Below are 55,034 nucleotides of genomic sequence, written 5' to 3'. Positions count from 1 at the left end.
CGCTGGCCCCCGCCAGCCTCGGCATCGGCCTGGCCACCATGGTGCTGATCATGCTGCTGCGGCGCCTGTTTCCGCGCTTCCCGGGCCTGATCGTGGCGGTGTCGCTCACCTCGGTCGCGGCCGCTCTGCTGGCCCTGCCGGTCGACACGATCGGCGGCCGCTTCGGAGCGCTGCCCAATCACTTGCCGATGCCGAAGCTCCCGGACCTGAGCCTGCAGCGGGTAACCGAGCTCCTGCCCTCGGCCTTCGTGATCGCCTTTCTCGCCGGGGTCGAGTCGCTGCTCTCCGCGATGGTTGCCGACCGGATGATCGGCGGCCGGCACCGCCCGAATGCCGAAGTTCTGGCACAGGGTGCGGCCAATATCGGCTCGGCGCTGTTCGGCGGCCTGCCGGCGACCGGTGCGATCGCGCGCACCGCGACCAACGTGCGCGCCGGCGGCAAGACCCCTGTCGCGGGCCTCGTGCACGCGCTCACCATCCTCGCAGTGATGATGCTGGCCGCCCCGCTTGCGGGTCACCTCGCCATGCCAGCGCTCGCCGGGCTGCTCATGCTGACCGCCTGGAACATGAGCGAGCCGCACAAGTGGCGGCATCACCTGCAGCGCCGGACATCCGACAAGGTCCTTCTGGTGCTGACCCTGGTGCTGACGGTCGTTGCGGACCTGACAGTTGCGATCGGCGTCGGGATCGCGCTTGGCCTCGCCCTGCGCCTGCGCCGCCGCCATGTCCCCGAAGCCGAGTGGACGCCGCCGGAACGGTAGGCGTCAGGCGGCCAACCCGAACATGGCGCGCGCCTCCCAGCCCCTGAGAACCGGCCGGGCAAGGTCTCCCTGCCGGGCATGATCGGTGATCAGCTCCGGAAAGAGCGCTTTGAACTCCGCAAGCATCTCCGGGGTCATCGCCGAGACGCTGTTGCTGGCCACCAGGAAGCTCTCGGCCGGGACGCCGTTGGCCCAGACCAGTTCATGCTGGTCGAACATGAAATGGTGGTATGTGACGGTGCCCCCTTCCTGGCGGGCGACATCGCGTCCGTTGACCAGGTGCTTGGCCGCCACCAGCGCCTCGCAGGAGCCCGTCGCCAGCTCCAGGTCCGCCGAGCTGACGAGCATCCGGTGCTGCGGCGAAACGAGCAGCTCCCGCTCCGCGCCGAGCGCCCCAGGCGCGAAGCGGATCGGCGCCATCTCACCCGTCGCCTCGACCTCGCGCGCCCCGATCCAGCGGATCGGCCGGGCGCCGCTGTCGAGCGTCAGCACCAGGTCGCCGACCTGCAGGTCCTCCACCGGGCGCTCGCCCAGCGGTGTGGTGATCATGGTGCCGGAGGCAAAGCAGATCATGCCGCTCGACGCCGGGTTCACCGTGGTCAAGGTCACGGTGTCCGGGTTCGGCTGGTTGAACTGGATCGTGTAGGTCGCCGCATTCGGCTCGGTCGGGACGGGGATATTCTCCGACACCGCGCCGGCCGCCGGACCGTTCAGCGCGGTGATGTTCGTCGTACCGCCGCCGATGTCGTAGAACTGCAGCACCTCCGACGTGCTGCTGTTGACCAGCGCCGCCGCCTCGAAATTTCCGGCGGCGTTACTGTCCGGATCGGTTAGCAGGAGCGGCAGGTTTTCCGACGACAGGACATAGACGTACTCGTTCGCCTGCGCGTCATAGCTGACCCAGACCCGCGGGTCGGTCAGATCGACGACGAGCCCGACCGCGCCGTCCGCCTCGTAGAACGCAACAGTAAAGTCCGCCGGATCCTCGTCCGGGGACAAGGCGACCTCCAGGAACTCGTCGATCCCGGAACTGGCCGCATAGGCGTTCGAATAGTGAAGTTCGCTGATACGCGCCACAAAGCAACCCTGACAACCAAAGCCCCGCACACCCCGGGCACAGCGGTCACCCTCGCGCAAAAATCCGAAGAAATTCCTTCATTCTGGCGGCGATTTTGGGGCGAAACGGGCGACAATCGCATGCCAGGCAAAGCATCGGACACGAAAAAGCCCCGCGCGGCGTCGCCGGCGGGGCTTTGAACTTGTGGCTGCGGTCAGGCTCAGGCCAGCGCGGCCTTGGCCTTTTCCACGATCGTGCCGAAGGCTTCCGGCTCGTGCACGGCCAGGTCGGCCAGCACCTTGCGGTCTACCTCGATGCCGGCCTTGGCCAGGCCGTTGATGAAGCGCGAATAGGTCAGCGCCTCGTCGTGGGCACGGACGGCCGCGTTGATTCGCTGGATCCACAGCGCCCGGAACTGGCGCTTGCGCGCCTTGCGATCGCGGGTCGCGTATTGATTGGCCTTGTCGACGGCCTGGGTCGCAGTCCGAAAGTTGGTCGACCGGGCGCCATAGTAACCTTTGGCGGCCTTCAGGACCTTCTTGTGACGTGCGTGGGTGACGGTTCCGCCTTTAACTCGGGACATATCTCAAGCCTCCTCAGCGCGCGTAGGGCATGTATTTCTTGACGATCTTGGTATCCGGGTCCGAGAGGACCGTCGTACCGCGTGCGTCGCGAATGAACTTTTTGGTGCGCTTGATCATGCCGTGGCGCTTGCCGGCCTGGGCGGATTTGATCTTGCCGGTCGCGGTCACCTTGAACCGTTTCTTGGCGCCGGACTTTGTCTTCATCTTGGGCATTTGCCTACTCCTTGACTGGATCGGTCGTTCCGTCCCGACAGGCATGCCACTTTCGGCCCGCCGCAACGGCTGAAGCCGGGCGTATAGGCTCAGATGCGGGAACAGGCAAGAGTAAAAGCGAGCCCGATTCGACGATCAGGCAATTCGGCGAGCGGCCGGACGGCGCCGGCGCCAACTCAGCCCGGCCCGCCTCCGAACACTCGAACAAAGACGCCCGGAATGGTTTTGGCTGTGTAGGAGCCGGAGGGTTTTTGCGAAACGGCAAAGGCAATCATCGCCCCGGCGATCACAAACATCAAAACCGCCATTCCTGGCCTCCGACCATGCGTGAAGGCATTCAGCAAGGCAGGAAAGGACAGCAAGCCGAAAAACGTGCCCAAAACGAAAAACAGGTCCGGATCGAGGTTCACGCACGTTCTCCCGCTGCTTTGAACCTTCGATTATTCGGGATCGGTGTTGAAAATCAACCTTTCGTCGCAGGGGGCCACCCGCAGGATGTTGGTCGAGCCCGGAATGTTGAACGGAACGCCCGCCACGACCACGACGTTGTCGTCGGAATCCGCGAACTGGCCCTGACGGGCAGCACGCGCGGCCGAGACCACCGCCATCTTGAAGCGGCTCACGTCGCCATGGGTCATGAAGCAGTTCACGCCCCAGGACAGGCACAACCGACGGGCGGTCGCGGTGAAGGGCGTCAGCGCGAGGATCGGAACACGGGGCCGCTCGCGCGCCGTCTTCAACGCGGTGGTACCGGAATGGGTGAAGCAACAGATCGCCTTGACGCCGGTATTCTCGGCGATCTCGCGTGCCGCGGCGACGATGCTGTCGGCGGTCGATGTTCGGTCGACCACGCGCGCGGCCTCGATGATGTCGCGATACATCTGGCCCTTCTCCACCTCAACGGCGACCGCATCCATCGTGCGAACGGCCTCTAGCGGGTATTCGCCGGCGGCCGATTCCGCACTCAGCATCACCGCGTCGGCGCCCTCGTAGATGGCGTTGGCAACGTCGGAAACCTCGGCGCGCGTCGGCATCGGGCTCTCAATCATCGATTCCAGCATCTGCGTGGCGACGATCACCGGCTTGGCCGCCGCACGGGCGCCGCGGATCAGCCGCTTCTGGATCGGCGGAACGGCCTGCACCGGCAGTTCGACGCCCAGATCGCCGCGCGCCACCATGATCCCGTCGGAGACCGCGAGGATATCGTCGTAGGCTTCCACGGCGGCCGGCTTCTCGATCTTGGAGAGCACCGCGGCGCGACCGTTGACCAGTTCTTTGGTTTGCAGCACGTCGTCGGGGCGCTGCACGAAGGAGAGCGCCACCCAGTCAACGCCCAGTTCACAGACAAACTCGAGGTCCGCCTTGTCCTTGTCCGAAAGCGCAGCGACCGGCAGCACCACATCGGGCACGTTCACGCCCTTCCGGTTCGAGATCGTGCCACCTGTCACCACGGTGCAGTTCGCGAAATCTTCGCCGCATTTCTCGACCCGCAGGCGGATCTTGCCGTCGTTGACCAGCAGGCTCGCACCCGGGCGGAGCGCCTTGAAGATCTCGGGGTGCGGCAGGCACACGCGGCTCGAGTCGCCTTCGGTGGGATCGAGGTCCATGCGGAAGGCCGCGCCTTCCACCAGTTCCTCGGAATCGCCGGCGAACACACCGACCCGAAGTTTCGGGCCCTGGAGGTCGGCGAGGATCGCGATTGGCCGCCCAAGTTCGCGCTCGATCTGACGGATGATCGTGTGGCGTTCGCGGATTTCGTCGTGGCTGCCGTGGCTCATGTTCAGGCGGAACACATCCGCCCCGACCTCGAAGAGACGGCGTATCGTGTCATAGTCGTCCGAAGAGGGGCCAAGGGTGGCCACGATTTTCACATTCCGCATCCGTCTCATCGGACAACCTTTCGTATGGTGCTGGGTTGGTGCTGGGTCGCGCGGGACAGTTAGCGGTAAACTTCCCCAATTGCCAGACCGTCGGCCTCTGGCTCTTCGCCGCAGGACGCATTACACCCATGCGCGGAATACATCACACCGTCATGACATACCACGCCTTTCATACCGCCGGAGAAGACCGGGACAGCCGCTGGCTGATCACTTGCGATCACGCAACCAACACCGTCCCCCCGCAGATCGGCGGCGGGACACTGGGTCTGCCGCAGGGCGACATGGCCCGCCATATCGCCTATGATCCCGGTGCAGCAGGGGTTGCGCATGCACTGGCAGACGGGCTCGGGGCGCCACTGATCACGTCGAACTTCTCCCGCCTGGTGATCGATCCGAACCGCGGCGAGGACGATCCGACGCTGCTGATGCGACTCTATGACGGCACCATTATCCCGCAGAACCGCCATGCCGACGCCGCCGAGACCGAACGTCGCATGGAGCTTTGCTACCGCCCCTATCACGCGGAACTTGGCCGACTCGCGGCCTCCCGTGCCGACCGGGTGATCGTCGCGGTGCACAGTTTCACCCCGCAGTTGCGCGGCCGGCCGCCACGGCCCTGGCATGTCGCCATCCTGCACTCGCCGCCGCACAATGCCCTGTCGGTGAGCCTGATCCGTCGGCTGCGCGCCGATCCGGAGCTCTGCGTCGGCGACAACGAGCCCTATGCAGGGCACCAGCCCGGAGACTCGATCGACCGGCACGCTCTGCAACATGGCCGGCCCCACGTGCTTCTGGAACTTCGGCAGGATCTGCTGGATACCGTAGAGCAGCAAAAGGCGTGGGGGCGCAGGCTTGCCCCGCTGCTTAAGGCCGCGCTGCAGGACTGCAAGATCTGATTTCCCCGGAGGAGGACCGACCATGGACGACCAGACCCGCATCGAACTCGAAGCCGCCGCTTTCCGCCGGCTTCGCCAGCACCTGATGACCGACCGCGTCGACGTGCAGAACATCGACCTGATGAACCTCGCCGGATTCTGCCGGAACTGCCTGTCCCGCTGGTACCAGGAAGCCGCCGCCGAGCGGGGGCTGGAGATGGATCAGACCGAAGCACGCGAGATCTTCTACGGCATGCCCTACGATGCCTGGAAGTCGCGCAACCAGAGCCCGGCCAGCCCCGAGAAGCAGGCCGAGTTCGAGAAGGCGTTCCGCGACAATGTCGGCCCCGCGGACAAGGTCTGAGCCCTGGGCGCGGGAACGCTCTCACCGGCGATGACCGATTCTCGCCTCCTTTTGGCCCTTCTCGACGGCAATTGACCAAGCGCCAGCAACAGAGCACCCATTGGGTGAAAATTGTTGCGGGCAAATTCCGGAATTCGGCAGAAGTTTGACCGAATTGCGGTGGCTGGCTAGCTTTTCTTCGGGGGCGAAAGGAAGAGCATGCTGAACATCATCGCACTTGGCATCATCCTTGTCGCCATCGTCCTGGCCTACACGGACCTGTTGCGCTCCACGCGCGATGTCTCGCTCTCCATCAGCACCTCCGCCCACAGGGACGCCGCCGGTGCGCCGCGACGGACCCCGGGCGTGGCGCTCGACCTGTCGAGGGGCGTGCCCGTCACCCTTCACGGCTTCGACCCGCGACACGAAGCGCTGGTGGTGCAACTGTCCCGGGTCGCCTCGTCCAACAACGAGGACTCGGGCTTCGCCATCCAGCCGGACGCGCGCGGCCGGGGCCTCGAACTCCTCTTTCTTGACCGAGTGCTCGTGCGGCTCCCCGGGGTTCCCGCCGACAGCGATCTCGACCTGTATCTCGAAACACCGTCCGCTTGACCTCGCCTGACGCGTACGAAAAAGGGCGGGAACTTCCCGCCCTCTCCGGTCCGCATCGCCTAGCCGGCCCTTGCAGCCGGCAGAGCAACCTCAGACCGCGACCTTGCGGCTCTCGTCGAGATAGATCTCGCGCAGCCGCCGAGACACCGGACCCGGCGTTCCGTCGCCCAGAACCGAGCCATCGATCTCCACTACCGGCATCACGAAGGCCGAGGCCGAGGTAAAGAAGGCCTCGTCCGCCTGCTGCGCCTCCTCGATGGTGAAGGGACGCTCCTCGACCTCCATCTGCGCTTCGCGGGCGAAGCGCAGCACCGCCGCGCGGGTGATCCCGTGCAGGATCTCGGTGCCGAGGTTGCGGGTGATGATCTTGCCGTTCTTGACGATGTAGGCGTTGTTCGACGTCCCCTCGGTCACGAACCCGTCCTCGACCATCCAGGCATCGTCGGCGCCAGCCTTCTTGGCCATCATCTTGCCCATCGAGGGGTAGAGCAGCTGCACCGTCTTGATGTCGCGGCGGCCCCAGCGAATGTCTTCGACCGAGATCACCTTGATTCCCTTGCGGGCTTGCGGGCTGTCGGCAAGGCCGGATTTCGACTGGGTGAAGAGCACCAGCGTCGGCGGCACCTCCTCACCGGGGAAGGCGAAATCACGGTCGGCCGGAGCGCCGCGCGTGACCTGCAGATAGACGAGGCCCTCGTCGATCTCGTTGCGCGCCACCAACTCCCGGTGGATCTCAAGCAGCTCGCCCATGGCGGCCGGCTCTGGCATCGACAGCTCGTTCAGCGAACGGCGCAGGCGCGCCTCGTGACCGGCGAAATCGATCAGCTTGCCCCCGAGCACCGAGGTCACCTCGTAAACCCCGTCCGCGAACAGGAACCCCCGGTCGAAGACCGAGACCTTGGCCTCCTCCTCCGGCAGATATTCCCCGTTGACGTAAACGATCCGGCTCATGGCGGTCTCCTATCCCCACAATTCCCGCGACGGCGGGTGTACGCCCTCGCTGTCATAAATCAGCGGTGTGCCGCGGTCTTCGGCCAGCAGCAGCGGGCCGTCAAGGTCCACGACGGCCACGCCTTGCGCAAGTATCACGGCCGGCGCCATCGCCAGCGAGCTTCCCACCATGCAGCCGACCATGATCTCGAACCCGGCGGCCTCGGCCTCGGCCCGCAGGGCCAGCGCCTCGGTCAGCCCACCGGTCTTGTCGAGCTTGATGTTGATCATGTCATATTTGCCCTTGAGCGCCGCCAGCGAGGCGCGGTCGTGTACGCTCTCGTCGGCGCATAGAGGCACCGGTCGCTCCAGGCCCAGAAGGTCGTCGTCCCCACCGGCCGGCAGCGGCTGCTCCACCATCGCCACCCCGAGCCGCAGCAGATGCGGCGCGAGGTCGGAATAGACCTCGGCGCTCCAGCCCTCGTTGGCATCCACGATGATCTTCGACGCCGGAGCGCCGGCCCGGACCGCCTCGAGCCGTGGCATGTCGTCGGGCGTGCCCAGCTTGATCTTGAGCAGCGGGCGGTGCGCATTGGCGGCGGCGCTGGCCTGCATTGCCTCCGGCGTGTCGAGCGACAGGGTGTAGGCCGTTTCCAGCGGCCCCGGCTCGGCGAGCCCGGCAAGCTCCCACACCCGCTTGCCCGCACGTTTCGCCTCGAGGTCCCACAGCGCGCAATCCACCGCGTTGCGCGCCGCACCGGGCGACATTAGTTCCTGCAAGGCTGCACGGTCGAAGCTCTCGGGCAGCGCCGCGATCTCGGCGGTCACGCTCTCCAGGCTCTCGCCATAGCGCGCATAGGGCACGCATTCGCCCCAGCCTTCGGCCCCGTCCTCCTTCAGGACGGCGGTGATGACCTGCGCCTCCGACTTGGAACCTCGTGCTATGGTGAACACCTGGGCCAGCCGGAAAACGTCCGGCCGTATCGTCACTTCCATATTCACGCCTTTCCTCTGCCGAACGCCGCCCGGCTTCTTCTGTCCGGAAATATCCCCGCCGGAGGCATGAAGACTCTCGCCTCCGGATTTCACAAGCGCCGCGCTCAGGTGACCGCGACCAGCGCGTCCACGAGCTTGCCCGCGCCATGCCGGAACGGATCCACCGCCGGCAGGCCGAACTCGGCCTCGAGCCCGGCAAGATAGGCGTTCGCCTCGTCGTCCGACATGTGCTGCGTGTTGACCGAGATGCCCACCACCTGCACGTCCGGGTTCACCCGGCGGGCGAGGGTCAGCGACAGGTCGCGCAGCTCCTCCAGCGTGGGCAGGGTGTAATCCGGCAGGCCGCGCATATGCGCCCGGGTCGGCTCGTGGCAGAGGATCAGCGCGTCGGGCTGGCCGCCGTGGACCAGCGCCAGGGTCACGCCGGAATAGGAGGCGTGGAACAGGCTGCCCTGGCCCTCGATCAGGTCCCAGTGGTCGTCGTCGTTGTCCGGCGTCAGGTATTCGATGGACCCGGCCATGAAATCGGCGATCACCGCGTCGAGCGGGACACCGTCGCCAGTGATCAGGATGCCGGTCTGGCCTGTCGCGCGGAAGGTCGACTTCAGGCCACGCTTCTGCATCTCGGCATCGACGGCCAGCGCCGTGTACATCTTGCCGACCGAACAATCGGTGCCGACGGCGAGGCAGCGCTTGCCGGTCCTCTTCTTGCCGTTGGCGATCGGGTACTTGACCGACGGGATCCGCACATCGTGCAGCGTCCGACCCTCGGCCTTGGCAATCTCCACCAGCTCCGGCTCGTCCCGCAGCAGGTTGTGCAGGCCAGAGGCGAGGTCGAACCCCGCCAGAAGCGCCTCGGCCAGCACATGGCGCCACTCCGGCGAAATCACCCCGCCCCGGTTGGCGACGCCGATCACCAGCGTCTTTGCGCCGGCGTCCAACGCCTCTTGCAGGCTCATGTCGCGGAGGCGCATGTCGGCCTTGCAGCCCTCCATACGGAACTGGCCGACGGCGAACTCTGGGCGCCAATCCTTGATGCCCTGGGCCACCTTGGCGGCGAGTTGGTCCGGCGCATCGCCGAGGAACAGAAGGTAGGGGGTTTCGATCATCTTCGCATCTCCAATTTCGGGGCACGCTAGCACAAGGCGCTACGCGAAATTTTTCGGCAGTTGCGCAGATCGACACCAGAAGAGCGATTTTTTCCGATCGGGCGACGCGAAATTCGAACAGAATTCCAATGCCCGCCTATTGTGCAGTTTGAAAACTCGCCGGAATGCGTTTGATTCGGACCAGAGGTCGCGCCTGCCGCCCGGATGCTGCCGGGCGGCGCCTGATCAGGCCGCCAGCCCCTTGGCGCCAAGGCCGAGGTATTTCTTGCGGCGCTGCGCGACGAGGGCCTTGCGGTCGAGTCCGTCGAGTTCCGCGAGCATGGCACCGACCGCCTTGCCGACCCCCTCGATGGCGCGCGCGGGATTGCGATGCGCGCCGCCCAGCGGCTCCGGGATCACCCGATCGGTGACGCCAAGCTCCTTGAGGTCCTGCGCGGTCAGGCGCAGCGCCTCGGCAGCCTCGCGCATCTTTTCCGCGTCCTTCCACAGGATCGACGCACAGCCCTCCGGCGAGATCACCGAATAGACCGAGTGCTCCAGCATCGCCAGTCGGTCGGCCGTGGCGAAGGCCACCGCGCCGCCGGATCCGCCTTCGCCGATGATCACCGAGACCAGCGGCACACCGATTCGCAGGCAGGCCTGCGTCGAGCGCGCAATCGCCTCGGACTGCCCGCGCTCTTCCGCGCCCTTGCCCGGGTAGGCGCCGGGCGTGTCGACCAGCGTCACCACCGGCAGGCCGAACTTGTCGGCCATCTCCATCAGGCGGATCGCCTTGCGGTAGCCCTCGGGCCGCGCCATGCCGAAGTTGTGCTTGATCCGGCTGGCGGTGTCGTCGCCCTTTTCCTGGCCGATCACCACCACGGGGCGATCCTGGAACCGCGCCAGCCCGCCCATCACTGCGTGGTCATCGGCAAAGTTCCGGTCACCGGCGAGCGGCGTGTATTCGGTGAAGAGGGACTTGATGTAATCCCGGCAATGCGGCCGCTCGGCGTGGCGGGCGACCTGGCACTTCTGCCAGCGGGAGAGCTTGCCATAGAGGTCCTTGAGCATGGTCTGCGCCTTGGCATCGAGCGCGGCGGCCTCCGACTCCACGTCCATCTGCTCGTTCGACCGGGCCAACGCCCTGAGTTCCTCCGCCTTGCCTTCGATCTCGGCCAGGGGTTTTTCGAACTCCAGATAGTTCATGCAGCGGCTCCCGTATGTGATCGGCTCCCATATGACCCCGAGGCAATGGATTTGCAACAGATCGCCATTGAGCGAGCCGTGGTATTCGCACCCATCGCACCAATGCCTGCGACGTGGCAGGAAGCCTGCCCTTTCGTCGGCGACTTGGCGTGTTTGCGCGAAGCCAGACGATAGCCTTTTGTCCGGCGTCCTCACCGGCTTCGTGGAGATGACCCGCTTGAATGGGTAACGTCCTCATCGGGCTTCGTGAAAACGATACGCAGTCTGTGGCACACTTCCTCGAACGAACAGGAGGTGCCCACATGAACGAAGTCGATATCACCACCCACCCGGACCGCCGACTTGCCGCGGTGGCCCATAGCGGCCCCTATGACCAGATCGGCCCCGCCTATGACACGCTCTCGACGCTCGCCGAAGCCCGCAATCTCGTTCCCGAGGTCAAGAGCATGATCGGCATCTTCTACGACGATCCCGACAGCACGCCTGCGGCGGAACTGCGGAGCCATGCTGCATTCGAAGTCGGCCCCGAGACGCCGATCGACGCCCCGCTCGAGCAGATCGAGCTGCATGGCGGCAAGGTGGCCGTCTACCGTCTGAAAGGGCCCTATTCGGGGCTCAAGGCGGTTTACCACTATCTCTATGGCACCTGGCTGCCCGACTCGGGCGAGGAGCCCCAGGATGCGCCGTCCTACGAGATCTATCGCAATATGCCCGGCAACACAGCGCCCGAGGATCTGATCACGGACATCTGCATTCCGTTGGCCTGAGTCGGCGCGTCGATCATTCAGAAAGTTGCCGGCCGGGAGCCTCCCCTCTCCCGGCCGGCTTGGCAGAACGATACGGCCGGTCAGCCGGCGATCAGTTCAGCCTGTTTCACAACCACCTCGGCCTGCTTGATCGAGGCGATATCCACCAGGCGCCCCTTGTAGACGGTCGCGCCCGCGCCCTCGGCCTTGGCCTTTTCCATAGCGGCGAGGATCTCGCGGGCCTCGGTTACGGCTTCTTCCGAGGGCGTAAAGACCTCGTTGGCAAGCGCCACCTGCTTGGGGTGGATCGCCCATTTGCCGACCATGCCGAGCGTCGCCGAGCGCCGCGCCTGCGCGACATAGCCCTCATCGTCCGAGAAATCACCGAACGGCCCGTCGACCGGCAGCACGCCGTGGGTCCGGCAGGCCGCCACGATCGCCGCCTGCGCCCAGTGCCATGGATCCGACCAGTGCTTCACGCCCTCGCGGATCATGTAGTAGTTCTCCTGCGTGCCGCCGATACCGGTGGTCTGCATGCCCATGGAGGCCGCGAAATCCGCGGCGCCTAAGCTCATCGCCTCCATCCGCGGCGAGGCGGCGGCGATTTCTTCGACATGGGCAATTCCGGCGGCGCTCTCGATGATCACTTCGAATGCGATGGGCTTCGTGCGGCCCTTCGCACGCTCGATGGCCGTTACCAGCGCATCGACGGCATAAATGTCTCCCGCACAGCCGACCTTCGGGATCATGATCTGGTCCAGCCGGTCCGAGGCCTGCTCCAGCAGGTCGACCACGTCGCGATACCAGTAGGGCGTGTCGAGCCCGTTGATCCGAACACTGAGCGTCTTGCTGCCCCAGTCCACATCGCCGATCGCCTGGATGATGTTCTTGCGGGCTTCCGACTTGTCATCCGGTGCCACGCTGTCCTCGAGATCAAGGTTGATCACGTCCGCGGCGCTGCCTGCCATTTTCTCGAAGATCGCAGGGCGCGAGCCCGGGCCGAACAGTTGGCACCGGTTCGGACGGGCGGGAGCAGCAGGTTGGATACGGAAGCTCATATATCTCTCCGGCAACGATATTTCGCCTTGGGTCCGCAATTGGGTAGATTATTGCTCGCGCGCTTGCAAGGGCCTTTTCGCTCCAGCAGCATCCCGACGTCAAGACAGGAAACCATCTGCGGCACGATACGGCCGCGGATCATGACATCCACTGAGAATTCAACGCCGTAAAGGCCAGCGAAGGCGTCAGCCCTCGGTCTCGCCATCCTGAGCAGTGCCGGAGACGATGTCCCGCAATGTCCGATCGAGCCAGACGCGCCCGGCGTCGACCTTTGCGACATATCCGGCAAGCGACTCCGCAGAAGAGGGGAACGACTCGGCGACCTTTTCAGACCGTGCATAGACCAGCGCGAGGGCGCCAAATATCAGGAATGCCAGCCCGATACCGATCCGCGAGCCGCGCTTGCGCATCTGCCGGGTCTCGTAATCCAGGTGGCCGCGCCCGTCGTAGCCTTCGTCATCTCCATCCAGCGAGGGGGAGATCTCCTCCACGTCGGGCAGCAACTCCCGGCGCGACGCCACCGGTGCCGGCGCAGGATACCCGGCGGGCGTATACCCGTAGGGCGCGAACTCGTCGCGCACCGGCGCCTTCTCCGCATAGTCTGCGGTGCCATGCTTCGGCGTCGGCTCGGGCTCGGGCATAGCCAGTTCCGGCTGATAATCGGGAATCTCGGATTCGGCGCGCCGGGCTGCCTGCTCGCGCTCCGCCTCCTCCCGCAAGACCGACAGCACGTCCTCGTCGACCCGGCGGCGCGCTGGCTCCTCCACGGGTTCCTCGGCCGCCGATTCGGTGGCCCCACTCATAGGGGCCTGCTCGGGAGCCGCGCCGAATTCCGCGCTGTAGTCCGGCTCCTCCGGCGCTTCGTCGATTTGGTCTGTCTGTGGGCCTGCGTCCTCGTACTCCGCCACGGTCTCCTCGACCGTGTCCGCCTGCCGAGCCACGGTTTTGGGCTCAGGTTCGGGCTGCGGGGCTGGCGACTGCAGCCCCCGCGAGGGTTGCTCCCAGCCAAGCTCCTCGGCCAGTTCCGGATCGTGGTCGGGGTGCCGCTGGAACCAGGTGTGCCCGCAGCTCGAACATTGCACATCCCGCCCGGTCTCCGGGATCACCCGGTCGTCAACCGCGTATTGCGCCCCGCAATTCGGACAGATGAGCTTCATGGCGTCCTCTCGACCCGGGCAAAAAACCGCCGCCCGTCTAAGGTGTTGTTTTGCGGTTTTGTAGCAGCGGCAAGTGAAAACTCAAAGCCAATGCAGCCCATTGCTGGCTGCGACCCGTTGAAACCGCTTCCCGCCTCGGGCAGAACGGGCACAAATGGCAGGGAAACCCCACGCGTGATCGACTTCCAGAACGTCGCCTATTCCTACGGCAGCGACGCCCTCCTGCGGGATGTCTCGCTGCATCTGGCGCCGGGCTCGTTCCACTTTCTCACCGGCCCCTCCGGAGCCGGAAAGTCGACGCTGCTCAAGCTCTGCTACATGGAGCTGATGCCCAGCAGCGGACAACTCGATGTCTTCGGCCGCGAGGTGCGCAGCATGAGCCGGGACGACATCGCCCGTACGCGCCGCCGGATCGGCGTCGTGCACCAGGACTGCCAGTTCCTCGACCACCTGCCGCTGACCGAGAACCTCGCGCTGCCGCTCACCGTCGCGGGCCGCGATCCGGAAGCCGAGGCCGGCAACATCCGCGACCTGATGGGCTGGGTCGGGCTGGCCGCGCGCGCCGGCGCGACCCCGCCGGAGCTGTCGGGCGGCGAACGTCAGCGGGCCGCGCTGGCCCGCGCCGTGATCATGGACCCGGAACTGCTGCTGGCCGACGAGCCGACCGGCAACGTCGACTGGGAGATGTCGCTCAGGCTGCTGCAGCTGCTGGTGGAGCTCAACCGCCTCGGCAAGACTGTGCTGGTTGCGACGCACGACCTGAACCTGATCCGCGCCGCCAAGTCCCAGGTGCCGGCGCGGGTGCTGCGGATCGCCAATCGCGGGCTTCACCTGGCGGGGGCGGACCTGTGAACCGCCTTGCCGACCTTCTCGCCCTGGTGACCGGCCGGTTCGGCGCCGACCGCGTCGTGCCGCCCACCGGCTTCACCGCCCGGCTCACCGTCTTTACCTCGGCCGCCATGGCGTTCCTCGCCGTGTTTGCTCTCGCCCTTTCGCTCGCCACCGACCGGCTGGCGACCCGCTGGTCGGAAGCGCTGGCCCGGACGGCGACGGTACGGATCTCGGCGCCTGCTGGCCAGGTCGAGGCCCAGCTCACCGCGGCGCTGGAAGTTCTTCGCACGACGCCGGGCGTGGCCGAGGCCCGCCCCCTATCCGATGCCGAGCGACGCGCCCTGCTCGAGCCCTGGTTCGGTCCCGACCTGCCGATCGAACGGCTGCGGATCCCGACGCTGATCGAAGTCGTTGAAACCTCGGAAGGCATCGACACCACCGGCCTGCGCGCCCGCCTCGCCGGCGAGGCACCCGGGGCGCTGTTCGACGACCACACCCAATGGCGCGAGCCGCTGGTCCGCGCCGCCAACCGGCTGCGCACGCTCGGGCTTCTGTCGCTGCTGCTGATCTCGGCTGCCACGGCGGCGATGATCACGCTGGCGGCCCAGGCCGCGCTCGCCGCCAATGCCCGGGTGATCGCCGCGCTGCGCCTCGTCGGCGCGCTTGACACCTACATCGCCCGAGCCTTCGTTCGGCGCTACACCTTGAGGGCGCTGATGGGCGCGCTGGCCGGCAGCCTGCTCGGCATTCTCGCCATCGCCGCCCTGCCCCGAGCCGACGCGGCCGGCGGCTTCCTCACCGGCTTGGGCTTCGTTGGGCCGCAGTGGGGGCTGCCGTTGCTCGTGCCCCCTATCGTGGCGCTGGTCGCCTTCGCCGCCACGCGCTTCGCCGCCTTCCGGCAATTGCGGGAGACACCCTGACATGATCCAGTACCTGCGTTCGCTCATCTTCGTGGGCCAGATCTACCTGATGATGGCCGTGATGGCCCTTGCCTTCACGCCCTTCGTGCTCGTCCACCGGCCGCTCGCCTACACCGCCTGCCGCACCTGGTGCCGCTGGGTCCGCTGGAGCGCCGCCTGGATGGTCGGCCTGCGCACCGAGGTGCGGGGAGAGGTGCCGACGCAGGAATGCCTGATCGCCTCCAAGCACCAGTCCTTCCTCGACATCATCCTGATCGTCTCCGAGGTGCCGCGGCCGAAATTCATCATGAAACGCGAGCTGCAATGGGTGCCGATCGTCGGCTGGTACGCGAAATGGATCGGCTGCGTTCCGGTGGATCGCGGCCGGCGCACAGAGGCAATCCGCCAGATGAAGAAGGGGGTCGCGGCCGGACGGGCCATACCCGGCCAGTTGATCATCTATCCGCAAGGGACACGGGTCGCTCCGGGCGTCGACAAGCCCTACAAGATCGGCGCGGGTATCCTGTACGAAGAGTTGGAACAAGGTTGTGTCCCAGCCGCCACCAATGTGGGCGTCTTCTGGCCGCGCACCGGGATCGGTCGCAAACCCGGTCTCGCGGTGGTCGAATTCCTCGACCCGATCGGCCCCGGCCTTCCCCAGGCCGAGTTTATGAAGCGGTTGGAAACGGTGGTCGAGACCGCTTCGAACCGCCTGATGGCGGACGCAGGCTTCACGCCACTCCCCTGACAGGACCTGCGGCGGAGCGCTCCCGCCTGTCTTCCATGCCTTGCGGCATCTCATCCCGTTGGGCCGGGCAGGCTTCGCCTGCATGCACTCCCTGAAGCGACCTCAGCAAGCTCGACCATCCGTGCGCCGCGGCCACCTTCACCTGTTTGAAATATCCCCGCCGGAGGCACCGCGCGCGGCGCGCGCGGCCCGGCCCAACGGGAGGAGGCGCAACTTGGATGCGCTGACGACGGGCGGGAGCCTCTGCCCCTCGCCAAAACGACTTCAGCCCTGAAGCCCGGCCTCGTACCAGCGGACAACCGTGGCCCGGTCGGCCGGTTCCATGAAGGAGGCGCGTCCCGGCGGCATTGCGCGTGTCACGCCAGATTGCAGGTAGATCTCCGTCGCGTGCCGCGCCACGTCGCTCTCGGTCACCAGCTTCACGCCGCGTGGCGTGACCGGAATGCCCTCCCACACTGGTTCCGGCGCATGGCACATCGAACAGTTGCCCTGCACGATGTCGTAGACCTCGGCAAAGCCCTCGGCCTCCACGAACCGCTGCTGGGTCGGGCTGAGCGCGCTCTCTTCCCAGCCGCCATCCTCGCCATAGATCGGCGCCATCGAGAGCCAGACAATCGCGGCAAAGAGCAGCGCCGTCGCGCCCCAAGTCCAGAGCGGGCCCTTCTTGGGGAAGTCGCTGGCGTGGAACGAGTTGAAATAGTGCCGGATCGTCACCCCCATCAGGAAGACAAGGCTGGCGATCACCCAATTCCACTCGCTCGCGAAGGCCAGTGGATAATGGTTGGACAGCATCAGGAACAGCACCGGCAGCGTCAGGTAATTGTTATGGGTCGAGCGCTGCTTGGCGATCTTCCCGTATTTCGCATCCGGCACGCGCCCGGCCTTCAGATCCTCCACCACGATCTTTTGGTTCGGGATGATGATGAAGAACACGTTGGCCGACATCACCGTGGCCGTGATCGCGCCGAGATGCAGCATCGCCGCCCGCCCCGAAAAGACGTGGGTATAAGCGAAGGCCATGACCACGAGGATCAGGTAGAGCAGGAGCATCAGCTTGGTGTTGTCCTCGCCGAAGGGTGACTTGCAGATCCGGTCGTAGGCCACCCAGCCCAGGCCGAGCGAGGCCACCGAGATAAGGATCGCGAGCCAGGAGGGCATATCGAGCACCTCCGGATCGACCAGGAACAGGTCTGCGCCGAGGTAATAGACGAGGATCAGCATCGCGAATCCGCTGAGCCAGGTCGTGTAGCTCTCCCACTTGAACCAGATCAGGTGCGCGGGCAGCCGCGCCGGGGCGACCATGTATTTCTGGAGGTGATAGAAACCGCCGCCGTGCACCTGCCATTCCTCGCCGCCCACGCCCTCCGGCATGTCCGGCGCCTTCCTCAACCCGAGGTCGAGCGCGATGAAATAGAAGGATGACCCGATCCAGGCGATGCCCGCGATCACATGCAGCCAGCGAACGGCAAGTTCCGCCCAGGCCATGAGAAAAGTCGTTTCAACCAAAATGCGCCTCCAGATCCTGTCTGACGAAGAGTTCAGCAAACCCGCCCCGATATCAAACCGAAACCGCCTCTTCGCATTGCCTGTTGCGCGATCGTTCGGCATTCGACTAGGAATTGGGCGCACCACGCGGCGGCGGTGCGAACTCCCGGCAGCGCGCCCACATCCGTCGCGCGGCCTCTTGTCTTGCCTGCAGCCGCGGGCCAGAACATCCGACAACCAGACCGCAACGATACCGTTCGGCCCCGACGTCCCTCCGAAGCCACGAATGGCCCCCGAGGCACAGGGGCGGAACCTGCCGGACCGGCCCCGCAAACGACCGAAAGACACCCCGATGCCCACGATCGAATCCCTCAACGCCGACGTTCCGCTCTACGCCCGGACCGGCATCAACCTCGCGTCCGCCGGTCTCGGCGCGCGCGGACTATCCTCCACCAACGAGTTCTTCGCGCCGCTGGAACGCATGCTGGCCGACGGCGAGCCGGTCTTCATCGAGGGCAAGTTCGATGACCATGGCAAGTGGATGGACGGCTGGGAGACGCAGCGGCGGCGCGATGGCGGCCACGACCACGCGGTGATCAAGCTCGCCGCACCGGGCCGCATCCTTGGATTCGACGTCGACACGCGGCATTTCACCGGCAACTACGCCCCGGCCTGCCGGATCGAGGCCGCCAGTACCCGCGAGGTCACCGAGGAGACCAGCTGGGCGCAGATCCTGCCGCACCGGGCGCTCGGGCCGGACGGACATCACTTCTTCCGCTGCGAAAGCTTCGAAAGCTGGACCCACATCCGGATTCACATCTATCCTGACGGCGGCGTGGCGCGGCTGCGCGTCTTCGGCGTGCCGGAACTCGACCCGACGCATGACGGGCAGGACATCGACCTTGCCGCTTCGCTGAACGGCGGCCGCATCCTGGCGATGTCGGACGCACATTATGGCGACTACAACCGCCTGCTCGCGCCCGGGCGCGGCACCAACATGGGCGACGGCTGGGAAACCCGCCGTCGGCGCGAACCGGGGTACGACTGGATGGTGATCGCGCTCGGGGCGCGTGGCGTCGTCGAACGGATCGAGGTCGACACGGCGCATTTCAAGGGCAACTACCCCGACCGCTGCTCGCTTCAGGCGGCGGACATGCTGAACTTCGGCGACGGGCTGACCGATGCGCTGGTCACCGATTCGATGTTCTGGAAAACCTTGCTGCCGGAGCGCAAGCTCGGCCCCGACGCGATTCACGACTTCCGCGAAGGGCTGGAAGCGCTCGGCCCGGTGACCCACGTGCGCTTCAACATCCACCCCGATGGCGGGGTCAGCCGGCTGCGCCTGTTCGGTCGGCCGGCCTGAGCCAAGGACCGGCGCCGCGCCGTTCACGGCTCAGGCGCCGGGCCCCTGACCTAGATCCCGCGGGACGCGATCTGCCGCGCCAGGTCGCGCACGGCGACGGCCCGCGCCGCGGCAATGCCGGACGACCCGCTGTCGGGCGCGATGGGCGCGCTGACGTTGAACGTGCCTGAGTAGTCGCGCCCGGCGGAGAGCCGCGAAACGAAGTACTGCCCCGAAAGCCGGAAGCGGCCATCGGCGCCGGCGACCATCTCGCTGACGCGCACGATCAGCCGCGCCTGCGGCAGGTCCTCGAAGGGCCAGGGCTCGGCCGCCACCCGCGCGCCGGTGAAGGCGGCGAGATGCTGGCTGAGCTCCATTGTCACCCCGCGCGCGGGATCGTCGGCCCAGAGCGCCGAGGAATCCGCCTCGAGCGCGCCTCCCTCCGCTTCGCGCCAGATCTCCTCGGACTGGGCGTAAGTCGGCAGCGACACCTCCCGCACCTCCAGTTGGGAGACAGATATACCGATGCGATCCCCCGAGGCGACCGGCGCCGCGGCATACCGGACAGGAGGGGCGCTGCATGCCGTCAACAACAGCGAAAAGGCGAGAGCGGGAAGCACGAGGCGCATGACTGTCCGATCGGTCTGAGTTCTTTTGTTCGGCGCAGCATAGCGGCGCGACGGATGGCGGCAAGATGCTGCGTCGGCACAATCAATCGGGGAGACACCTACCCATCCCCCGGGATAGGCAACCTGCGAAGGGGTACTCCCGCCCGTCTTCGATGCCTAGCGGCATCTCATCCCGTTGGGCCGGGCAGGCTTCGCCTGCTTGCCCACCACCACCGAGGCCAGAGCACTCACCTCCAATTGAGCCGCGCCGCCGCTTCACCTGTTTCGAAACATCCACGCCGGATGCGCCGCGCGCGGCCTGCGCGCGGCCCGGCCCAACGGGAGGAGCCGCATCTGCGATGCGGTGACGACGGGCGGGAGCCCTGCCCTACTTGCCGGTGACCAGAGCGTTCGGCTTGCGCTCCAGCATCCGGGCCAGCGAACGCACAGAATCCGCCGCGCGGGCAACCTGGCGCAATGCCTCGCGGGCGTCGCGGTTGAGCGCACCGGTGTCCGACAGTCCCGCCAGGGCCAGTTCGGCCTCGCGCAGCACCTGTTCGGCCTGCTGTACCAGCCCCGGCAGGTCGTCCGTGACCTGCGCCACCGAGCTCGCCGCCTCGCGCGCCGACGCCAGGGTGGCATTGACGTTCTCCACCGTGCCGCCCTCCCGGAGTTCGGCGAGCGCCGCGCCCAGCTCGTCGAGTGCCGCGTTGAGGCTCTGTGGCAGCGCCCGCGCGGCCTCGGTCCCGATCAGCGCCTCGGCGCTCTCGACCAGCGAGGTCACTTCGTTCACCAACGCGTCGAGTTCCATCGCCTCGGCCTTGGCCGCCACTGCCTCGATCTGCTCGACGAGCGCCGGCACGCCCTCGACCGCGGCGCTCACGCCGTCGGCCGCGCGGCCCGCGGCGGCGATCGCCTCGTTGAGCTGCGCCGCCGCATCGGCTTCGTTGAACTCCGCGATCAGCGAGGTGGCCTCGGTGACGGCTTTCTCGACCTCTCCCAGGGCCTGCGTCAGCTGTGCGGGCAAAGCCTTGGCAGCCTCTGTCCCGAGAATGCCGTTTGCGTTCTCCACGAGCCCGGTCGCCTGCGCCAGCAGCGCCTCCAGGTCCAGCGCCTCGGCCTTCGCCGCCACGCCTTCGATCCGCTCCAGAAGAGCAGGCACTTCCTGCACCGCATCGGCAACACTCGCCGCCGCGGCGCTGGCGTTGTCCACCGCGTCGACCAGCTTGGCAACGCCTTCACGCTCCTGCAGATCGTCAAGCACGGCGATCATCTGGTCCGCGATGCCGGTCAGACGGTCGGGCAGCTCCTTCAGCGCCTCGGAGCCGATCACCCCCCTGACGTCGGTCACGACGCCGCGCACCTCGGCCGGCAGCGACTGGATGTCGTCGCTCGACACGAGCGCGGCGGCATTTTCCATGAAGGTCGTGACGGATTGCAGGAGTTCCTCGATGGGCAACTCGTTGACCCGCTTCAGCAGGCCTTCGGCCGATGCCGTCACGCCGGTGAGATCCGCCTCCACACTCGGAAAGATCGGATATGGCTCCGCGTCGCGCATGAAAGTCGCGGGCGCGGCGTCGGGGATCTGCAGCATCTCGATCTTCAATCCCCCGGTCAGCAGAGACGCTTTTGAAAGCCGGGCCCGCCAACCTTCGGAAACAGCCTGTTCGAAGAAATCCAGGACATCCGCCTCCTCCGTTGCATCCTGCCCCAGCTGGAGTTGCTCCAGTTCGATCGCCAGGACCACGACGAGCCGGACGCGGTCGTCGCCGAACTGTTCCGGATCGACCCTCCCGGTCAGCCCGACGACTTCGCCGATCTCGAGCCCGCGCAGGGTCACCGGCGCCCCGACGGTAAGCCCGTTGACGTTCTCCTCGAAGACCATCGCGATCTCCAGGGTGCCGCCGTCAGCGGTCGTCCCGTCGAACAGGCTGGTGCGGGCGTCGTCCTGGTTGCCGAAGACCGCGAAGCGCGCGCCGTCGGCCACGGGGGCCCCGCCCGACACGACGGTCTCGAAGCTGATGCCGCCTGAGATCAGCGCCGAGATGCTCTCGACATCCACCGACGCACCGCCTGCGCCGAGATTGAACGAGAATCCCGAGGCATCCCAGAAACGGCTGCGGCTGGTCAGGAGCTGGTCATGAGGCGCGGCTACAAAGGCCTCTGCGGTGATCGTCACCCCGTCGGAGGAAAGCTGCGGGCGGCCGACGCGGCCGACTTCCAGCCCCTTGTAGAGGATGGGAGTGCCCTCGCTCAGGCCCTTGCCGGTGTTGGTCGTCAACACGATCCGCCGGCCCTCTTCGTCCGGGCGGGACACCGGGCGCTGCTCGAGACCGGTGAAGTGCTTCTCCAACCCTCCGGGAACGCCGTCCCAGCTGCCCTCGATATAGACACCGCTCAGCACGGTGTTGAGCCCCGAGATGCCGCGGGCCGAGACCTCCGGTTCGACCACCCAGAAGACCGCGCCGGAATCGACGTAGGGCTCCACTTCCTTGTCGAGCCGGACATGTGCGACAACGGCGCTGAGATCCTCGGTGAAGGTCACCTCCTCGACGACGCCGACAGAGACCTCGCGATACCGCAGGTGGGTCTGTTCGGCGACGATGCCCGAGGCGTCGGCAAAGGCGATCTCGATCAGCGCGCCGCGGTTCTGCAGGCTGTTCCAGGCAATGCCGAGCGCGATCGCCAAGGCAACGATGGGGATGACCCAGACGATGGACACCCGGTCGAGCAGGCTGCGCTTGGCCGGCTTCACCGGGGTCTGGGGGATCTGGTCGGTCACGTCAGGTCTTCCTCTTCACCGTCGCGTTCGATGCTGTCCCAGATCAGCCGGCTGTCGAAGGACCGGGCCGAGAGCATGGTGAACACCACCGAAAGCGCAAAATTCAGGGCCGCCGGGCCGGGTTGGATCGAAACCACGACGGATAGCTGCACAAGGGCCGAGAGCACAGCGACGACGAAAACGTCGATCATCGACCACCGGCCGATGAATTCCACCATCTCGTAGAGCTGTGTGCGACGGAGTTTGCTGGTGTGCCAGCCGCGCTGCACCGACAGCGCGAGATAGGCGACGGCGACGAACTTGCCCATCGGGATCGCCACCGAGGCGATCAGGATGACGAGCGCCACCGGGATCGCGCCATGCATTGCCAGCGTCACAGCGCCGCCGACGATCGTGTCGCCCGATGTCTTGCCCATGAATGTCGTGTTGAGCATCGGATACAGGTTCGCGGGGAAGTAGCAGATCAGCCCGACGACCCACCAGGCCCAGACCCGGCTGAGGCTGTGGCGGTCGCGCGAAACGAGCTTGGCGCCGCAACGCGGGCAGCGCTCGGTTTCCAGCGGCCAGACCCGCGTGCAATCGGTGCAGGCCACCATCCCCGCATCGCGTGCCGTCAACAGGTGCATCGGATGCGCCTCAGCCATGGGCGTGCACCTCGTCGGGCTGCGCGATCGACATCGGCGCCTCCGGATCCGGCGACTCCTCCAGCGCGTGCCAGATCGACCAGCGGCAAAGGTATCCATCCTGGAACACTGTCACCACGACCAGAAGGGCAAAGAGCCAGAAGGCCATCCCGAGTTCCACATGGGCCATCGCGGTGATCTTGACCAGCGCCACCCCGACGCCGAGCACAAAGATCTCGGCCATCGACCAGGGCCGGAGGTGTTCCGAGAGCCGGAACGCGGTGCGCGCTCCCGGCCATGGCCGGCGGCGCAACATCAGAGGTGTCAGCACGTAGATCAGCAGCAGCGCCCGCAGGATCGGGATGAAGATGATGAGCGATATCACTGCCAGCGACAGCACAACCATGTGCGCCCGGGAAAACGCCAGCGCCGCCTCAAAGATCGAGGTCGCATTGTGCAGGCCCGAGGCCTCGATGCTCAGGAACGGCATGAAGAGCGCGGTCACCAGAAGGATCACGACCGTCAGGGCAAGTGCGACGACTCTGAGGATCGCGCCTTCCACCGGAGCGATCAGCACGTGGTGGCAGCGCGCGCAGACTGCCCGCTCGCCATTCCCCGGAGCGGCCACTCGATACAGCGCATCGCAGGTGGGACAGGCGATCAGGTCTTCCAGATCGTCGTCGATTGTCGGGGAATGCGTCACGGGCTCTCGCTGGTCTAATTCGGTGCGCACCCTACCATTCGCTGCGGCTTGCGCAATGGTCACACATGCGCCGCGGGAGACTGGGCCTTTCGTCTCGGTCCCGACCTGTGCATGGTGGCGCCGGGCCGACATGCGAACGGGATCGGCCCGAACCGCAGAGATCGAGGAGACGACCAATGATCCACTCCGGAATTGGGAACGTGGCGAGCCGGATCTTGACGCTGCTGGCATGCGTGACCGTGGCGGTCGCCGTGGCCTGGGCGCTGCCACTGGCAGCCCAGACCCCGCCTGCTGCCGAGGACACGGCAACCGCCCCCCCCGCCGAAGCGCCCGCGGCCGAGGAGGCTCCGGCCGAGGAACCACCGAGCTATCCCGAGGAGTTGACCAGCCTGACGATGGATCTCGAGGAATTCGAGCTGCGCCTGCTGCCTCTCACGGCAGATCAGCTCACCGCGCTGGCGGAGACCTGGCAGGGCATCGTTCAGGAACAGACTTCCGCCGTCGTTGAGGCCACCATCGCCTCGCGCACCGGCGGCAAGGAGGCGACCGAGGCGGACATAAATTCGATCGTGGAGCTCAATGACGTGCGCGGGAACGGTTTCGACCGCTACAGCGCCGTGATCGACGCTCTCGAGAAGAAGGGCGGGGACGAAGCAACCGTCGCATCGCTCCGCAACTACCGCAGCGCGATCCTCGTCGAGGAGACGCAGCGCGCCGACTGGCAGGCGCTGCTGCGGATGGCGGCCAACTGGACGACCTCCGAGGATGGGGGCCTGCGCATCGCCAAGAACGTGGCGATCATCGGCGCGGCCTTCCTGGCGCTGCTCATCGTCGCCCGGTTCGTTCGCTCCTATGCAAGGCGCCTGTTCGGAAAGATCCCGGACCTATCCAAGCTGCTGCAGGCCTTCCTCGCGATGGTCGTCTACTGGGTGACCGTCGCAATCGGGCTGATGATCGTGCTCTCGGCGCTCGGCGTCGACATCTCGCCGCTCTTCGCGGTCGTCGGTGGTGCCTCCTTCATCATCGCCTTTGCGATGCAGGACACGCTGGGCAACCTCGCCGCGGGCCTGATGATCATGATCAACCGGCCCTTCGACGAGGGCGACTACATCACAGCGGGCGGAACCTCGGGGACGGTCAAGTCGGTCTCGGTGGTCTCCACCACGGTCACCACGCCCGACAACCAGGTGATCGTGATCCCCAACTCCAAGGTCTGGGGCGACGTGATCACCAACACCACCGCCTCCGACATCCGCCGCGTCGATATGCAGTTCGGCATCGGCTACGAGGATTCCATCGAGAAGGCCCAGCAGGTGCTCGAGGAGGTCGTAACGTCGCATCCGGCGGTTCTGAAGGACCCCGCGCCTGTGATCCGGGTCGGCGCGCTGGCCGACAGCTCGGTCAACTTCATCGTCCGGCCCTGGACAAAGAGCGCCGATTACTGGTCGGTGCTGTGGGACCTGAACCGTTCGGTGAAGGAAGCCTTCGACGCCAACGGCATCTCGATCCCGTTCCCGCAGACGGACATGCACATCAAGATGCCGGCCGGCGCCGCCGCGGCTCCGATGCTGGCCTCCGGCGGGTCCGGCAGCAGCGCAGAGGCCCCCGTGGACTATGCGACCGGGGACGACGGCGCAAAGGACGACGAGACCTGAGCCAACCCAGCGTTGGGCGGCATGACCCGCCCCACTGTTTCGTATCCTGCAAAAAAGGGCGCGCCGGAGGATCCGACGCGCCCTTTTCAGGTCCTTTAAGGCCTCAAGCGAGCTCTGCCCGGCCCTCCATCGCCGTCACCGGACAGGCGGAGTGATGTCCGGGCCCGACTGGCAGCATCTCCGGCAGCCCCGCGGCGCAGGCCGGTTTCGCGAGCGGGCAGCGGGTGCGGAAGACGCAGCCGGACGGCGGCTTCAGCGGCGAGGGCAGATCGCCTTCGAGCACCGGATGCTCGCGGGCGAGCTCGACCTTGGGATCGGGGATCGGCACCGCCTGCACCAGCGAGCGGGTGTAAGGGTGGACCGGGTGTTCGATCAGCTCGTCGGCCTGCGCCGTCTCCATTACCCGGCCGAGATACATCACCAGGATGCGGTCCGAGATGTGCTTCACCACGCTGAGGTCGTGAGCGATGAAGATCAGCGACAGCCCGAGGTCGCGCTGCAGCTCGGCCAGCAGGTTGATCACTTGCGCCTGCACCGAGACGTCGAGCGCCGAGACCGGCTCGTCGCAGATCACCAGTTCCGGATTCAGGATCAGTGCGCGGGCGATCCCGATCCGCTGGCACTGGCCGCCGGAAAATTCGTGCGGGTAGCGGTTGATCTGGTTCGGTAGCAGGCCGACGCGCTCCATCAGCTCGCCCACGCGCCGCTTGACCTCGGCCTTCTTGGTCTCGGGTTTGTGGGTCACCAGCGGCTCGGCGATGATCTCTCCGACCTTCATCCGCGGGTTGAGCGCCGCGAGCGGGTCCTGGAAGACCATCTGCGCGACCTGCCGGTGCCGCCGACGGTCGCCGGTGTTCATCGTCAGCAGGTCCTGGCCCTTCCAGAGGATGCGGCCGCCGGAGGCGGGGATGGTGTTGATGATGGCGCGGGCCACGGTGGACTTGCCGGAGCCGGACTCGCCCACGATCCCCAGCGTCTCACCCTTCTCCAGCTCGAAGCTCACGCCGCCCACGGCGTGCAACTTGAGCGACGGGGTCCAGGGCCAGGCGCCGCGCGGGCGCACATCGAACGTGACCTGAAGATCCTCGACCTTCAGCAGGGGCGCATCGCTCATGCTACCTCCTCCGGTTTGCGGTGACAGGCGCGCACGCGCGTCGCCGACTGGCGTTCCAATGCCGGCGGTTCGGTCGCGCAATGCTCCATGCGCAGCGGGCAGCGCGGCTCGAACGGGCACCCCTTGAAGCCCCGCAGCATGTCGGGCGGCTCGCCGGGGATGGTCGGCAGCACCTCTTCCTTGCGGTCGAGCCGCGGCACCGCCTCGAGCAGGCCCAGCGTATAGGGATGCGTGGGATGCTCGAAGATCTCCGAGGTCAGCCCGCGCTCCATGATCCGCCCGCCATACATCACCATCGTCCGATCGCAGGAGCCGGCGACGATGCCGAGGTCGTGGGTGATGAGGATCAGCGCGGTGTTGAACTCGTTCTTGATGTCGCGCAGCAGGTCCATGATCTGCGCCTGCACGGTCACGTCGAGCGCCGTGGTCGGCTCGTCGGCGATCAGCAGGCGCGGACGGCAGAGCAGCGACATGGCGATCATGATCCGCTGCCGCATGCCGCCGGAGAACTCGTGCGGATACATGGTGATCCGCGCCGCCGCATCGGGGATGCGCACCGCGTCGAGCATACGGATGCACTCGGCGCGGGCCTCGCGCCGGGACATGCCCCGGTGCAGGGTCAGCACCTCTTCCATCTGCTCAGAGACCTTCAGGAACGGGTTCAGCGAGGTCATCGGATCCTGGAAGATCATCGCGATCTCGGAGGCGCGGATCCGGTTCAGCTTTGCTTCCGGCAGGTTAAGGATCTCCTGTCCGTCCCACTTGACCGAACCGGCGGAGCGCCCGTTGCGGGCCAGCAGGCCTATGGCGGCGAAGGCGGTCTGGCTCTTGCCCGACCCGCTCTCGCCGACGATGGCGAGCGTGTCGCCCTGATCCACGTTGAAGGAGACCCCGTTGACCGCCGACACGATCCCGTCGTTGGTCTCGAACTTGACGCTGAGGTCCTTGATTTCAAGCAGCGCCATGGGTCAGCGATCCTTCGGGTCGAGCGCATCGCGCAGACCGTCGCCGACGAAGAAGAAGGCGAAGAGCGTGATGACGAAGAAGAAGAGAGGGAAGCCGAGCATCCAGAGCGTGCCGTATTGCATCTGGCTCGCGCCCTGGCTGATCAGCGCTCCCCAGGAGGTGTTGGGCTCCTGCACGCCGAGGCCCAGGAAGGAGATGAAGCTCTCGTAGATGATCATCGAGGGCACCAGCAGCGTGGCATAGACGATCACCACGCCAAGCAGGTTCGGCACGATGTGGCGGCGGATGATGGTCGAGGGGCGGACGCCGATGGCGTGGGCGGCCTCCACGAACTCCTTGTTCTTGATCGAGAGCGTCTGGCCGCGGGCGATCCGCGCCATGTCGAGCCAGGAGATCAGGCCGATGCCGACGAAGAGCATGAGCACCGACCGGCCGAAGACGACCAGCAGCAGGATCAGCACGAACATGTAAGGCACCGACATCAGCACGTCGACGATGCGCATCATCACGCTGTCGGTGCGCCCGCCGTAATAGCCGGCCGTGGCGCCATAGATCGTGCCCACGAACACGGCGATCAGCGCGCCGATCAGGCCGACCATCAGCGAGATCTGGGTGCCCTGCACGGTGCGGGCGAAGAGGTCGCGGCCCAGCTCGTCGGTGCCGAAAAAGTGCGGCTTGTCGCCGGCGGGCCCGCCGAACAGGGTCGGCTTGCCCATGGTCTCGACCTGGCCAAGCACGGACCAGTCGACCTCCTCGTTGGACCAGGCGGACAGGTGGCTGCCGAAGGCGGCGAAGAGGGCGACGAGGATCAGTACGATCAACCCGGCGACGGCGGCCTTGTTGCGGAAGAAGCGGATGCGGGCGTCGGCCCAGAGGGACCGGCCCTCGATGGCCGGCGCCATGTCGGCGCTGGCGAGGTCGGCGGCGGCCTTGCGGTTGAGCAGCATGGGCGGCCTCAGTATCGGATCTTGGGGTCGATCCAGGCGTAGAGGATATCGACCACGAGGTTGAAAAGGACGGTCAGCGCGCCGGTCAGGATGGTGATCCCCATGATCACCGAGTAGTCCCGGTTGAGCGCCGAATTGACGAAGAACACGCCGATGCCGCCGGTGGAGAAATACATGTCGATGACCACCGACCCGGTGATCATGCCGACGAAAGCCGGCCCGAGGTAGGAGATCACCGGCAGCAGCGCGGGCTTGAGCGCGTGGCGGAAGATCACCCGCCGCATCGGAAGGCCCTTGGCCCGTGCGGTGCGGATGTAGTTGGCGTTGAGCACTTCCAGCATCGACGAGCGGGTGAGCCGCGCGATCGAGGCCATGAAGGAGGTCGAGAGCGCGATCACCGGCATCACGATGTATTGCCACTGGCCCCCCTGCCAGCCGCCGCCCGGTAGCCAGCCGAGCCAAAGCGTGAACACCAGCACAAGGATCGGCGCCATAACGAAGTTGGGCAGCACCTGCGCGCCGACCGAGATGCCGACGGCGAGGTAGTCGAGCCAGGAATTGTGATAGACGGCCGCCATGATCCCCAGCGACATGCCGACGACCGTGGCCACCACGAAGGACCAGAAGCCGTAGGTCAGCGTCACCGGGAAGCCCTGGGCGATGATGTCGTTCACCGTCTGGTCCTTGTAGATGAAGGACGGCCCGAAATCGAAATGCACCACGACGTTCCAGACATAGTTGAACATCTGCACGACCAGCGGCTTGTCGAGCCCGTACTTGGCTTCGAGGTTGGCCATGATCGCGGGCGGCAGGGGCCGCTCCATGTCGAAGGGCCCGCCGGGCGCGGCGTACATGATCAGGTAGGACAGGACGACGAGGAACAGGAGCGTCGGGATGGCGACCGCGAGGCGCCGGATGATGAAGGACAGCATGGGGGAAGCCTGCAAATGGGTCGGGCGCGCGACCCTTGCCGCGCGCCCTGCCTGAAGGTCTGGTTATTTCTCGATGCGGTAGAGGTCTTTCGAGTACCAGTTGTTTTCGGCGTTGTTGTACGGCCACCCCTTGACGTCCGAGGACAGCAGGAAGGTGTTGGCATAGTGGTAGATCGGCACGATCGGCATATCGACCGACAGCAGCTTCTCGGCCGCGGTGTACATCTCGTTCGGGTTGTCCGAGGTCTTCGAGGTGGACATCAGCTCGTCATACTCGGCGCTGGAGTATTTCGCGTCGTTCGAGCCGTGCGGCGTGGTCAGCAGGTCGAGGAAGGTCGAGGCCTCGTTGTAATCCGCGCACCAGGCGCCGCGGGCAACGTCGAACTGGCCGTCGCGGCGCACGTCGAGATAGGTCTTCCACTCCATGTTCTCGAGCGTGGTCTCGACACCCAGCTTCTGCTTCCACATCGCCGCGACGATGGTCGCGATCGCCTTGTGGCTGTCCGAGGTGTTGTAGATCAGCTTGAGCTGCAGGTCGGAAACGCCCGCCTCTTCCATCAGCTCCTTGGCCTTCGCGTCGCGATCGGCCTGGCTCATGGAGGCGTATTCGATCTCGGGCATCTCGAAGCCCGCGGTCTTGAGATGGGCGAAGTTGTAGGCCGGCCACTGGCCGCCCTTGAGGATCTGGTTGACGATCACGTCGCGGTCGACGGCATAGGCCAGCGCCTGCCGGACGCGCGGGTCCTGCAACTCGGGCTTGGCGCCGTCACGCAGGTTGAACGCATAGTAGTAGGAGCACAGACGCGGCACCGAGGTCGCCTCGTCCGGGCGCTCTTCCTTGAGCACCGGGAACTGGCCGTCGGGCAGCGGTTCCAAGTGGTCGATCTCGCCGGCCTTGTAGCGGGTCAGCGCCTGGTTCACGTCGTTGATGACGTAGCCGGTCGTCTTCTCGATGATGACGTTGTCGGCATCCCAGTACATCGGGTTCTTTTCACGGGTGTGGTACTCGTTCAGCACCATCTCGGTCAGCACGTAGGCACCGTTGGAGACAATGTTCTCCGGATCGGTCCACTTGGCGCCATGCGCCTCGATGGTGGCGCGGTGGGCCGGCATCATCGTGGCGTAGGTGGTCATCGCCGGGAAGTAGGGCAGCGGCTGGGTCAGCTGCACCTCGAGCGTGTGATCGTCGATCGCCTTCACGCCGAGTTCGGTCGGGTCCATCTCGCCCGCAACGATCTCCTTGGCGTTCACGATGGAGGCCAGCTCCATGTACCAGGCATAGGGCGAGGCGTTGGCCGGATCGACCGCGCGCTGCCAGCCGTAGACGAAGTCTTCGGCCACGACCGGGTCACCGTTCGACCACTTCGCCTCGGGGCGCAGGGTGAAGGTGTAGGTCTGGTTGTTGTTGGAGGCCTCGAAGCCCGTGGCGACGCCCGGGATCAGGTTGCCGTCAGCGTCCTGGATCATCAGGCCTTCGAACAGGTCGCGGATCACGTGGTGACCGGCGGTTTCCTCGTTGAGCTGCGGATCGAGCGTCGGGAACTGGTCCAGAAGCCGATAGGAGAAGGTCTGGTTGTCGGCGAGTGCCTCGCCGGTTACCGGATGGGTGCCCTCGGCCAGCGCGGCGGTGGCAAATACCAGCGCGGCGGCGGAAAGCTTCAAGGTTGCCTTGATGTTCATTGGCAGACTCCCAGTTGAATGATTTTTGGCCCTCTCGGCGCCTCGACGACGAGGGCTCACACTTCGAGCACTATGACCCTCGCCGGTTGGTTGCGCCAATATTTTCTCCTGATTGACGGTCGCAAGCTTGACGTAGCGATACGCAGCGGAAGCCTCATGCAGAAGCCGAGACGTGCCGGGGGGTGCAGATCGTTGCAAGTCACGCGGTTGCGCTATAGCGCGGACGGCGTTGGCGCTAAATGGTCGCGGTGCGCCCGAATGCGCCGTTCACGGCCTCCTCAAGCCCGGAATCCACGCCTCCAATCGCGATTCGGCGAACTCAGCCGAAGTGCGTGCGCGCCTCTGCCCGGATTTCCCGCATCCGCGGGTCGGCGTTTTGGCACGCCCTGGCACCATGAAAAAATCTGCGTCGCTCTTTCCTATTAATTTAGTCAGGTATCTTGTCCGACAAATTTCATATGGTAATGGTATCGGCGATCCATGTGCCGCGGCGCACATGACCCAGACTGCAAGAAGCAAGGATTTCCGATGATCATTCGAACCACCGCCCTCGCGGCCCTCCTGTCCGGCACGGCGCTGGCCGCGCAGGCCGCCGAGCCGGCCGAGGTGCTTGTCACCTATGCCGACATCGCGCTTGCCGGATACGAAGACAGCCTGGACACTGCGCGTGCCCTGAGGTCCGCGCTCGAGGCGCTCGCCGCCGAGCCGTCAGATGCGACCCTCGAAGCCGCGAAGGAGGCCTGGAAGGCCGCCCGTATCCCCTACCAGCAGACCGAGGCCTACCGCTTCGGCAACCCGGTGGTGGACGAGTGGGAAGGCAACGTGAATGCCTGGCCTTTGGACGAGGGGCTGATCGACTATGTCGACGGCGAGCACGGCCTGAACGACGCCAATCCGCTGGCCGGCGCCAACGTCATCGCCAATCCGCAGCTCGAGGTCTCCGGCACGACGCTGGACGCCACCGAGATCACGCCCGCCGTCCTGCGCGAGATGCACGAGATCGACGGCATCGAGGCCAACGTGACCACCGGTTACCACGCCATCGAGTTCCTCCTCTGGGGGCAGGACCTGAACGGCACCGGCCCCGGCGCGGGCAACCGTCCGGCCACCGATTTCGACACGGCGAACTGCACCGGCGGCAATTGCGACCGGCGGGTTCAGTACCTGCTGGCCGCGGCCGACCTGCTTGTTTCGGATCTCGAGGACGCGGTGGCGCTCTGGTCCGAAGGTGGCCAGGGCCGCACCGAGGTAACCGCCGATACGCAGGCTGGCATGGTCATGGCCTTTACCGGCATGGGCTCTCTGTCCTACGGCGAACAGGCCGGCGAGCGCATGAAGCTCGGCCTGCTGCTGCACGATCCGGAGGAAGAGCACGACTGCTTCTCCGACAACACGCACATCAGCCATTATTACGACGCCCAAGGCATCCGGAACGTCTACACCGGCACCTACGAGCGGGTTGACGGCAGCACGGTCGAGGGCCCGTCGCTCTACGACGTCGTCAAGGAACGCGACCCGGCGCTGGCCGATGCGCTGCTGGCCGATCTCGACGCTACGATGGAAAAGATGAGCGCCATCGTCGCCGCCGCCGAGGCTGGCACGGCCTATGACCAGCTGATTGCCGCCGGCAATGCCGAGGGCAACCAGCTGGTGCAGGACGCCATCGACGCGCTGGTCGCCCAGACCCGCAACATCGAGCGCGCGGTCGCGGCCGTCGGGCTCGACCCGATCAGCGTCGAGGGCTCCGACAGCCTTGATGCGCCCAGTGCCGTCTTCGAATAGGCGTCTTTCGGCCAGGTCAGCCCCGGTCGCGGCCGGGACCGCAGCGTCGCCGGGGGGCCAGCCCCCCGGTCCCCCCGGGATATTTGTCGACAGAAGAAGTGGGAACGCGTTGGGGCGCTCGGCGAGGATCCTGCTCACGTGGACGGCGGTCGTGGCGGTGAGTTCGGCCACGGCAGCGGAACGGCTGTCTGGCTGGGGCGAGCCGCATTTGCGGATCGAGCCCCGGACGGCCGAGGACGCGGCGCGCGTCGCGGCGGTGACGTCGCTGCCGCGCGACTTCTCGACCGCTGAACCATTCGAGGCCCGCCTGGCCGGGGCAGCGACGCATTTCGACAGGCGGACGCGGGTGCCGTTCTCCCTGCCCGCCGCCAATCTGAGACCCGAGCTTGGGCTCGATTTCGCGGTCGGAAACGGGCTGTTCAAGAAGCTCTGGGTCGAAGCGCCGACGGCGACGACAGCGAGCGACGGGCTAGGCCCCCTGTTCAACGGGCGCGGCTGCAAATCGTGCCATATCCGCGACGGCCGCGGGCACCCGCCTGAGAACGCCGAGGATTTCGGGGTGTCGATGGTGCTGCGCCTGTCGGTGCCCAAAGCGGCATCGGATCTTCCCTTGGAGATCCTCGCATATCTCAACAATGCGCCGGAGCCGTTCTACGGGGCGCAGCTTCAGGATAAGTCGGTGGCCGGCCTGGCAGCCGAGGGGCGGGTGCGGGTGGACTATGCGCCGGAGTCCGTCACCCTCGCCGACGGCACGGTGGTGGAGCTGCGCCGGCCGACCTACACGATCCACCGGTTAGCCTATGGCCCGCTGCACCCCGAGGTGCAGACCAGCCCGCGCATCGCCTTGCCGATGATCGGGCTCGGGCTGCTGGAAGCCATTCCGGAGGCGGATATCCTGGCCAATGCCGATCCCGAGGATGCAGATGGCGACGGGATTTCCGGGCGTCCGAACGTGGTCTGGTCGCTCGAATACGAGCAATGGATGCTGGGGCGCTTCGGCTGGAAGGCCGGGCAACCGACGCTGGCGCAGCAGAATTCCGATGCGTTTTACCATGATATCGGCATCTCGACCCCGCTGCTCGCTGCCGCCTGGGGCGACTGCACAAAGGCCCAGGTCGATTGCCGCGCAGCGCCACATGGCGAAAGCGGCAATGCCGAGGGCCGCGAGATCCCGACCGCCGCGATGGACCTGCTGACCTTCTACACCCGGAACCTCGCCGTGCCGGCCCGGCGGAACGTGGACGACCCGCAGGTGCTGGAGGGCAAGCGGCTGTTCCACGAGGCGGGCTGCGCGTCCTGCCACCGTCCGAAATACGTGACGCACAGGTTGGACGGCCAGCCGGAGCAGGATTTCCAGCTGATCTGGCCCTACACCGACCTGCTGCTGCACGACATGGGTCCGGGCCTCGCCGACAACCGGCCGGAAGCCGCCGCAACCGGACGCGAGTGGCGCACGCCGCCGCTCTGGGGCATCGGGCTGACCGCCCGTGTGTCCGGTATCGAGACCTATCTGCACGACGGGCGGGCACGCTCGCTCCTGGAGGCGATCCTGTGGCATGGTGGCGAGGCGGAGCCTGCCCGCGACGCCGTGAGCGAGATGCCTGCCGCCGAGCGCGACGCCCTTCTGAAGTTCCTGAACTCCCTTTGAGACGAGACCGAGACATGGACAGACGCCAGTTCCTCGCCACTTCCACCGCCTTCCTCGCAGCACCGGCCTGGGCAGCGGCCGATGCCGGGGCGCCGGCTTATGTCACCGCCGCGTCGCGGCCCGACGGCAGCACCTGGATCGTGGGGCTGAGCGCCGCCGGCACGCAGCGCTTCGCCTTCCCGATCCCCGGCCGCGGCCATGCCGCCGCCCTGCACCCTTCCCGCGCCGAGGCGATCGCCATGGCGCGCCGTCCGGGCACCTTTGCCGTCGTGATGGATTGCACCGACGGGCGCGAAATCACGCGGCTGGCCTCGCCCGAGGGGCGGCACTTCTACGGCCACGGCGCCTATACCGCGGACGGGCGCTACCTGCTGACCACCGAGAACGCCTATGACGTGCCGGAGGGGCGGTTGGGTGTCTGGGATGCCGAAGCCGCCTATGCCCGGGTCGACGATCTGCCCTCGGGCGGGATCGGCCCGCACGAGATCATCCGGCTCGCGGACGGCGGGTTCTGCGTCGCCAACGGCGGCATTCAGACCCACCCGGATTACGAGCGGCGGATGCTCAACATCCCGACGATGCGGCCGAACCTGACCTACCTGTCCGAGGCGGGCCAGATCGACGAGAGCGTCGAGCCGCCCGAGGCGATGCGGCTGAACTCGATCCGACATATCGCGGCCAGCGGCGCGCAGGTGGCGATCGCGTTGCAATGGCAGGGCAATCCGCTGGAGCAGGTGCCGCTGATGGCGACCCATCGGCGGGGCGAGGCGCTGCAGTACCATGACCACCCGGAGACCCGGCGGCTCAAGCAATACGCCGGTTCGATCGCTCTGGCTGTGGACGGGCGCGAGATCGTGGTGACCGGGCCGAAGGGCGGGCATGTGATCTTTTTCGACGCCGCCAGCGGCAGCCCGATCCCCGGCCGCGACCTGGAGGTGGCCGCCGGGGCGGCGCCGTCTGCGGAAGGCATGGCGATCACGGTTGCCGGCGGGCTCGCCTTTGGCGACAGCCGTAGCAGCCGGTTCGTGCCGGTTCCGGGCGACTGGTCCTGGGACAATCACCTGGTGGTCATCGGCTGAGGAACGGGCGGAGGGGGCTGTCTGCCCCCGCGCGGCCCTGGCCGCGCTCCCCGAGGATATTTCTGGACAGGTGAACGCAGCCCGTCGCAGGAACTGCGTGGTAGCGCGGGACTGAAACCGGGTCGGGAGACAGGCGATGACGGCATTGGACGAGGCGGGCGCGCTTCTGGACGGCGCGGAGGGGCGGCAGGAGATGGCCGCCCGGCTGGTGCACGGCCTCGGCTTGCGGGAGGTCCTGGAACTCGGGGTCTGGCGTGGCGATTTCGCGGCGGCGATGCTGCGGGCCTGTTCCGGGATCGAGACCTACTGGATGCTCGACCCCTGGCGCCGTCTGGACGGGTGGAACAAGCCCTGGAACGTCTCGGATTCGGAGTTCGACGAGGTCTTTGCCGCAGCGATGGCGGCGACGGAGTTCGCCGGCGACCGGCGCCGGGTGCTGCGCGGAACGACCGTGGAGGCGATCGCGGAGATCCCGGACGGCAGCCTCGACTTCGCTTATGTCGACGGCGATCACACCCTGCGCGGGATCACCGTCGACCTGCTGAACGTCTGGCCCAAGCTGCGCGACGGCAGCTGGCTGATGGGCGACGATTTCAGTCCGACGATCTGGCAGCACCGGGCGGAGTTCGAACCGACCATGGTGTTTCCCTGGGCGGTCCATTTCGCCGAAGCGGTGCAATGTCCGATCCTTGCGCTGCCGCACCAACAGTTCCTGATCCGCAAGGATCTCGCGCGCCCGGGCTTCGCGCTGCGCGACCCGGACGGGCGCTACGGGCCGACCGACGTGCTGGCGCAGATGCCCCCGCCCCCGGGCGGACGGGGGTGGAAGGCGCGGGCGAAGCGGCTGGTGCGAAAGGCCTTCGGCTAGGAAGCGAAGGCGGAGATCAGGCTGGTGACCTCGGCGGTGCGCGTCTCGAGCGCGGCACGGTCGCCACGGGTTTCCACGTTGAGGCGCAGCACCGGTTCGGTGGCCGAACTGCGCAGGTTGAGCCGCCAATCCGGGAAGGCGAGCCCCAGCCCGTCCATCCGGTCGATCTCGGGCGCGGCGCCGGCATAGGCCGCCTCGACGGCCTTCATTGCGGCGCCGGGATCGGTCACGCGGAAGTTGATCTCGCCCGAGGAGGGGAAAGCAACGCGGCGGTCGCCCACCAGCGCCGAGAGCGGCTGGCCGGTGCGGCAGACATGTTCGGCGATCAGCAGCCAGGGGATCATGCCGCTGTCGCAATACATGAAGTCCCGGAAGTAGTGATGCGCGGACATCTCGCCGCCATAGACGGCATCGACCCGGCGCATCGCGGCCTTGACGTGGACATGGCCGGTGAGAGAGGCGACCGCCTCGCCGCCCGCCGCCGCCACGAGCTCCTGCGTGTTCCACATGACGCGCGGGTCGTGGACGATCTTCGCGCCCGGCACCTTGCCGAGGAAGGCGGTGGCGAGAAGGCCGACGAGGTATTCGCCGTCTATGAAGCTGCCGGTCTCGTCGAACAGGAAGCAGCGGTCGAAATCGCCGTCCCAGGCGACGCCGAAATCGGCGGTTTCTGCCTTGACCGACTCGGCAGTGACGGGACGGTTCTCCGGCAGCAGCGGGTTCGGGATGCCATGCGGGAAGCTGCCGTCCGGCGTGTGGTGAAGGCGGGAGAACGTGATCTCCGCGCCACGTTCGGCGAGGGCCCCGGCGATGGCATCGAAGGTCGGGCCGGCGCAGCCGTTGCCGGGGTTGACCAGGATCTTCAGGCCCTTGAGCGCGGTCGGGTCGATGAAGGAGAGCACACGCTCGACATAGGCCGGGCGCGGGTTCTCGCGGCGCAGGGTGCCGCGCGGGCCGTTGGGGGTCTCGGCACCGGCCGCGACGCGGTCGTGGATCTCCTGGAAGCCTTCCGCAGGCGGGATCGGGCGCGCTCCGGGACCGACGAGCTTGATGCCGTTGTAGTCGATCGGATTGTGCGAGGCGGTGACCATCAGGCCGCCTCCCGCGCCGTAGTGATCGGTGGCGAAATAGACCTCCTCGGTGCCGCAAAGCCCGATGTCGATCACGTCGACGCCGCTCTCCAGCAGGCCCTCGGCGAGCGCCGATGCGAAGTCTTCCGACGTGGCCCGCACGTCGCGGCCGATCACGACCGTGCCCGGCGTCATGACCGCGGCAAAGGCGCGGCCGATGGCGCGGCAGGTGTCTGCGGTCAATTCCTCGCCGACGCGGCCGCGCACGTCGTATCCCTTGAAACAGGCCAGTCTCATAATTCACTCCTGCCAAATTCGCCGCGACCTTAGGGGGCAAGCCGCGAGACCGCCAGCCCTGCGACCATCGGAATCGACGCGGTGACTTGGCCTGGGAAACACCACGTTGCAGGATCGCCGCACTGGGCAAGGAGGGAGATTGGGAATGGGTGACTGGGCAGAGCTGGCGGCGGCCTTTGCGGTGTTCCTGCTGAGCCATTCGCTCCCCGTCCGCCCGGCCAACAAGGCGCGGCTTGTGGCGGCGCTCGGGCCGCGTGGCTTCACGCTCGCCTATTCCCTGCTGTCGCTTGCGGCGCTGGCCTGGCTGATCGGTGCGGCGGCGCGCGCGCCGGTGGTGTTGCTCTGGGGCCGTGCGCTCTGGCAGTACCATGTGACCCTTGCCGCCATGGGATTGGCCGTGGCGCTCGCCGCGCTTGCCATCGGGCGGCCGAACCCGCTCTCCTTCGGCGGTGCGCGTAACGCGGCCTTCGATCCGGCGCAGCCCGGCATCGTCGGCTGGACGCGCCATCCGCTGCTGCTGGCGCTGCTGCTCTGGTCGCTGGCGCACCTTCTGCCCAATGGCGACCTCGCGCATGTGCTGTTGTTTGGCACCTTCGCGGGGTTCTCGGTGCTGGGGATGCGGATAATAGACCGGCGCAAGCGGCGGGAGATGGGGGCGGATGTCTGGGAAAGGCTCGCCCGCCGGGACCGTCGGATCACGCCGACGCGCGCAGGGCTGCTGCGCCTCGGGCTCGGGGCCATCGCCTATGCCGTCCTGCTCGTGCTCCACGGACCGGTCATCGGCGTGCAGCCGATGATCTGAGCGCCGTCACACCCGTGCACCCTCTGCGTCGAACACGTAGGACTCCGCCGGATCATAGGCCAGCGTGACGTCGGCGTCCCTCTGGATCTGGGACTGGCCAAAGATCCGCACCGTCACCTCGTCCCCTGCCGGGGTCCGCACCAGCAGGTGCGTGTCGCCGCCCAGCCGCTCCACATGCGCCACGGTCCCGCTGATCTGCCCGTCCTCGGCGATCCGCAGGTTCTCGGGCCGGATGCCGATGGTGTGCCCGGCCGTCCCGCCGAGCGTCTCGGCCGGCAGGAAATTCATCGACGGCGCACCGAGGAACCCGGCGACGAAGCGGTTCGCGGGGTTGTTATAGAGCTCCATCGGCGCACCGATCTGCTCCACCGCCCCGTCCCGAAGGACAACGATCTTGTCGGCCAGCGTCATTGCCTCGGTCTGGTCGTGGGTGACATAGATCATCGAGGCGTCGAGCGCCTTGTGCAGGCTGGCGATCTCGATCCGGGTCTTCATTCGCAGCGCGGCGTCGAGGTTGGACAGCGGCTCGTCGAACAGGAACAGCTTGGGCTCGCGCACGATGGCCCGCCCGATCGCGACCCGCTGGCGTTGACCGCCGGACAGCTCGGAGGGGCGGCGCTTGAGATAATCCTCGAGCGACAGCATGTGGCTGGCCTTTGCGACCCGCTCCTCGATCACCGCGCGGGGCTGACCCTCCTGCTTGAGGCCGAGCGCCATGTTCCCCTCCACCGTCAGGTGCGGGTAGAGCGCGTAGGACTGGAACACCATCGCGATGCCCCGCTTGGCGGGCGGGACCTGGTTGACCATCTCCCCGCCGATCTCGACGCTTCCCTCGGTGGCGTCCTCCAACCCGGCAATCACCCGCAGCAGCGTGGACTTGCCGCACCCCGACGGGCCGACGAAGACGACGAACTCGCCCTCGTCGACTTCCAGGTCGATGTTCCGGAGCACCTCGGTCTTGCCGAAGGACTTGCAGACGTTGATGAGTTTCAGGGCGGTCATTCGGCGTCTCCCGTGAGGTCGATAGCCCGCCCGGTACGGATGGACTCGTCGGCGGCAAGGCAGATGCGGAGCGACTGCACGGCATCCTGGGCATGGCGGGCGAGGTCGATATCCTCGACGATGGCGCGGAGCATGAACGCCTGCTCGGCATCGCAGAGCTCCTGGTGGCCCGGCTCGCCGGGGAAGTCGACGATCTCGTCGCCCGAGAGCCGATGGATCTTCAGCGCCCCGACCTTCGTATGTCCCTCCACGTCGTCGGAGCCCTCATCCGTCAGGCTGACGATCGACACGGCCCCTTTGGGGGAGACGATATCCTTCACGAAATGCGCGGTCTCCGACATCATCGGCCCCCAGCCGGCCTCGTACCAGCCGACGGAACCGTCCGCGAAGACCACCTGGAACTGGCCATAATTGTACATGTCCTCGGCGATCTCGTCGGAGAGCCGTAGGCCCATACCATGCACCCGAACAGGCGCGGCATCGGTGATCTGGCACATCACGTCAACGTAGTGCACGCCGCAATCGACGATGGGCGAGGTGGTCTGCATCAGCTGCTTGTGGGTCTCCCAGGTCGGCCCGTCGGACTGCTGGTTGAGGTTCAGCCGGAAGACATACGGCCCGCCGAGCGTGCGCGCCTCTGCGATCAGCCGCTGCCACGAGGGATGGTGCCGCAGGATGTAACCGACGACGAGCTTGCGCCCGGTCCGCGCAGCCGTCTCGGCCACGCGCTCGGCATCGGCCACGGTCGTCGCCAGCGGCTTCTCGACGAAAACATGCGCCCCCGCCTCCATGGCTGCGCAGGCATAGTCGGCGTGGCTGTCGGAATAGGTCGCGATGCACACGAGGTCCGGCCGCGCCTCGGCCAACCCTTCCTCGAAGGTGCGAAACCGGGGATAGCCGGCGAGCGCCTCGGGCAGGTCGCGCCCGGACCGGTCGACCAGGCCCACGATCTCGGAGCCGGGATGTTCGTGATGGGCGAGCGCATGGCTCAGCCCCATGTTGCCGAGACCGGCGATGAGGGTGCGGATCATTTGACGGCTCCCGAGGTGATGCCGCGGATCAGCTGCCGCGAGAAGATGACGTAGAGGACCAGAACCGGCAGGATCGCCATCGACAGCGCCGAGAGCACCGCGTTCCAGTCGGTCACGAACTGCCCGATGAAGACCTGTGAGCCAAGCGTCAGCGTCTTGGTCGCCTCGGCCGGCGCGAGGATCAGCGGGAACCACAGGTCGTTCCAAATCGGGATCATGTTGAACACCGCAACCGTCGCCATGGCAGGCCGCACCAGCGGCAGCACGAGACGAAAGAAGATCGTGTACTCGCTGAGCCCGTCGATCCGTCCGGCGTTCTTGAGATCGTCGCTCACCTGCTTCATGAACTCGCTCAGGATGAACACGGCGAGCGGCAGGCCCTGGGCCGTGTAGACGAGTATCAACGCCAGCAGCGTGTTCACGAGGCCGGTCGCCACCATCATCTCCAGGATCGCCACCGTGCCAATCCGGATCGGGATCATGATGCCCAAAGCCAGGTAGAGCCCCATCAGCGTGTTGCCCCGGAACCGGTACTCGGCCAGCGCGAATGCCGCCATCGCCCCGAAGAGCAGGATGAAGAACAGCGAGCAGACCGTCACGATCATCGAGTTCTGGAAGTAGAGGAAGAAATCCCCCTGCTTGAACACGGTCTCGTAGCCGACGGTGGAAAACGTCTCTGACGAGGGCAGCGCGAGCGGCTCCCGAAAGATCGCCTTCCGCGTCTTGAAGCTGTTGATCAGGATCACGAAGACCGGGAACAGCGCGATCACCGTGTAGGTCAGCAGGATCAGATGCGCGGCGGCGGTGTTGAGCGGGTTGCGGCGTGCCTTGTTCATGGCGTCCCCCTCAGAACTGGTAGCGGCGCAGCCGCGTCTGGATGCCGAAGAGGTAGATGCAGACCCCGATCAGGATAATCACGAACATCGCCGTGGCAATCGCCGAGCCCATGTGCGGATCGCCCAGCTGCAATTGGAAGCCGAAGAAGGTGCGATAGAGGAACGTGCCGAGAATGTCGGTTGAGAAATTCGGCCCGGCCAGCGCGCCCTGCGCGGCGTAAATCAGGTCGAAGGCGTTGAAGTTGCCAACGAATGTCAGGATCGAGATGATCCCGATGGAGGGCAGGATCAGCGGCAGCTTGATCTTCCAGAAAGCGGACATGCCGGTGATGCCGTCGCATTCTCCCGCTTCCAGGATCTCCTCGGGGATCGACAGCAGCGCCGCGTAGATCAGCATCATCGGGATGCCCACGAACTGCCAGACCGAGATCAGCGCCAGCGTGGTCAGCGCGTATTCCTCCTTGCCCAGCCAGGGGGCGAAGAGCGACTTGAGACCGACCGCGTCGAGCAGCGACGGCGCGATGCCCCAGATCGGCGACAGGATCAGCTTCCAGGCAAAGCCCACGATCACGAAGCTCAGGATCGTCGGGATGAAGATCGCGGAGCGGTAGAGATGGGCGAAACGCAGCCGCGGATGGCTCAGGATCGCCGCCAGGATCACGCCGATCGGGTTCTGCACCACCATGTGGATGAAGAAAAACCAGAAGTTGTTGCCAAGGGCGTTCCAGAACTGCTCCGACCAGATCGCGTCGCCAAACAACGTCCGGAAGTTCTGCAACCCGACGAAGACCCGTTCCTGCCCGACTTCGGTGAAGAGCGAAAGCCGCAGCGTATTGAACAGCGGAAAGATCATCACCGCCGTGTAGACGAGGACAGCGGGCGCGAGGAACACGAGGATGTGCCAGCGCGGTCGAAGTCTGTCGGACATGGTGGTCACCCTCCCGGTGCCTCGGTCTGCTTTTTGGGGGTCGCCGGCGCGCCTGTCACATCGGACCCCGCCTGGCCTCTATCGGACGCCTGCGGCGCGGGTACTTGCGAGACGGAAGGCGCGGAATCCACCGGACAAGGCCACCGGACCAGGTCACTTTGGACGGCCGCGACTTCTTCTGTCCGGAAATATCCCTGCCGGAGGCTCCCGAAGTGTCCGCGGGCGGGCGGGCCGGCATCAACCGGCCCGCCGCCACGGGTTACTGCTGCGGTTCGTACCAGCTCGCGAGACCGTCCTGCAGGCGCTGCCCGGCATCCTCGGGCGATTCCGCACCCTTGATCACCTGGGCCGAGGCGTTCCAGGTCTCGTTCTCGAGATTCGGCGTGCCACGCGACAGGATCTGGTAGGTCGAGCGGATCGTCGGCTCGCACTTGCCGCGCCAGGAAACGAATTCCTGCGCCAACGGATCCTCCATCGCCACGTCATGGCTGGAGAGCGAGAAGAAGCCCGGCAGCGCGTTGGCGTAGATCTGGGCGAATTCTTCCGAGCCGACCCAGTTGAGGAAGGTCTTCGCGGCCTCTGCGTTCGGCGAGGCGGCGTTGAGCCCGATCGCGATGTCGGTGTGGTCCGAGATGTAGCAGGTGTCGCCGGCGCTCACGACCGGCGGCGGGAAGGCGCCCATCTCGAAATCGGCCTGGGCGTTGAAGCCCGAGATCTCCCAGGAGCCGGCCGGGTAGATCGCGGCGCGGCCGAGGGTGAAGAGGTTCTGGCTGTCGGGATAGGTCTGCGCCTCGAAACCGTCGCCGAGATAGTCCTTCCACTTGGCGATCTCGCGATAGGGCGCGACCCAGGGCTCGTCCGTCAGTTTCTGCTCACCGGCGATCAGGGCCAGCCGGCCTTCCTCGCCCTTCCAGTAGGTCGGGCCGATGTTCTGGTAGCCCATTGTGGCGGCTTCCCACTGGTCGTTGGTGCCCATCGCCATCGGGATGTAGCTGCCGTCCTCCTTCAGCTTGTCGAGCACGGCGTAGAATTCGTCGACCGTTGCGGGAGGCTCGACGCCCACTTCCTCGAAGGCTTCCTTGTTGTAGATGAAGCCATGGATCACGCTCGCCATCGGCACGCAGAAAGTGGCCGAGCCGTCATCGGTCTGCCAGGCGGACTTCGCGACATCGGAGAAGCTCGCCATTGCCTCCAGATCGCTCAGGTCGGCCAGCTTGCCATCCTCGAACAGCGCCAGCGAGGCGTCGAACGGGCGGCAGGTAATAAGGTCGCCCGCGCTGCCTGCATCCAGCTTGGAGTTCAGCACCGCGTTGTACTCGGCGGGCGCGGAGGGCGTGAAATTCACCTTGATGCCCGGATTGGCCGCTTCGAAAGCCGGGATGATCTGGTCCTGCCAGAGCGTCAGGTCGTCGTTGCGCCAGCTCTCGATGGTCAGCGTCACGTCCTGCGCGGCAGCAGGGCCGGCGACAATCGCGGTGGTGGCGAGCAACGCCGCGCCGATGATCTTGTGTGTCATGGTCCATTCCCTCTTGGTTGGTTCGGCGATCATTGCCGCCGGTTTCATGTTTCTTCTGCGATCCGGGCCAGCGCGGCGCGCAGGTTTCCCTGGTGGGTCGCGAGCAGCGCCGGCACCTTTTCCGCGGACGCTCCGGCGGCCAGCAGGACGGCCGGCTTCACCTCGCCTCTCGCCGCCTCGAGGCAGGCAGCCGCGCGTGCCTCGGAGACGTCCGCGATCCGAGCGATCATGCCGGTGGCGCGACCGACGAGCTTGGCGTTATCGGCGCGGAGGTTGACCATCATGCCATCGTAGACATGGCCGAGCGCGATGCCCATCAATGTCGACATCATGTTGAGCGTCGCCTTCTGGGCTGTTCCGGCGCCCAGCCGGGTCGAACCGGAGACCACCTCGGGCGGCGTGGCGAGCAGGATCGCGACCTCGGCTTCCTCCAACATCGGCGTGCCCGGGTTGTTGGCGATCGCGATGGTGCGGGCGCCCCGCGCACGGGCCTCGCGGAGGAAGGAGAGCGGATAGGGCGTGGTGCCGCTGGCGCTGATCGCGATCACGGCGTCGCCGGGCTGCACGCCGGACGCAGGGACAAGCGCGGCCTGCGCGTCGTCCTCGGTCGCGCCGGGCATGTGGGCGCCCTGGGGGATGCCGCCTGCCATGTGGAGCGCGATGCGGTCGGCGGGCAGGCCGAAGGTCGCCTCCAGTTCCGCGGCATCGGCCAGCGCCATCAGGCCTGACGAGCCGGCGGCGGCATAGACAAGGGACCCACCAGAGCGGATCGCCTCCGCCATCAGCTCGGCGCCGCGGGCGATCTGATCCAGGGCGCCGGCGACGGAGGCGAGCGCAGCCTGCTGGCTCGACAGCATCAATGCGGCAATCTCGGGCAGCGCCCGCGCATCGAGCCCCCGGGCCTCGGGATGCAATCCTTCCGTTTCCGGAGTCGCCATCTGATTCCCCCTGACACGCACCCCAACACGATACCTTTCTAATACCTCTTGTCTACCGCAATTTGCCAAGCCGCCCCAAAATGGCAACTCTGCGCACAAGTTGCATACCAACTACGCGCTTTTCTCTTCCGTTGGATGAATAGGTATCATATAGGTATCTACATGACGGAGGCAGCACCCAGACCACTCATCGGCATTGACGGCGGCGGCACTTCCTGCCGCATCGCGGTGCTGCATGACGGGCGTCGCAGCGAGGTCCGGTGCGGCCCCGCCAATGTCTCCACCGACCCCGAGGCCGCGATCTCGACCATCCTCAAAGGGCTGGACGACGCGGCGCGTGCGGCGGGGCTGTCGCCGGAGCAGATGGCGCGCGGGCAGGCCTTCGTCGGGCTCGCCGGTGCAATCGACCGGCGCGAAACCGACTTCGTGGCTGACAGGATGCCCTTCGACAGGATCGCGGTGGCCGACGACAGGCCAGCCGCGGTGATCGGTGCGCTGGCAGGGCAGGACGGAACCGTCGCCGGGCTCGGCACCGGATCGTTCATGGCCCGCAGCCGGGGCGAGTCGCTGAAGCTGATCGGTGGATGGGGGCTCGCGCTCGGCGACGAGGCCTCCGGCGCCTGGCTGGGGCGCGGGTTGCTGACGCGGAGCCTGTATGCCCATGACGGGCTGCTCGAGCATTCGCCGCTAACGCGCGAGATCATGGACGAATTCGAGGGCCCGCCGGGCGTGGTCCGGTTCAGCCTGCGGGCACGGCCCGGCGATTACGGGGCCTTCGCCCCGCGCATCGTGGCAGCGGCGGAGGCAGGCGACGCGGTGGCCCAAGGCCTCATGACGGATGGCGCCAACCACCTGGAACGGTCGGTCCGGGCGCTCGGCTGGCAGGAGGGCGAGCGGCTCTGCCTGATTGGCGGGCTCGCGGCCCCCTATGCCAGCGTGCTGCCGGAAGCGATGGCGCGCAGCCTGCATCCGCCGCAGGGCACGGCACTCGACGGCGCGCTGACGCTGGCCGCCCGTGTCGGCGGGGAGGCGCGGGCATGAGCGTCGCAACCTTCCTTGATCCCGAGAACTGGATGCAGAGCGGCAGCGGTCCGCGCTATGTCCGACTGCGCCGCCGCATCGAGGAGGGGATCGCCGAGGGCACCTTCCCGGCCGGTGCGCCGCTTCCACCCGAGCGCGAGATCGCCACGCTCACCGGCCTGTCGCGTGTCACCGTCCGCAAGGCGATCCAGGAGCTGGCCGAGAAGGGCGTGATCGTCCAGCGGCAGGGCTCAGGCTCCTTCGTGACCGGCCCGGATGACCGGCGGGTCGAGCAATCCCTGTCCCGGCTGACCTCCTTCACCGACGACATGGCCCGGCGCGGCATGGAGTCGACGGCGACCTGGCTCGAACGAGGCATCTTCTTCCCCTCGCCCGAAGAGGTCGTGGCGCTCGCCCTGTCCTCCGGCGACTCGGTGGCGCGACTGTCGCGCCTGCGGCTGGCCGACGGCCGGCCAATGGCGATCGAGCGGGCCTCGCTGCCGCTGGAGATCCTGCCCGACCCGAAATCGGTCGGGCGCTCGCTCTACGAGGTTCTGGAGCGCACCGGCAAGCACCCGGTCCGGGCGATCCAGAAGATCTCGGCCATCAACCTCGGTCCGGAGGAATCCGGTCTGCTCGGCCTTCAGCCCAACGACGCGGGACTCAAGATCGAACGCATGAGCTATCTCAAGGACGGCCGCGCGGCCGAATTCACCCGATCCACCTATCGCGGGGATGCCTACAATTTCGTGGCCGAACTGCGCCTGGCAAGCAAGTAGGACGGAAACAGCATGGAACATCCCCAGACCCAGATGCGGCGCGAGATCGACGAGATTCCGACGGCGGTGGAGCGCCTGCTGTCGAAGGGGCGGCTGGCGATCCAGGATGCGGCCCGCGCCGCCGCCGCCCGCGACCCGGCCTTTGCCATCACCATCGCGCGCGGCACGTCGGACCACGCCTGCACCTATCTGAAATACGCCAGCGAGCTGATGCTGGGCCTGCCCGTCGCCTCGGTCGGTCCTTCGGTCGCCTCGATCTATGGCGCACACCTGCGGCTGCAGCAGAGCCTGTGCATCGCAGTCTCTCAATCGGGCATGAGCCCGGACATCGTCGAGCTTGCCCGCATGGCCCGCTTCGACGGGGCGCTGTCGGTCGCGATCACCAACAACCGGCATTCGCCGCTGGCCGAGAGCAGCTCGCACACGCTCGACATCTGCGCGGGCCCGGAGCGTTCGGTCGCCGCGACCAAGACCTTCGTCAACTCGGTGGTCACCGCGCTTCTGCTGCTGGCCGAGTGGAAGCAGGACGCGGAACTCATCGCCGCGCTGCACCGCCTGCCGGATCTGCTCAACGGCGCGACCAAGCTCGACTGGCCGGAGGTGCGCGAGAACCTCACAGGCGACCGCTCGCTCTTCACGCTGGGCCGCGGCCCGGCCTGGGCGATCTCCAACGAGGCGGCGCTGAAGTTCAAGGAAACCTGCCAGCTTCACGCCGAGAGCTACTCCTCCGCCGAGGTGTTGCACGGGCCGGTCTCGATTGTCGGCGAGGGCTTCCCGGTGATCTGCTTCGCCGCCGAGGACCGGGCCGAACGGGCCGTGGCCGAGATCGCCGACCAGATCGCGCAGAAGGGGGCGAAGGTCTTCATCACCTCGCCGAAGGTCAGCCATGCCACCGCCATCGACCATGTCCGCACCGACCATCCGCTGACCGATCCGATCAGCCTGATCGTGTCGTTCTACGCCATGGTCGAGCGGTTCGCCGTCGAGCGCGGCATCGATCCCGATACGCCCCGTCACCTTCAGAAAGTGACCGAAACGCTATGACCTCCGGACCCACCGCCTTCGTCGGGGCGGAGATCTTCGACGGCGTCTCGATGCACGCCGGCAGCGCGCTGCTGGTCGAAAGAGAGCGCGTTGCGGCAATTGTCGCCGAGGGCGAGATCCCGGAGGGCGTACCCCGCCACAATCTGGACGGCGGCACGCTGGCACCGGGTTTCGTCGACCTGCAGGTCAACGGCGGCGGCGGCGTGATGTTCAACGACGCGCAAAGCGTCGAGACACTGCGCTGCATGGCCGAGGCCCATGCCCGGCTCGGCACCGCCGCGATCCTGCCCACGCTGATCACCGACAGCGCCGAGCGGACGCGGGCCGCGATCGAGGCCGCGGCCGAGGCCATCGCCGAGGGCGTTCCCGGTATCGCCGGCCTGCACCTCGAAGGGCCGCACCTGTCGCTGGCCCGCAAGGGCGCGCATGACCCGTCGCTCATCCGCCCGATGGAGGATGCCGACCTCGCGCTGCTCTGCGATGCCGCCGGACGGCTTCCCGCGCTGATGACGACCGTCGCGCCGGAATCGGTGCGCAACGACCAGATCGCCGCGCTGGCCGCCGCCGGTGCCATCGTGTCGCTCGGCCACACCGACAGCAGCTACGAGACCTGCCGCACGGCGGTTCGGGCCGGGGCGCGCTGCGTGACCCACCTCTACAACGCCCAGAGCCAGATGGGGCACCGCGAGCCCGGCGTGGTCGGGGCCGCGCTGACAGAAGGCGCGCTCTCGGCCGGGCTGATCGCCGATTTCGTGCATGTGCACCCAGCCGCGATCCTCGTCGCGCTTGCCGCCAAGCAGCGGCCCGGGCGGATCTTCCTCGTCACCGATGCGATGGCGCCGGCGGGTACGGATATCGGCGGATTCATCCTGAACGGACGGCGGATCGAGCGGCAAAACGGCCGGCTGACCCTCGCCGACGGCACGCTCGCCGGGGCCGATCTGGACCTCGCAACCGCGATCCGCAACCTCACCGGCACCCTCGGCCTGACACGGGCGGAGGCGCTGGCGATGGCGACCTCGGTGCCGGCAGCCGTTGCCGGGCTCTCCGCGCGGCACGGGCACCTTGCCGCCGGGCGGGTCGCGGACATGGTGCATCTCGACCGCGAGTGCAACCTGGCCGGCGTCTGGGTGGGCGGCGCAGCGATCTGAAACCGCAGACGCGGCGCGCTGTCCCAGCGCGACGCCCTGTCACGCCGCCCCTATCTTGAGAAAAACACTCGGGATGATAGACCCGGTTGCGACGGGACGACCTTTGCCCGCGGCGCTGCCTGGGCGCCCATGAGACAAGATCGCCTCCGCCCTGGGATAAAAGGGATGCGACGCGATGAGATACGCGATTTTCGACAAAATCGGCCTGAGGCGCGGCAAGCCCCACGGGACCGGCTGCGGCAAGGGGCGCCGCCGCTGCTGTGCCGGTGAGACAGGGGAATGCCGCTGCGGCCTCGATGTAATGGACCCGGGAGAGCGCTGCACGATCCGTCGGCTTTGTGGATGCGGGCCGGTGCGCCAGCGGTTGCTTGACCTCGGTTTCCAGCCCGGACGGGAGGTCCGGGTGGTGCGCAACGCGCCGCTGCTCGACCCGATCGAGCTGCAACTGGACGACAGCTTTATCGTGCTCCGCAGGAGCGAGGCGGCTCAGATCCAGGTGCGCCATGACTGAGCCGCAGGCCCCGGCCCTCGTCGCCCTCGCCGGTCAGCAGAACGCCGGCAAGTCGACGCTCTTCAACCTGCTGACCGGCCTGCAACAGCATATCGCCAACTACCCTGGCGTGACCGTCGACAAGAAATACGGCAGCTACACCGCGCGAGGCCGGCGCTTCGATGTCGTCGACCTGCCCGGCGCCTACAGCCTCTCGCCCTTCTCGCTCGAAGAGCGTGTGGCCCGGAGCTTCCTGCTGACCGAGGCACCCGACGTGGTGGTCAACGTGCTCGACGCCACCAACCTGCGCCGCGCGCTGCCGCTTACCTTTCAGCTGCTCGAGATGGGCGCGCCTGTCGTCGTCGCACTCAACATGATGGACGCGGCGGACCGGCGGGGACTCGAGATCGACCTCGCCGCGCTGGAACGCCGGCTCTGCGTTCCCGTCGTGCCCGTCATCGGGCGGCGGGGTGTGGGAGAGGCAGAGCTGCGCAGCGCCATCGCCGATACCGCCGCGGCCAGACGGGTCGTGCCCGCCACGCTGAACTATGGCCTGCTGGAGCAGGACGTTGCCCACATCCAGGCCGCGCTCTCCGCCGAGCCGGCGCTCTACGGCATCTCCGCCCGCTGGCTAGCCGTCAAACTGCTGGAAGGCGACGGCGAGGCCGAAGCGCTGCTCTCCGACCGCATGGAGAACCCGCACGGGCTGCTTGACGAACTCTACCACGCTCGCAGCGCGTTCGAGGCGCAGCACGGGCTGAGCGCGGGCGATCACATCTGCGCCTGCCGCGACAGCCACGCTGCCGAGATCGTCGGCGCCTGCGTCACCGACACCCGCGCCGGCGAGGTGCCCGTCTCCGAACGGATCGACCGGGTTCTGCTCAACCGGTTCCTCGCCCCGGTTTTCCTGATCGCGACGATCTGGGCGATCTACCAGCTTTCCATCGTCCAGGGATACCAGCTGACCGAGGTCACATGGCCGATCCTCGCAACCTTTCGCAGCTTCGTGGGCGGGCTGCTGCCGGATCCGGGCTTTCTCACCGATCCACAACTCCGCGCCATGGGCCTCTGGATCGTGGATTCGATGAACACGCTACTGAGCTACGTGCCGATCTTCCTCATCCTCTTCGCCCTGATCGCGATCCTGGAGGATTCCGGCTACATGGCCCGCATCGCCTTTATCCTCGACCGTATCCTGCACCGCTTCGGCCTGCACGGGCAGTCCACCCTGCCCTTCATCCTGGCGGGCGTCTTTGCCGGCGGCTGCGCCGTGCCGGGCGTGATGGCAACCAAGGGTATCCCCGATGCGCGCGCCCGGCTCGCCACAATCCTGACCGTGCCCTTCATGAACTGCATGGCCAAGATCCCGCTCTACGCCCTGATCATCAACATCTGGTTCCCGCAGGCCAAGGGTCTGATGCTGTTCTACCTGTCGACCTTCACCGTGATCGCGGCGCTGCTGGTGGCCAAGCTGCTCACGGCCTCGCTCCTGCGCAAGGAGGAGACCGCGCCCTTCGTGATGGAACTGCCAAGCTATCACCTGCCGACAGTATCCGGCGTGATGCACCGCGCCTTCAGCCGCACTTGGCTCTACATCCGCAAGGTGGCCACCGTAGTCCTGGCCGTGGCAACGGTGATTTACGCGCTGCTGCAATTCCCCGGCGTGCCGGCCGAACGCCAGCTGAACTACCAGTCGCAGGCAGAGGCCGCGATCGCCCGCTTCTATGCCGAAATGGCCACCAACCCGCTCCGCACCGAGGTGCAGGAACCGGCCCGCCTCGTCCGCCTGGTCACGCTCCAGACCGACTTCGCCGCGGAGATGGAGTCCGCGGAGACCCAGGCCGCCCGCGCCGCCCTCGCCGAGGCGCTGCGCCGGGATCACCCGGACGCCGCCCTCTTCCTGCTGCCTGACGCCACGCCCGACGCCAGGGCGGCCAATGCCGCGCTGCAGGCGCTGTACGAAACCCGCGCGGAGCTGCGCCGGGAGTTGCGCCGCGACCGGCTGGAAAGCAGCTTCCTCGGCTACGTCGGGCGCGGGCTCGAGCCGGTGACCCGCTTTGCGGATTTCGACTGGAAGATCAACGTCGCCCTGCTGACCTCCTTCGCCGCGCGGGAGAATTCGGTCGCCACCTTCGGCGTGCTTTACGACCAGGACGACGGCCAGAACCTCTCGCTCGAGGAGCGGATGGGCGCCACGCAACTGGCCGAAGGGCGCAGCGCCGTCTCGGCCGTGGCGTTGCTGCTGTTCTTCGCGCTCTATCCGCCCTGCCTCGCCACGGTGATCGCAGTGCGGATGCAGACCGGCTCGCTCAAGTGGATGCTGTTCTCCATCGCCTTCCCGACGCTGCTGGGCCTGACCGTCGCCTCGGCGGTTTTCACCCTGGCCAGCGCGCTCGGCCTGACCGGGGTACAGGCCATGGCGGCGGTGCATGCGCTGGCGCTCGGGGTCCTGATCCTCGTGGCGCTGCCCAAGCCCTGGCTCGCGCGGCTCGGCGCACAGCCGACAGGGGAGGCCGCGGGATGAACGGGGACATGATCCAGCCGATGGTGGATCTTGGTCGTGAGGCCGGGATCGCACCGACGGAATACGCCTTGGTCGCACTTCTGGCCGGGCTGGCGCTGGCCTACCTGCTGCGGGGCGTCCTGCGCCGCAAGGCGCGCGGCGCATCACGGGGCGGCTGCACGGGATGCGCGGGATGCCCCTCCTCCGGCGGCTGCCCCAGCGCGAGCCGACGGCTCTTCGATATCGACGACATCCCAGACGCCAAGGTCGAACCGCGAAGCAACGCCGCCTAGCCCGGCATCGCGTTCTTCACCTCCCGATCACGAACTGGACGTAGAGCTGGCCCGGAGCCCGCCCGTGACGGTTCATCGCCACCGCCTGGTGGATGTGCAAGAGATCGAAGGCCTCGATCTCCGGCGTCATGCCATCGGCTCGCATCGCCGGGGCCAGGCCAGCCCACCAACTCTGGCGGGTTCTCGTTGTAACGGGTCGGGAAGTTGCTCGTCCCCACGGACAGCAACGCCATGTCGGCCCTCGGCGGAAGCATCCCGCCGCCCCCGAACGTCCCCCGGTGGAGAACTGGATGATCATGCCCGGGCAATGCGCGATCGCCGCCCCCGCCTCGAAGGGTTCCTGCACACTCTCGACCTGTTCCGACACGGTGATCGGCACCGCCGGGTTGCCGTTCTTGGTGGCCACCGATCCGGTGATCGCGACGGAGTTGACGCAGGGTCTGGTCATGGGGCGCTTTCGCGGTTGCTCCGCTTTCACCCGGCCCACTCACACGTGCGCAGCAGCGGAGATGGTCTCTCGAAGACGATCGCGACCTCTGCTGGCATTGGGGTCCGGTGTAGCCGGTCAGGAAAAAACGCGCCCCTACCTGATACCTTCCCACTGCCAAACACCCTTCTTCTTGGCCGAAATACCCCGGGGGTCCGGGGGCAGCGCCCCCGGCCGCTGACGGCGCGCGACACCGGTTGCCTTTGGCCGCGCCGCCCCCTACCGAGAGGCAACGCCCGTCCGATTCCGAAAGGCCAACGACATGACAGACAGCAGCGTCACCCCCGTCGCCGGCGATCTCGCCTTCACCCGCGAGGACCTGCGCGGCACCGTACCCGAGGCCGCCTATGCCGGCGCGCTGTCCTTCATGCGCCGCCGCTTCACGCGCGACCTCGCCGCGGCGGATGTCGCCGTGCTCGGCATCCCCTACGACCTCGCGCTCTCCGGGCGGTCCGGGACCCGGTTCGGCCCCCGCGGCGTGCGCGCCGCCTCCAGTCACATCGCCTGGTCCGGCCCCTGGCCGTGGGAGAACGATCCGTTCGAGACCCTCGCCATCGTCGATTACGGCGATTGCGAGTTCGATCCGGGCCGTCCGATGGAGGTGCCGGAGCGGATCACCGAAACCGCCCGCAAGATCCTCGCCACCGATACCGCGCTGATGTCGATCGGCGGCGACCACTTCGTCACCTGGCCGCTGCTCAAGGCCCACGTGGAGAAACACGGGCCTCTGCGGCTGATCCAGTTCGACGCCCACAGCGACACCTGGGCCGACGAACCCGACCGGATCGATCACGGCACCATGCTGTGGCACGCGACCCGCGAGGGCCTCGTGGTGCCGGAGCATTCGGTGCAGGTGGGCATCCGCACCCACAACCCCGACCCTCTCGGCTTCAACATCATCTCTGCCCGCGACGTGCACCGCGACGGCCCCGAGGCCACCGCCCGCCGCATCCGCGAGATCGTGGGCGATGCGCCCTGCTACGTCACTTTCGACATCGACGCGCTCGATCCCTCCGCGGCGCCAGGCACCGGCACGCCGGTAATCGGCGGGCTGACCACGCACGAGGCCAAGGAGATGCTCTTCGGCCTCGCCGGGATCAACATCGTCGGCATGGACCTGGTCGAGGTCTCGCCGCCCTTCGACCATTCAGAGATCACAAGCATCGCCGCGGCGACGCTGCTGAGCGACATGCTCGCGCTCTACGCCGCCCGGCCGGGCGAAAAGGGCTGACCCCGCGACGATCGCTCCGGAAATTCCTGCTGTGACCAGGGCGCACTAGGCTTCGACACCGGGTGCGCCTTTCCATTTCGCCCCCGAGTCCTTCAGCCCCAGCCGCTTTCGAAATTCCCCAAACCCTCGCACTTCCCTTAGGGAACGATGGATTTGCCACAAAACTGTTGCGTTGCTGTGCGATCAGCCACATGATTTCAACGCGGTTCGCGGGGAGACGGGCTGACAATGACCACAGGATCTGCAGAAAGACACGGCAATGCCGTGCCACTTCGGCTCAAGAAGTCGGAGCGGCGGCGGCAGATCCTGCTTGAGCTGAAACTGCAGCCCCATGTCCGCAACGGTGACCTTGCAGAGCGTTTCGGCGTCTCGTCCGAGACCATCCGGCGCGACTTTGACGCGCTCAGCGGCGAGGGGTTGATCCATCGGGCCACCGGCGGCGCCTACGCGCCCGCCCATGGCCACCACCCGAGCCTCGACGAACGCAGCGCCGCCCATGTCGCGGAGCGCGACAAGATCGGGCGTCGCGCCGCCGCGTTGGTCGCCGATGGCGAAACGCTCATGGTGGATTCCGGCTCCACCACCATCGCCTTTGCCCGCGCGCTAGCCATTCTCGGGACGCGCTGCACGGTGCTGACCAATTCCATCCCCGTGGCCATGACCCTGGCCACCGGCGAGGGCATCTCGATCCGGCTCTGCCCCGGCGACTACCTGCCGGCCGAATCCGCGCTGGTCGGGACCGACACACTCGATTTCATCGGCCGATTCAACGTCGACCGCTGCTTCATCGGTGCCTCCGGGATCTCTGCCGAAGGCCCGTCGGAGGCCGTGCAGGGCTTTGCCGCGGTCAAGCGCCGGATGTTGCAACGCGCTGCGCGCAGGCACCTCCTGATCGGCAGCGCCAAGTTCGGCCGCAAAGGACTGGCCCACGTGGCAGACTTCGCCGATCTCGACTGCATCGTCGTCGACCGCGCGCCGGAGGGCGAGCTCGCCGCAGCCCTTGCCTTCAGCGGCACCGACATTCTGGTGGCGCAATGACGGGACAGAACACCTACCGTGGGCGCTATGTCCGCCGCGCAAACGCCGGGAGGGTCGCTTGATCCGACTGACCTCTGCCGAGGCCTTCGAAGCCTACGAGCGCGCGCGCAGTCGTCTGCCCGTTCCGCGCCAGAGTTCCGCAGCGCCCGTAGAAGCCGCAACGCTGGCCGAGATCGCCGACAGGTTCGACGTCTTGCTGCTGGACGCCTACGGGGTGCTCAACATCGGCAACAGCGCCATTCCCGGAACCGCGGAGCGGATCGAGGCGCTGCGGCGGAGCGGCAAGCGCGTGCTCGTGGTGTCCAACGCCGCGAGCCTGACGCAGCAGGATCTTGGCGAAAAATACCATCGTCTCGGCTACGACTTCGATGTGGCCGAC

54 protein-coding genes (2 of these 54 cut by a window edge) are annotated in these 55,034 nt (G+C 66.8%); 25 read left to right on the top strand and 29 right to left on the bottom strand.

The window, feature by feature from the left end; all coding sequences use genetic code 11:
* Positions 1-761, top strand: the 3' portion of a protein-coding gene (locus tag ACFQ2S_RS12705; protein ID WP_386074950.1) for a SulP family inorganic anion transporter. The gene continues 502 nt to the left of window position 1, outside the view; 761 of the gene's 1,263 nt are visible here — the last part of the coding sequence; the start codon falls outside the window, past its left edge; its stop codon occupies positions 759-761.
* 3 nt (positions 762-764) lie between these two features.
* Here ACFQ2S_RS12705 and ACFQ2S_RS12700 read toward each other — a convergent pair whose 3' ends face one another.
* From ACFQ2S_RS12700 to pyk, 5 genes are all read right to left on the bottom strand, one after another.
* Positions 765-1,838 carry a Hint domain-containing protein gene (locus ACFQ2S_RS12700; RefSeq protein ID WP_386074949.1) on the bottom strand — a complete coding sequence of 358 codons (1,074 nt, stop codon included), beginning with the start codon at positions 1,836-1,838 and terminating at the stop codon, positions 765-767.
* Positions 1,839-2,038: 200 nt separating this feature from the next.
* Positions 2,039-2,401 (bottom strand): 50S ribosomal protein L20, encoded by a 363-nt coding sequence (gene rplT / locus ACFQ2S_RS12695; protein ID WP_089233337.1) that lies wholly within the window; start codon positions 2,399-2,401, stop codon positions 2,039-2,041.
* A gap of 13 nt (positions 2,402-2,414) precedes the next feature.
* Positions 2,415-2,615 (bottom strand): 50S ribosomal protein L35, encoded by a 201-nt coding sequence (gene rpmI, locus ACFQ2S_RS12690; protein WP_386074948.1) that lies wholly within the window; start codon positions 2,613-2,615, stop codon positions 2,415-2,417.
* A 176-nt stretch (positions 2,616-2,791) separates the two neighbouring features.
* Positions 2,792-3,025: a hypothetical protein gene (locus ACFQ2S_RS12685; protein ID WP_386074946.1), complete on the bottom strand. Its 234-nt coding sequence runs from the start codon at positions 3,023-3,025 to the stop codon at positions 2,792-2,794.
* A 30-nt stretch (positions 3,026-3,055) separates the two neighbouring features.
* The gene (gene pyk / locus ACFQ2S_RS12680; protein ID WP_386074944.1) at positions 3,056-4,504 is read right to left on the bottom strand and encodes a pyruvate kinase; all 1,449 of its coding nucleotides are present in this window, start codon (positions 4,502-4,504) and stop codon (positions 3,056-3,058) included.
* A 119-nt stretch (positions 4,505-4,623) separates the two neighbouring features.
* Between pyk and ACFQ2S_RS12675 the strand changes: the two genes are divergently transcribed.
* The 3 genes from ACFQ2S_RS12675 (at position 4,624) to ACFQ2S_RS12665 (ending at position 6,325) form a co-directional block, all read left to right on the top strand.
* Complete coding sequence (locus tag ACFQ2S_RS12675) at positions 4,624-5,391, top strand: N-formylglutamate amidohydrolase (protein WP_386074942.1); 768 nt, start codon at positions 4,624-4,626, stop codon at positions 5,389-5,391.
* Positions 5,392-5,413: 22 nt separating this feature from the next.
* Positions 5,414-5,734, top strand: a complete 321-nt coding sequence (locus ACFQ2S_RS12670) for a DUF1244 domain-containing protein (protein WP_386074941.1) — start codon at positions 5,414-5,416, stop codon at positions 5,732-5,734.
* Positions 5,735-5,932: 198 nt separating this feature from the next.
* Entirely contained in the window at positions 5,933-6,325 is a 393-nt protein-coding gene (locus ACFQ2S_RS12665; RefSeq protein WP_386074939.1) for a hypothetical protein, read from the top strand.
* Positions 6,326-6,415: 90 nt separating this feature from the next.
* On the opposite strand, the gene ACFQ2S_RS12660 is transcribed toward ACFQ2S_RS12665, so the two are convergent.
* From ACFQ2S_RS12660 to ACFQ2S_RS12645, 4 genes are all read right to left on the bottom strand, one after another.
* On the bottom strand, positions 6,416-7,276 hold the full coding sequence (locus tag ACFQ2S_RS12660) for a D-amino-acid transaminase (protein WP_386074937.1): 861 nt from the start codon (positions 7,274-7,276) through the stop codon (positions 6,416-6,418).
* A gap of 9 nt (positions 7,277-7,285) precedes the next feature.
* Positions 7,286-8,251, bottom strand: a complete 966-nt coding sequence (gene dgcA, locus ACFQ2S_RS12655; protein WP_386074936.1) for an N-acetyl-D-Glu racemase DgcA — start codon at positions 8,249-8,251, stop codon at positions 7,286-7,288.
* A 104-nt stretch (positions 8,252-8,355) separates the two neighbouring features.
* On the bottom strand, positions 8,356-9,360 hold the full coding sequence (dgcN, locus tag ACFQ2S_RS12650; protein WP_386074935.1) for an N-acetyltransferase DgcN: 1,005 nt from the start codon (positions 9,358-9,360) through the stop codon (positions 8,356-8,358).
* A gap of 225 nt (positions 9,361-9,585) precedes the next feature.
* The gene (locus tag ACFQ2S_RS12645; protein ID WP_386074933.1) at positions 9,586-10,545 is read right to left on the bottom strand and encodes an acetyl-CoA carboxylase carboxyltransferase subunit alpha; all 960 of its coding nucleotides are present in this window, start codon (positions 10,543-10,545) and stop codon (positions 9,586-9,588) included.
* 302 nt (positions 10,546-10,847) lie between these two features.
* Here ACFQ2S_RS12645 and ACFQ2S_RS12640 point away from each other — a divergent pair, with 302 nt between their 5' ends.
* Positions 10,848-11,312 carry an AraC family transcriptional regulator gene (locus ACFQ2S_RS12640; protein WP_386074932.1) on the top strand — a complete coding sequence of 155 codons (465 nt, stop codon included), beginning with the start codon at positions 10,848-10,850 and terminating at the stop codon, positions 11,310-11,312.
* A gap of 80 nt (positions 11,313-11,392) precedes the next feature.
* Here the strand turns inward: ACFQ2S_RS12640 and ACFQ2S_RS12635 are convergent, their stop codons facing one another.
* Both ACFQ2S_RS12635 and ACFQ2S_RS12630 read right to left on the bottom strand, forming a co-directional pair.
* Positions 11,393-12,349 carry an L-malyl-CoA/beta-methylmalyl-CoA lyase gene (locus ACFQ2S_RS12635; RefSeq protein WP_386074931.1) on the bottom strand — a complete coding sequence of 319 codons (957 nt, stop codon included), beginning with the start codon at positions 12,347-12,349 and terminating at the stop codon, positions 11,393-11,395.
* A gap of 186 nt (positions 12,350-12,535) precedes the next feature.
* Positions 12,536-13,507: a zinc-ribbon domain-containing protein gene (locus tag ACFQ2S_RS12630; RefSeq protein WP_386074930.1), complete on the bottom strand. Its 972-nt coding sequence runs from the start codon at positions 13,505-13,507 to the stop codon at positions 12,536-12,538.
* Between the two features lie 174 nt (positions 13,508-13,681).
* On the opposite strand from ACFQ2S_RS12630, the gene ACFQ2S_RS12625 reads away from it, so the two are divergent.
* From ACFQ2S_RS12625 to ACFQ2S_RS12615, 3 genes are read left to right on the top strand one after another with little or no spacing between them, the layout of a single operon-like run.
* Positions 13,682-14,359, top strand: coding sequence for a cell division ATP-binding protein FtsE (locus ACFQ2S_RS12625; protein WP_089233348.1), 678 nt, complete (start codon positions 13,682-13,684; stop codon positions 14,357-14,359).
* Positions 14,356-15,258 (top strand): cell division protein FtsX, encoded by a 903-nt coding sequence (locus ACFQ2S_RS12620; protein ID WP_386074928.1) that lies wholly within the window; start codon positions 14,356-14,358, stop codon positions 15,256-15,258. Before ACFQ2S_RS12625 ends, ACFQ2S_RS12620 begins: the two co-directional genes overlap by 4 nt.
* A 1-nt stretch (position 15,259) precedes the next feature.
* A complete protein-coding gene (locus tag ACFQ2S_RS12615) occupies positions 15,260-15,985 on the top strand; it encodes a lysophospholipid acyltransferase family protein (RefSeq protein WP_386074926.1) in 726 nt (241 codons plus the stop codon).
* A 264-nt stretch (positions 15,986-16,249) separates the two neighbouring features.
* Here ACFQ2S_RS12615 and ACFQ2S_RS12610 read toward each other — a convergent pair whose 3' ends face one another.
* A complete protein-coding gene (locus ACFQ2S_RS12610; protein WP_386074924.1) occupies positions 16,250-17,491 on the bottom strand; it encodes a urate hydroxylase PuuD in 1,242 nt (413 codons plus the stop codon).
* 331 nt (positions 17,492-17,822) lie between these two features.
* Between ACFQ2S_RS12610 and alc the strand changes: the two genes are divergently transcribed.
* Positions 17,823-18,833, top strand: a complete 1,011-nt coding sequence (alc, locus tag ACFQ2S_RS12605) for an allantoicase (protein WP_386074922.1) — start codon at positions 17,823-17,825, stop codon at positions 18,831-18,833.
* Between the two features lie 50 nt (positions 18,834-18,883).
* Here the strand turns inward: alc and ACFQ2S_RS12600 are convergent, their stop codons facing one another.
* From ACFQ2S_RS12600 to ACFQ2S_RS12585, 4 genes are all read right to left on the bottom strand, one after another.
* Positions 18,884-19,441 (bottom strand): PqiC family protein, encoded by a 558-nt coding sequence (locus tag ACFQ2S_RS12600; protein WP_386074921.1) that lies wholly within the window; start codon positions 19,439-19,441, stop codon positions 18,884-18,886.
* A 367-nt stretch (positions 19,442-19,808) separates the two neighbouring features.
* Positions 19,809-22,202 (bottom strand): MlaD family protein, encoded by a 2,394-nt coding sequence (locus ACFQ2S_RS12595; protein ID WP_386074919.1) that lies wholly within the window; start codon positions 22,200-22,202, stop codon positions 19,809-19,811.
* The gene (locus tag ACFQ2S_RS12590; protein WP_386074917.1) at positions 22,199-22,846 is read right to left on the bottom strand and encodes a paraquat-inducible protein A; all 648 of its coding nucleotides are present in this window, start codon (positions 22,844-22,846) and stop codon (positions 22,199-22,201) included. Before ACFQ2S_RS12590 ends, ACFQ2S_RS12595 begins: the two co-directional genes overlap by 4 nt.
* Complete coding sequence (locus ACFQ2S_RS12585; protein ID WP_386074915.1) at positions 22,839-23,528, bottom strand: paraquat-inducible protein A; 690 nt, start codon at positions 23,526-23,528, stop codon at positions 22,839-22,841. Before ACFQ2S_RS12585 ends, ACFQ2S_RS12590 begins: the two co-directional genes overlap by 8 nt.
* A 176-nt stretch (positions 23,529-23,704) precedes the next feature.
* On the opposite strand from ACFQ2S_RS12585, the gene ACFQ2S_RS12580 reads away from it, so the two are divergent.
* Entirely contained in the window at positions 23,705-25,183 is a 1,479-nt protein-coding gene (locus ACFQ2S_RS12580) for a mechanosensitive ion channel family protein (RefSeq protein WP_386074914.1), read from the top strand.
* Between the two features lie 103 nt (positions 25,184-25,286).
* Here the strand turns inward: ACFQ2S_RS12580 and ACFQ2S_RS12575 are convergent, their stop codons facing one another.
* The 5 genes from ACFQ2S_RS12575 to ACFQ2S_RS12555 form a co-directional block, all read right to left on the bottom strand.
* A complete protein-coding gene (locus tag ACFQ2S_RS12575) occupies positions 25,287-26,297 on the bottom strand; it encodes an oligopeptide/dipeptide ABC transporter ATP-binding protein (protein ID WP_386074913.1) in 1,011 nt (336 codons plus the stop codon).
* Positions 26,294-27,262, bottom strand: coding sequence for an oligopeptide/dipeptide ABC transporter ATP-binding protein (locus ACFQ2S_RS12570; protein ID WP_386074911.1), 969 nt, complete (start codon positions 27,260-27,262; stop codon positions 26,294-26,296). Before ACFQ2S_RS12570 ends, ACFQ2S_RS12575 begins: the two co-directional genes overlap by 4 nt.
* A 3-nt stretch (positions 27,263-27,265) precedes the next feature.
* Positions 27,266-28,210, bottom strand: a complete 945-nt coding sequence (locus tag ACFQ2S_RS12565; RefSeq protein ID WP_386074910.1) for an ABC transporter permease subunit — start codon at positions 28,208-28,210, stop codon at positions 27,266-27,268.
* A gap of 8 nt (positions 28,211-28,218) precedes the next feature.
* Positions 28,219-29,142: an oligopeptide ABC transporter permease OppB gene (gene oppB / locus ACFQ2S_RS12560; protein WP_386074909.1), complete on the bottom strand. Its 924-nt coding sequence runs from the start codon at positions 29,140-29,142 to the stop codon at positions 28,219-28,221.
* A 63-nt stretch (positions 29,143-29,205) separates the two neighbouring features.
* Positions 29,206-30,822, bottom strand: a complete 1,617-nt coding sequence (locus tag ACFQ2S_RS12555; RefSeq protein ID WP_386074908.1) for a peptide ABC transporter substrate-binding protein — start codon at positions 30,820-30,822, stop codon at positions 29,206-29,208.
* Positions 30,823-31,350: 528 nt separating this feature from the next.
* On the opposite strand from ACFQ2S_RS12555, the gene ACFQ2S_RS12550 reads away from it, so the two are divergent.
* The 4 genes from ACFQ2S_RS12550 (at position 31,351) to ACFQ2S_RS12535 (ending at position 36,199) form a co-directional block, all read left to right on the top strand.
* A complete protein-coding gene (locus ACFQ2S_RS12550) occupies positions 31,351-32,604 on the top strand; it encodes an imelysin family protein (protein WP_386074906.1) in 1,254 nt (417 codons plus the stop codon).
* A gap of 151 nt (positions 32,605-32,755) precedes the next feature.
* Positions 32,756-34,252, top strand: a complete 1,497-nt coding sequence (locus ACFQ2S_RS12545) for a di-heme oxidoreductase family protein (RefSeq protein WP_386074905.1) — start codon at positions 32,756-32,758, stop codon at positions 34,250-34,252.
* Between the two features lie 14 nt (positions 34,253-34,266).
* Positions 34,267-35,331, top strand: a complete 1,065-nt coding sequence (locus ACFQ2S_RS12540) for a DUF1513 domain-containing protein (RefSeq protein ID WP_386074904.1) — start codon at positions 34,267-34,269, stop codon at positions 35,329-35,331.
* A gap of 136 nt (positions 35,332-35,467) precedes the next feature.
* Entirely contained in the window at positions 35,468-36,199 is a 732-nt protein-coding gene (locus ACFQ2S_RS12535; protein ID WP_386074902.1) for a class I SAM-dependent methyltransferase, read from the top strand.
* On the opposite strand, the gene ACFQ2S_RS12530 is transcribed toward ACFQ2S_RS12535, so the two are convergent.
* A complete protein-coding gene (locus ACFQ2S_RS12530) occupies positions 36,196-37,569 on the bottom strand; it encodes a phosphomannomutase (protein ID WP_386074994.1) in 1,374 nt (457 codons plus the stop codon). The genes ACFQ2S_RS12535 and ACFQ2S_RS12530 overlap by 4 nt on opposite strands.
* A 142-nt stretch (positions 37,570-37,711) precedes the next feature.
* On the opposite strand from ACFQ2S_RS12530, the gene ACFQ2S_RS12525 reads away from it, so the two are divergent.
* The gene (locus ACFQ2S_RS12525) at positions 37,712-38,368 is read left to right on the top strand and encodes an NnrU family protein (protein ID WP_386074901.1); all 657 of its coding nucleotides are present in this window, start codon (positions 37,712-37,714) and stop codon (positions 38,366-38,368) included.
* Positions 38,369-38,374: 6 nt separating this feature from the next.
* Here the strand turns inward: ACFQ2S_RS12525 and ACFQ2S_RS12520 are convergent, their stop codons facing one another.
* The 6 genes from ACFQ2S_RS12520 to ACFQ2S_RS12495 all read right to left on the bottom strand — a co-directional run bounded on the left by ACFQ2S_RS12520 (position 38,375) and on the right by ACFQ2S_RS12495 (position 44,619).
* The gene (locus ACFQ2S_RS12520) at positions 38,375-39,370 is read right to left on the bottom strand and encodes an ABC transporter ATP-binding protein (protein ID WP_386074899.1); all 996 of its coding nucleotides are present in this window, start codon (positions 39,368-39,370) and stop codon (positions 38,375-38,377) included.
* The gene (locus ACFQ2S_RS12515) at positions 39,367-40,401 is read right to left on the bottom strand and encodes a Gfo/Idh/MocA family protein (protein WP_386074898.1); all 1,035 of its coding nucleotides are present in this window, start codon (positions 40,399-40,401) and stop codon (positions 39,367-39,369) included. The genes ACFQ2S_RS12520 and ACFQ2S_RS12515 overlap by 4 nt, the downstream gene beginning before the upstream one ends.
* Positions 40,398-41,237: a carbohydrate ABC transporter permease gene (locus ACFQ2S_RS12510; protein WP_386074896.1), complete on the bottom strand. Its 840-nt coding sequence runs from the start codon at positions 41,235-41,237 to the stop codon at positions 40,398-40,400. Before ACFQ2S_RS12510 ends, ACFQ2S_RS12515 begins: the two co-directional genes overlap by 4 nt.
* Positions 41,238-41,247: 10 nt before the next feature.
* Positions 41,248-42,165 carry a carbohydrate ABC transporter permease gene (locus tag ACFQ2S_RS12505; RefSeq protein ID WP_386074894.1) on the bottom strand — a complete coding sequence of 306 codons (918 nt, stop codon included), beginning with the start codon at positions 42,163-42,165 and terminating at the stop codon, positions 41,248-41,250.
* Positions 42,166-42,424: 259 nt separating this feature from the next.
* Positions 42,425-43,681 carry an ABC transporter substrate-binding protein gene (locus ACFQ2S_RS12500; protein WP_089233583.1) on the bottom strand — a complete coding sequence of 419 codons (1,257 nt, stop codon included), beginning with the start codon at positions 43,679-43,681 and terminating at the stop codon, positions 42,425-42,427.
* A 44-nt stretch (positions 43,682-43,725) separates the two neighbouring features.
* Positions 43,726-44,619, bottom strand: coding sequence for an N-acetylmuramic acid 6-phosphate etherase (locus ACFQ2S_RS12495; protein WP_386074892.1), 894 nt, complete (start codon positions 44,617-44,619; stop codon positions 43,726-43,728).
* Between the two features lie 162 nt (positions 44,620-44,781).
* On the opposite strand from ACFQ2S_RS12495, the gene ACFQ2S_RS12490 reads away from it, so the two are divergent.
* From ACFQ2S_RS12490 to ACFQ2S_RS12460, 7 genes are all read left to right on the top strand, one after another.
* Entirely contained in the window at positions 44,782-45,660 is an 879-nt protein-coding gene (locus ACFQ2S_RS12490) for a BadF/BadG/BcrA/BcrD ATPase family protein (protein WP_386074890.1), read from the top strand.
* Complete coding sequence (locus tag ACFQ2S_RS12485) at positions 45,657-46,418, top strand: GntR family transcriptional regulator (protein WP_386074888.1); 762 nt, start codon at positions 45,657-45,659, stop codon at positions 46,416-46,418. Before ACFQ2S_RS12490 ends, ACFQ2S_RS12485 begins: the two co-directional genes overlap by 4 nt.
* Before the next feature lie 12 nt (positions 46,419-46,430).
* The gene (locus tag ACFQ2S_RS12480; protein WP_386074886.1) at positions 46,431-47,462 is read left to right on the top strand and encodes an SIS domain-containing protein; all 1,032 of its coding nucleotides are present in this window, start codon (positions 46,431-46,433) and stop codon (positions 47,460-47,462) included.
* The gene (nagA, locus tag ACFQ2S_RS12475) at positions 47,459-48,613 is read left to right on the top strand and encodes an N-acetylglucosamine-6-phosphate deacetylase (protein WP_386074885.1); all 1,155 of its coding nucleotides are present in this window, start codon (positions 47,459-47,461) and stop codon (positions 48,611-48,613) included. Before ACFQ2S_RS12480 ends, nagA begins: the two co-directional genes overlap by 4 nt.
* A 175-nt stretch (positions 48,614-48,788) precedes the next feature.
* Positions 48,789-49,124: a FeoA family protein gene (locus ACFQ2S_RS12470; RefSeq protein WP_386074883.1), complete on the top strand. Its 336-nt coding sequence runs from the start codon at positions 48,789-48,791 to the stop codon at positions 49,122-49,124.
* Positions 49,117-51,627, top strand: a complete 2,511-nt coding sequence (gene feoB / locus ACFQ2S_RS12465) for a ferrous iron transport protein B (protein WP_386074882.1) — start codon at positions 49,117-49,119, stop codon at positions 51,625-51,627. Before ACFQ2S_RS12470 ends, feoB begins: the two co-directional genes overlap by 8 nt.
* Positions 51,624-51,899 carry a FeoB-associated Cys-rich membrane protein gene (locus ACFQ2S_RS12460; RefSeq protein WP_386074880.1) on the top strand — a complete coding sequence of 92 codons (276 nt, stop codon included), beginning with the start codon at positions 51,624-51,626 and terminating at the stop codon, positions 51,897-51,899. The genes feoB and ACFQ2S_RS12460 overlap by 4 nt, the downstream gene beginning before the upstream one ends.
* A 16-nt stretch (positions 51,900-51,915) precedes the next feature.
* Here the strand turns inward: ACFQ2S_RS12460 and ACFQ2S_RS12455 are convergent, their stop codons facing one another.
* On the bottom strand, positions 51,916-52,347 hold the full coding sequence (locus ACFQ2S_RS12455; RefSeq protein ID WP_386074879.1) for a 3-keto-5-aminohexanoate cleavage protein: 432 nt from the start codon (positions 52,345-52,347) through the stop codon (positions 51,916-51,918).
* Positions 52,348-52,648: 301 nt separating this feature from the next.
* Here ACFQ2S_RS12455 and speB point away from each other — a divergent pair, with 301 nt between their 5' ends.
* The 3 genes from speB to ACFQ2S_RS12440 all read left to right on the top strand — a co-directional run.
* On the top strand, positions 52,649-53,617 hold the full coding sequence (gene speB, locus ACFQ2S_RS12450) for an agmatinase (RefSeq protein ID WP_386074877.1): 969 nt from the start codon (positions 52,649-52,651) through the stop codon (positions 53,615-53,617).
* A gap of 228 nt (positions 53,618-53,845) precedes the next feature.
* Complete coding sequence (locus ACFQ2S_RS12445) at positions 53,846-54,655, top strand: DeoR/GlpR family DNA-binding transcription regulator (RefSeq protein ID WP_386074876.1); 810 nt, start codon at positions 53,846-53,848, stop codon at positions 54,653-54,655.
* Between the two features lie 58 nt (positions 54,656-54,713).
* On the top strand, positions 54,714-55,034 hold the start of the coding sequence (locus ACFQ2S_RS12440) for an HAD-IIA family hydrolase (RefSeq protein WP_386074874.1). The gene runs 588 nt beyond the window's last position; 321 of the gene's 909 nt are visible here — the first part of the coding sequence; its start codon is at positions 54,714-54,716; its stop codon lies beyond the right edge, outside the window.

The sequence above is a fragment of the Tropicimonas aquimaris genome (genome assembly GCF_042676185.1).
GTDB lineage: Bacteria > Pseudomonadota > Alphaproteobacteria > Rhodobacterales > Rhodobacteraceae > Tropicimonas > Tropicimonas aquimaris.
The sequence above is the reverse complement of the archived record's forward strand: the minus strand, read 5'-3'. Positions and strand labels throughout refer to the sequence as shown.

What these genes read in the sequence shown, in the direction of transcription:
- rplT (WP_089233337.1), bottom strand. Translation starts at nt 2,401, where the DNA reads ATGTCCCGAGTTAAAGGCGGAACCGTCACCCACGCACGTCACAAGAAG.
- ACFQ2S_RS12660 (WP_386074937.1), bottom strand. Translation starts at nt 7,276, where the DNA reads ATGAGCCGGATCGTTTACGTCAACGGGGAATATCTGCCGGAGGAGGAG.
- ACFQ2S_RS12515 (WP_386074898.1), bottom strand. Translation starts at nt 40,401, where the DNA reads ATGATCCGCACCCTCATCGCCGGTCTCGGCAACATGGGGCTGAGCCAT.
- ACFQ2S_RS12520 (WP_386074899.1), bottom strand. Translation starts at nt 39,370, where the DNA reads ATGACCGCCCTGAAACTCATCAACGTCTGCAAGTCCTTCGGCAAGACC.
- ACFQ2S_RS12550 (WP_386074906.1), top strand. Translation starts at nt 31,351, where the DNA reads ATGATCATTCGAACCACCGCCCTCGCGGCCCTCCTGTCCGGCACGGCG.
- feoB (WP_386074882.1), top strand. Translation starts at nt 49,117, where the DNA reads ATGACTGAGCCGCAGGCCCCGGCCCTCGTCGCCCTCGCCGGTCAGCAG.
- ACFQ2S_RS12600 (WP_386074921.1), bottom strand. Translation starts at nt 19,441, where the DNA reads ATGCGCCTCGTGCTTCCCGCTCTCGCCTTTTCGCTGTTGTTGACGGCA.
- ACFQ2S_RS12580 (WP_386074914.1), top strand. Translation starts at nt 23,705, where the DNA reads ATGATCCACTCCGGAATTGGGAACGTGGCGAGCCGGATCTTGACGCTG.
- ACFQ2S_RS12445 (WP_386074876.1), top strand. Translation starts at nt 53,846, where the DNA reads ATGACCACAGGATCTGCAGAAAGACACGGCAATGCCGTGCCACTTCGG.
- ACFQ2S_RS12525 (WP_386074901.1), top strand. Translation starts at nt 37,712, where the DNA reads ATGGGTGACTGGGCAGAGCTGGCGGCGGCCTTTGCGGTGTTCCTGCTG.
- ACFQ2S_RS12570 (WP_386074911.1), bottom strand. Translation starts at nt 27,262, where the DNA reads ATGGCGCTGCTTGAAATCAAGGACCTCAGCGTCAAGTTCGAGACCAAC.
- rpmI (WP_386074948.1), bottom strand. Translation starts at nt 2,615, where the DNA reads ATGCCCAAGATGAAGACAAAGTCCGGCGCCAAGAAACGGTTCAAGGTG.
- ACFQ2S_RS12495 (WP_386074892.1), bottom strand. Translation starts at nt 44,619, where the DNA reads ATGGCGACTCCGGAAACGGAAGGATTGCATCCCGAGGCCCGGGGGCTC.
- ACFQ2S_RS12635 (WP_386074931.1), bottom strand. Translation starts at nt 12,349, where the DNA reads ATGAGCTTCCGTATCCAACCTGCTGCTCCCGCCCGTCCGAACCGGTGC.
- ACFQ2S_RS12640 (WP_386074932.1), top strand. Translation starts at nt 10,848, where the DNA reads ATGAACGAAGTCGATATCACCACCCACCCGGACCGCCGACTTGCCGCG.
- ACFQ2S_RS12590 (WP_386074917.1), bottom strand. Translation starts at nt 22,846, where the DNA reads ATGGCTGAGGCGCATCCGATGCACCTGTTGACGGCACGCGATGCGGGG.
- ACFQ2S_RS12535 (WP_386074902.1), top strand. Translation starts at nt 35,468, where the DNA reads ATGACGGCATTGGACGAGGCGGGCGCGCTTCTGGACGGCGCGGAGGGG.
- ACFQ2S_RS12500 (WP_089233583.1), bottom strand. Translation starts at nt 43,681, where the DNA reads ATGACACACAAGATCATCGGCGCGGCGTTGCTCGCCACCACCGCGATT.
- ACFQ2S_RS12470 (WP_386074883.1), top strand. Translation starts at nt 48,789, where the DNA reads ATGAGATACGCGATTTTCGACAAAATCGGCCTGAGGCGCGGCAAGCCC.
- nagA (WP_386074885.1), top strand. Translation starts at nt 47,459, where the DNA reads ATGACCTCCGGACCCACCGCCTTCGTCGGGGCGGAGATCTTCGACGGC.
- ACFQ2S_RS12645 (WP_386074933.1), bottom strand. Translation starts at nt 10,545, where the DNA reads ATGAACTATCTGGAGTTCGAAAAACCCCTGGCCGAGATCGAAGGCAAG.
- ACFQ2S_RS12510 (WP_386074896.1), bottom strand. Translation starts at nt 41,237, where the DNA reads ATGAACAAGGCACGCCGCAACCCGCTCAACACCGCCGCCGCGCATCTG.
- ACFQ2S_RS12480 (WP_386074886.1), top strand. Translation starts at nt 46,431, where the DNA reads ATGGAACATCCCCAGACCCAGATGCGGCGCGAGATCGACGAGATTCCG.
- ACFQ2S_RS12485 (WP_386074888.1), top strand. Translation starts at nt 45,657, where the DNA reads ATGAGCGTCGCAACCTTCCTTGATCCCGAGAACTGGATGCAGAGCGGC.
- ACFQ2S_RS12490 (WP_386074890.1), top strand. Translation starts at nt 44,782, where the DNA reads ATGACGGAGGCAGCACCCAGACCACTCATCGGCATTGACGGCGGCGGC.
- ACFQ2S_RS12555 (WP_386074908.1), bottom strand. Translation starts at nt 30,822, where the DNA reads ATGAACATCAAGGCAACCTTGAAGCTTTCCGCCGCCGCGCTGGTATTT.
- ACFQ2S_RS12675 (WP_386074942.1), top strand. Translation starts at nt 4,624, where the DNA reads ATGCGCGGAATACATCACACCGTCATGACATACCACGCCTTTCATACC.
- ACFQ2S_RS12460 (WP_386074880.1), top strand. Translation starts at nt 51,624, where the DNA reads ATGAACGGGGACATGATCCAGCCGATGGTGGATCTTGGTCGTGAGGCC.
- ACFQ2S_RS12670 (WP_386074941.1), top strand. Translation starts at nt 5,414, where the DNA reads ATGGACGACCAGACCCGCATCGAACTCGAAGCCGCCGCTTTCCGCCGG.
- dgcN (WP_386074935.1), bottom strand. Translation starts at nt 9,360, where the DNA reads ATGATCGAAACCCCCTACCTTCTGTTCCTCGGCGATGCGCCGGACCAA.
- ACFQ2S_RS12615 (WP_386074926.1), top strand. Translation starts at nt 15,260, where the DNA reads ATGATCCAGTACCTGCGTTCGCTCATCTTCGTGGGCCAGATCTACCTG.
- ACFQ2S_RS12575 (WP_386074913.1), bottom strand. Translation starts at nt 26,297, where the DNA reads ATGAGCGATGCGCCCCTGCTGAAGGTCGAGGATCTTCAGGTCACGTTC.
- ACFQ2S_RS12540 (WP_386074904.1), top strand. Translation starts at nt 34,267, where the DNA reads ATGGACAGACGCCAGTTCCTCGCCACTTCCACCGCCTTCCTCGCAGCA.
- ACFQ2S_RS12455 (WP_386074879.1), bottom strand. Translation starts at nt 52,347, where the DNA reads ATGACCAGACCCTGCGTCAACTCCGTCGCGATCACCGGATCGGTGGCC.
- alc (WP_386074922.1), top strand. Translation starts at nt 17,823, where the DNA reads ATGCCCACGATCGAATCCCTCAACGCCGACGTTCCGCTCTACGCCCGG.
- ACFQ2S_RS12630 (WP_386074930.1), bottom strand. Translation starts at nt 13,507, where the DNA reads ATGAAGCTCATCTGTCCGAATTGCGGGGCGCAATACGCGGTTGACGAC.
- pyk (WP_386074944.1), bottom strand. Translation starts at nt 4,504, where the DNA reads ATGAGACGGATGCGGAATGTGAAAATCGTGGCCACCCTTGGCCCCTCT.
- ACFQ2S_RS12505 (WP_386074894.1), bottom strand. Translation starts at nt 42,165, where the DNA reads ATGTCCGACAGACTTCGACCGCGCTGGCACATCCTCGTGTTCCTCGCG.
- speB (WP_386074877.1), top strand. Translation starts at nt 52,649, where the DNA reads ATGACAGACAGCAGCGTCACCCCCGTCGCCGGCGATCTCGCCTTCACC.
- dgcA (WP_386074936.1), bottom strand. Translation starts at nt 8,251, where the DNA reads ATGGAAGTGACGATACGGCCGGACGTTTTCCGGCTGGCCCAGGTGTTC.
- ACFQ2S_RS12565 (WP_386074910.1), bottom strand. Translation starts at nt 28,210, where the DNA reads ATGCTGCTCAACCGCAAGGCCGCCGCCGACCTCGCCAGCGCCGACATG.
- ACFQ2S_RS12665 (WP_386074939.1), top strand. Translation starts at nt 5,933, where the DNA reads ATGCTGAACATCATCGCACTTGGCATCATCCTTGTCGCCATCGTCCTG.
- oppB (WP_386074909.1), bottom strand. Translation starts at nt 29,142, where the DNA reads ATGCTGTCCTTCATCATCCGGCGCCTCGCGGTCGCCATCCCGACGCTC.